Here is a 57,671-nt window from a genome sequence, read left to right on the forward strand (position 1 = left end):
AAGAGGATTTACTGCAGTTGATGAGCATAGTGCAAATTTAAAAACACTGTTTGAAAATTATGAAGGGGCTAGGCTTGACTATGATGGAACGATGTTTAAAGTAGATCATGGAGGAAATGGTGTATCAACACCAATTGGTGCACCAGATAAGTTTTATGGGGCTATTGAATATATAGAAAATGAGCCATCAAAGTTGACGATTCCAAGGTGGGAAGCTAATGCCGATAATTATCCATTTACTGCAAGGGGGTTCACAGGAAGTAAGAATATTGCATTACCAGAATTTTCATATGAAAGGGGTTATGCAAGAGCTTTCCAAGATGGAGATATATTGAATATTATAGATTCAGAAACTGGAAATGTAGCAACAAAATTTGAATTTAATAAAAAAATTGGATGGGTTATGGCTGACTAGGAAGGAAGTATAATAAAGTATGAGTGACTACGCTATTTATAAAAATAATTTGTATAGATTAGATGTATCGGATAATAACCTAGAGCTTATAAGTAATTCAAATGAATCCATAAAATATGGATTTAAAGAATTAAAATTTGAACAAGGATTCGTTTCAAAAGTAATATATATAAAAGAGGTTGATATTAATGAAGTAGAGATGGCTTATAAATTGAAATACAAAGTAATATATAAAGAAAAAGAATTTGTTCCATGGGCAATAGGTAAGTTTATACTAGAAATAAATAAAATTACGCTAGGTACAAGTGATGAAAAAGAAGCTAGAAATTATGGATTTGAAAAGATGGAACAATTTGTTTTTAAAAAAGAGGTTCCAATAGAGGAAGTAGATGCTTTAATAGAAATTAAGGAGCCCATTTTGAAATTTCAAAATATGGATGAAAAGGTCACTAGAATCGAACAAAAGGATATAAGAAGTTATTTAAAGAACCTTTTAGAATAGATTATATTTAATTATATTGTATTAAAAGGAGAAAAAATGAAAATGAGTAGTGTATCTATACAAGAAAAAATAAATGAATTAAATAGAATAGAAAAAAGCTCAGAGCATTATTTAAATAAATATAATGAAATTTTAAGATCTATAGTCAGTTTAAAAGAAATATACACTGTAGTTAGTAGAAATACAACAGATGAAGAAGTTAAAGATAATAAAGGGAAAATATTCTTTGGATTAAATAATAACATGCCTACAATGTGGCTTTTTTCAGAAGAAAAAATAGCAAAGGAATATGCAGAGTATTACCAATTTAAGAGAAATGACATATATTTAGTAAAAAAAGTTGAATTCCAAGAGTTACTAATAAGTTCTTATTATGCAATGTTCTCTGGTATATACCAAGTCATTATTGATGAAGGAAGAGATTTCATAATCTGCAACATATATGATTTGGTAAATGAATGTTTTGTAAAACAAGGTCAACCTCCAGTATTAGCTAAAAGTGAATATGCAATTATGAATGTATTAAATAGTGTAAGATTCTGCGATGATAAGTTGTGGATTGTTCCAAGTAAGGATACAATAGGTGAAGAAATAATACTAAATAAATTTGTCCCAGTGGTAGAAAAAGATTATATTAAAGTTTTTATTAGTGAAATAGATTGCAAAAAGTATTCTAAAGAGCAAGGAAATACAAATGAAATTGCAATAGATATGAATATGAGTAGCTTGCAAAATATAATAAAAGTAACTATTGATAATAATATAAAAAATGTGAGGTTTTTAATTAATGATAGTGAAGTTAAGATGAGTACTACTAAATTATACAATATATTACAACGAATGCACGGAGCAGAGTAGTAGATAAAATTAAAGGTAATTTTAAGTTAATGAAGTCAAAAAGTTTTAAAATATTCTGCCATTTAAATGATTTTTTCTCTAAATGAAAGATGTAATGAAAAGAAAAAATAATTATATATTATAGCTAAGAATAGAACCAATGTTTCTAATGGAAGAAGCATTGGTTCTATTTTTATGTGAAAGAAATTGGGAGGAGTAATAACAATGTGTCTGAATGTAGCAAGAAAAATAGATGCGATATATACCAACATAAAAAATAACTGCAGAAAATCTAGATCCCAAGCTGCGGCCAGTAGTAGCTTAGGATGTACCTGTAGAACATAACTAGTGGCTTGAGCAGAAAACGGCAGCGTTTTTTGATAGGTTGAATTTGAAGAGTGGTGCTAAATATACTCATAGTATGATAGAGAATCCTGGGCCTTTAGCTGAAATGAGGGGAAATCCAGTATCAAACTTTCTAGCAGGAAAATATAATGTGAAAATTTTGGATGAAGATACAACTTTATATCGTTCAGGCAAAAAAGGAGGATTAACAATTCTGGGAGAAGAACAAAATGCGCTTGGACAGTGGTTTACAAGAGAACCAGCAGAAACAGTTGCAAAAGTACAGATAGATTCTGCGGTTAAAGCTCAATGGATAGATCCTAAAACAGGTGTACTGACAGGTACTTCGCCAATAGAATCAACATACGCAATAAAAATTCCTAAAGGAACTACAATATATGAAGGGCTGGTTGAATATCAAGGGGGTCATTACCTTGGTGGAGAAAATTGTAATCAAATTTTTATTTCGGAACCATGGAAGATTAATGGAGTAGAGCCTTAAAGTAAAACACCAATAAAACAGGAGGTATGATAGTGAGTTCAAGTAAGTTAGTAATAGATAAATTAGAAAAACTTTTTAGTGAATTGGGTGTAATATTAGAGGGAAATAAGAAAGGTGATATAGATTATCAGATATCTGAAGTTAGATATGTAATTAATATTTTAAATGAATGCCAAAATAATAATTATATAGACTTTGATGATGTTATAAATGAAATAAAATTAATTTATAATAATCTATATCCACCAAGAGGAGGATTATCTGATTTCTTTATATGGAAGGCAGATTTTAATGAATGTGTTAAAGCTAATGAGCCTTTAGGGAGAATTGGGGATGAATTGTTGGGAATGTTAAAGTAATTAATTGTAAAGGAATAGAAAATAATTGGTTCTGTTGCAAACTTCGTTTTCGTTTATATAGCGTATGAACGGTTTCAATACCTTTCAAGGTACGTGAAGCATGACGAAGGCTTTGAATCCTGTGGATTTGGCAAAATGCCTTTTTACATGTCTATGGTCTTGTTCAATGGGATTGTTCAAATGTTTGACTGTACAATGAGTTGTACGTCTATAAAAACCTTGTTCTTTTAATCAATGTAATCTCTTCTTCCTGCAAGAATCATTTTTTTATCATTTTAGCCAAGAAGACTCCTTCCTCAAAGAACGCGAAGTGAGTAGGTGGGAGATGAATTGGCTTCGGACAAGGGATGGCAGGAAGCCATCTTAATTGTTCGACATACATAAATTGTTACTTCACTACCTACCGAATATATGTTTGTTGTATAATAGATGCATATCGAAATGGAGGTGAAATGAATGATAATCAATAAAGCATATAAATTTCGTATCTATCCAAATAAAGCACAAGCGACCCTAATCAATAAAACGATTGGTTGTTCTCGTTTTGTGTTCAATCACTTCCTATCTCTATGGGATCATGCATACAAAGAAACAGGAAAAGGTTTGACATATGGTACATGCTCTGCCAAACTTCCTGCCATGAAGAAAGAATTTGTTTGGCTAAAAGAAGTGGATAGTATTGCGATTCAGTCGTCTGTTCGCAACCTCGCGGATGCTTATACACGCTTTTTCAAAAAACAAAACAGTGCCCCACGTTTCAAATCTAAGAAAAACAACGTACAATCTTACACCACAAAGCAAACAAATGAAAACATTGCCGTCGTAGGAAACAAAATGAAATTGCCAAAACTAGGTCTTGTTCGATTTGCCAAAAGTCGTGAAGTAAAGGGACGTATTTTAAATGCTACAGTTAGACGGAACCCTTCTGGTAGATACTTTGTGTCATTGTTAGTTGAAACAGAAGTGCAAGAACTTCCGAAAACAAATTCTTACATTGGAATAGATGTGGGACTAAAAGATTTCGCCATTTTGTCAGATGGAACACCCTATGAAAACCCGAAGTTTTTTCGATCGTTAGAAGAGAAGTTGGCAAAAGCACAGCGTGTTCTTTCTAGAAGAATGAAAGGATCTTCTCGCTGGAATAAACAACGAGTAAAAGTAGCTAGAATTCATGAATACATAGCAAATGCTAGAAAAGATTACTTGGACAAAATCTCAACTGAAATCATCAAAAACCACGATGTTATTGTATAGAGGATTTGCAAGTATCGAATATGTTAAAGAATCATAAGTTAGCAAAAGCAATTAGTGAGGTATCATGGTCACAGTTTCGAACCATGTTAGAATATAAAGCGGAATGGTACGGTAAACAAATCATTGTCGTATCGAAAACATTTGCTTCAAGCCAATTATGTTCTTGTTGTGGATATCAAAATAAAGACGTTAAAAATCTCAACCTACGTAAATGGGACTGCCCTTCTTGCCTTACACACCATGATAGAGATATTAATGCAAGTATCAATCTAAAGAATGAAGCGATAAGGCTTCTAACCGCAAGGACTGCGGAGATAGCCTAATAAATTAGAGTTCAATAGAACTCTTTACTTAGGAATCCCCCACTTCTAAACGAAGTGAAAGTGGGGGTAGTTCAATAAACCGGTGGTCTTATGTTTATATATTATTCATTTGTATAAGTGTCATATTTTTCTAGTGTCTTTAAATGATTTTTGTAATAGAAGCTTCTTAACTTTCTTATTCAAATGTTCCCTTCACTATCGGAACTTTATTTTCTACCATAAACTTGCCTTTTGCAATGACGCTGTGAATGTCCAACGTTTCTTTTTCCAACAATACGATGTCAGCATCCTTCCCGGTTTGGATACAGCCCTTACTTGAAAGTTTCAGCAATTGTGCGGGATTCGTGGTAATGACTTCTAGTGCCGTTTCTAACGGAATACCTTCCACTAAAACAGATTCTCGTACTTCGTGAAATAGCGAAGATACTTTTCCGACTTGAAGGCCTGCATACTCCCCATTGTTGTCAAAGAAGGGGAGGCTGGCCTGTCCATCTGAGGAGAAGGTGATGTGTCCGACTGGGACCCCATCTTCAAGCATTATACGTAATGCCTCACTGCATTTCACTTCCCCGTCCTCCAAAAATTGAGGAGTAGTACTTGTGGTAAAGTCTACGTAACCGCCTCGCTTTGCGTAATCAATACCCGCCCTGAATAATTCTTCGTTTCGGTTTATGTGTGTTGGATGGAAGTGCCGAATCGGAATGTTGGTTTTATCTGCAATTTCATGTAACAATGAAAGTTTGCCTTCTCCGTCCCCTACATGAACTTCTATTATACCAGCTTTTCCTGACAGAATACCGCCATTGCGTGCGGCAGTGGCGACTTTAACTATTTCCTCAAATGTAGGTTCTGATGATCTATGGTCGGAGATAGCAATCTCTCCAACACCGATAATTTTGTCAATTAAAATAATATCATCTTCGATTTTTCCCGTCAGCGTTTTTACTGGCACTTGATAGGAGCCTGTGTGAATGAAACAAGAAACTCCCTCTTCTTCAAGTGCCCGCGCCTTGGCAAGCAGACTTTCCATTTTACGTGTTGTCCCGTCAGTACCGAGTAAACCGACTAGTGTTGTAATACCTGCAGTTGTAATATCAGTAAGCATCAGCTCAGGTGTGCGGGTTTTGAATCCGCCTTCTCCGCCTCCACCAATAATATGAACGTGTGAATCGATAAATCCTGGAACAACCAAAAGATTTGCCGCATCAATGACTAGAATAGGAGCAAAGTTGTTAGGAATTGCGATTCTATCATCTATGAATGCGATTTTATCATCTGCAATTAATATGTCTTTCCGTCCTAGGTAGTTGGGTGCGTATACTTCTCCATTTTTTATTAAGGTAATCAATTCTTTTCTCCTCCTGTCAATACTTTTCGTTTTATATCAGAATGGACCATATCCTATGAAGTGAGCTATGATAACAGCTACTAATCCGATGAGATAGTGAATGAATACAAGTGGCAGAATCCACTTTGCCCACTTTGTCCAAGAAATTCCTGCAATCGCCAAGCCTGCCATTAAGGTCGTAGCGGTCGGAAAAATCATATTTCCGATTCCGTCAGCAAAAGAAAATGATAACACTGCAGTTTGGCGTGTAATACCCAATAAGTCTGCAAGTGGCACCATAATCGGCATTGTCAGCATCGCATGACCCGTGCCAGATGCTAGAACAAAATGAATAAGAGCTTGGAAATTGTACATGCCAACAACGCTTAAATAGTCCGGAATATGCTTGATTGATACAGATAATTGATGCAGCATAGGGTCAACGATATGCCCTTCATTTAATACAACAAGAATGGCGCGCGATACACCGATAATCAAGGCACCACCGAGCAAGGATGCAGAGCCGTTGATAAAGGAGTTAACAATCTGATCTGCAGATAGTTTTCCGATGATCCCAATCATTATTGTCAATAAAAGGAATAAAGATGAAATTTCTGTAATGTACCATTCGAATTTGATTACACCAAACGCCAAAACGATATAATTAATTACAAAAGCTCCTAAGATGAACTTATGTCTTCCTGTTAACTTCTCACTTGATTGCAGTAATTTTTCCGCTTCTTCTTTTGTATATTTTCCATAGATGCCAATAGAAGGATCTTTCTTTACCTTCATTGCGTAACGATAGATATAAAGAACAGAAACAAGGTAGATGATAACAAATAAAATAAGGCGAAACACTATGCCTGAGAACATCGGTAATTCTGCGATTCCTTGTGCAAGCCCTACTGTGAAAGGATTCATGATGGCAGTTGTAAACCCTGACAATGCTCCTACTATGACGATAGCAGTTCCTGTAATTGCATCAAATCCCAGAGCCAACGCCAGTGGAATGATAAGAGGAAGATAAGCTAGTGTTTCTTCCGCCATCCCCATTAAAGAGCCACCTACAGCAAAGAACAGCGTCACGACAGGAATCAATAGTTTTTCACGTGTCGCCAACTTCCTAGCCATTGTAGCGATAAGCACATCAACCGTACCAGTTGCTCTTAAGACACCAAAAAATCCTCCGATAATCAATAAGAAAAATATAATATTGCCGGCCTCTACCATTCCTGTATGAACAGCTTTTATCATATCGAAAAATCCGACCGGAGCAGATTCTATTGATTTAAAAGAATTTGGGTCTACAGTAGTCCGGTTATTCACTTCAATCCGTGCATATTCTCCGGTCGGTAAAAAATAAGTTAATAGAGTCGCTGTTACGAGAATGCCGAATAGCAATACAAAAACATTAATTTTTTTCTCTTTTTTTCCAAGTGAAACAGCCTGTTCTTGTAGTTGGCTCATATGTGTTCCTCCTTTGTATTTAAAATAAATGGATTGAAATAGAACGCTTACAAAAATACCGCTAATAGACCATGTTCTTTTCTCGTATTCTGCTGTTTCCCTCCTTTTCATAACCTCGGACACTTCATTAATTTATATATGCAATATGTGTGCCAATATTGATAGTATGATTTTTAAGGAGATTTTTATGGCAAGAGTAGAGATTTTGGTTTTTATTGTCCTTTTTTGGCGATATAATAGAACCAATTTAAATATAGGCAGGTGTCTTAATGTTAAAATCCTCACTTACACTTATAGCTGGAAGCTCAAAAACAACGCAAGCCTTACAGGAGCAACTAGAACAATTGCTTGGAGACTATGTTTATATTAAAAGCCATGCTGCGGATGAGGGAATACCGCAGTCTCTTGAAGATACAATTATTTTGTATTCATCAGCTTCTGTTTATGATCAAACAAAAGGTATGTATAGCGTGAATGCTGAGAAAATAATTGTGGGAAAGAGAACAGTTCATCATGAATACATTGATAAACTTTTAAGAATACCTGAAGATTCATCAGTTCTAGTGGTGAATGATAATGATGATGCAACAATAAATCTTATTGAATCCTTATATCAACTTGGTATAAATCATATTCAATTTATCCCTTTTCGGAAGGGGGTGTTGTTTTATGATGATGTTCGAATTGCTGTTTCGCCAGGAGAAATACATCTGTGCCCTTCTTACATAAAAGAAGTAATTGATATAGGTGTACGTCTTTTTGATATGACAACAATTCTGGAAGTTGTAGAATGTTGTGGTTTGAGCAAGGATATATCCTCGAAGATTTCAGAAAGGTATATTAGCAATATCATTGAATTACAACGTAAGTTATTACATGCAGAGCGGGATGCTAAGCAGATGAGTGAGCACATCCAAAATGTGTTAGGAACTGTCGATGATGGAATATTAGTCGTTAACCAGGAAGGGCGGATTACGGTATTCAATGAACGTCTTACGGCATTGTTTCATATTGTGGCGCAAGATGTGGTTAATGAGTATGTAGAACATGTGATGAGTCGTCGGGATATTACCGATTTCATCATGAATGGAAAGGATGAAAGCAAGTTCTTCGACATAGATGGCGTGGATGTCGTAATTTTTCGTTTGCAAATGATGCAAGAAAATACAATTGTCGCAACTTTTAAGAGTGTACATCAAGCCTTTGAAATTGAAAAAACAGCGCAAAGAGAAATGCGTAATAAAGGATTTCATACAAAATACGGATTTGAGGATATTATCGGCGAACATATTGTAATGAAAGAGCGTAAGCGAATCGCCAAGAAACTTGCCTTATCGGAACATCCGATTTTAATTCAGGGTGAAACAGGAACAGGAAAAGAACTGTTTGCCCATGCTATTCATGAGCATTCATTGCGAAAAAACGGACCGTTTCTGGCTGTAAATTGTAGCGCATTAACAGAGAGCCTGCTTGAAAGTGAATTGTTTGGTTACGAAGAAGGGACATTTACAGGAGCACAAAAGGGGGGCAAGAAAGGTCTGTTTGAATTAGCGGATAACGGAACTATCTTTTTGGATGAAATCGGGGACATAAGTCTTACTGTTCAATCACATCTGCTGCGCGTTCTGCAGGAGGGAGAAATCCGCAGAATCGGTGGTGTAAGAATTATACCTGTCAATGTTCGAGTGATTACCGCAACAAATAAAGATCTTCAAGGAAAGATAAGGGCCGGTTCATTCAAAGTCGATTTATTTTACCGGTTGAATGTACTTAATCTCTGTATTCCACCACTCATTGAGAGAAGAGCGGATATTCCAATTTTGATTAAGCATTTCATCACAAAGAGCGGAAAATGGGTAAAGATAGAACAAGATGTGCTGGAGTATTTCATGCAATATGAATGGCCTGGAAATATACGAGAATTAAAAAGCACAATTGATTATATGCTGACAATTTGTGAGGGAAATATCGTGACGAAAGGAGATCTTCCGTCCATGCTGGGACAAGAGGGGGGCAGCGTGAAATCCGAATATCCCGTATGTGGAAGTATACTGGAAATGAAGGAGCATATTTTTATCTTGGAAGTAATCAAGCAATGTAACGAAAAAGGAAAGGCGGCAAGCAGAGATCTACTTTCAAGTAAAAGCAAAGAATCAGACTTTGCTTTATCCCCACAGCAAATCCGTCGCCGTCTGGATATTTTAGAAAGTGAAGGATTTGTCGTAAAAGGAAGAGGGCGAGCCGGTACAAAGATTACTGATGCCGGAATAGAGTATCTGTATTTTCTTAAATCAAAGTATGCTGTGTATTGTTAAAGAAATCATTCCTATATTTTGATTGTGAATGGAAATGATATAATTAGCCATTACAGATTCTGGTGCAAACTTTGCAAGTAATCCCCTAATGATCAAATTACATCTAATTTGATTTATAACAGATTGGCGTCATAGACGACCAAATAAAAACACAGGGTTTTATCTCTGTGTTTCTTCAAATTTTCGTTTTTGAATATATGCTTGAGCATGAATAATTTCTTCCTGAAGCTCTTTTAATTCTTTCATAGATTCTGATTCAATAGCCATGTAAGTAGTAACTAAACTGATCATCATATCCATCTTCTCCACTATATTTTGAATGACCTGTTCAGATTGCTCTTTTTTAGGGTGTTGTATGGCTATTAATATATTTTCTATATAATTGTTCTTTCTTTGCTGGATATCATAAATAAACTGTTTTGTGTTTGAGTTCATTTGTTGTTCCTCCGTTTTGGATATATTTCTATTCTATCATATTTGAATAGAAAATATTGGATTCCCCTAAAATCACACCTGTCTCGCACATCTTCTCAAATATACAAACTAATTCCTTAACGTACAGGGAATCGGTTAATTTGTGTTTAAATTGTGCGTTTAGACACATTTTTCAACCGCTTCCTGTACGTTAAGGGACTCGTTATTTTTTTACAGTTTTTTATTATGAAATTATAAATAGCTAATTATAATAGGTGAAAAAAAGATCAATAGTTGGGGTACGGAAAGGATTTTGATTTACATTATTTCTCAATACATATTATGGATAAACAAAGTAAAATATGGGTTGGGGTTATGTCTCATGTTGTGTTAATCCTAACAATAACTAAGGATACATAATATGCTTTCATACCTTTGAATAATTTTGTTATAGAAGGGATGGAGATTTAAATGGCTCAAATTGTTGGTATTGATAGATACCTTTGTACTGGGTCTTTAATCTATATGAGTGAGGGTCTTTCCCTAAGTCTTGTCAGGAAGTAAGGAACAGTAAGCAAACACTTATACAATATGAATAGAGGAGAGGAATGACTTATGAAAATACGTAGTCAAATTACATTTGCAAGTCTTGCCCTTTTAATAGCTGGAAGTTCCTTGTTATATACAACGCCAGCCTCAATTGTAAAAGCAGAGCCCACTCAAAATGTATCTAGTTTGTTACAAACAAGCACTCAACGAGATCGTAATTCCGTCAAGCAAGCAATGCGGGATACATTGCAACTTGGATACCCGGGGATACTTGCTAAAACTTCCGAGGGTGGAAAAAAGTGGGGTTATGCCGCTGGGGAAGCGAATCTGAGCACCAAGCAACCAATGAAAACAGATTATCGCTTTCGCATTGGAAGTGTGACGAAGACGTTCACCGCAACGGTTGTACTTCAATTAGCTGGAGAAAACCGCTTGAATCTAGACGACTACATCGAAAAATGGTTGCCTGGTGTCATTCAAGGAAACGGATATGATGGTAACCAGATTACTATCCGGCAGATATTGAACCATACAAGTGGCATCGCTGAATACTCAAGGTCAAAAGACGCTGATTTTATGGATACAAAAAAATCGTATACGGCTGAAGAGTTAGTGAAGATGGGGATTTCTCTGCCCCCAGACTTTGCCCCAGGAAAGGGTTGGTCTTATTCAAACACAGGATACGTATTACTGGGTATTCTTATTGAAAAAGTAACCGAAAACAGCTATGCGGAAGAGATTGAAAATCGGATTATTGAACCGCTTGAATTATCGAATACATTCCTACCTGGCAATTCAAGCGTTATTCCAGGCACCAAGCATGCCCGTGGATATGTCCAACCAGACGGAACAAGTGAGCTAAAAGACGTTACTTATTATAATCCAAGTGTAGCTAGCTCAGCTGGAGATATGATTTCTACTGCTGACGACTTAAATAAATTCTTCTCTTACTTGCTCGGTGGCAAATTACTGAAAGAACAGCAACTAAAACAAATGCTTACTACAGTTCCTACAGGAAAAGAAGGAATCGATGGATATGGTCTTGGAATCTATAAAACTAAGCTTCAAAGCGGTGTCTCGATATGGGGACACACAGGTGGCATTCTAGGGTTTACTACTCTTGTTGGAGGTAAACTTGGAGGCAAGCATACGTTGGTCGTCAATTGGAATAGTTTGGGTAGAACTGACAGTCCTAATCCTTTTAAACATATTTTACTTGCTGAATTTGGCAAGTAGGAAAAAAGGAAAAATTTATTGTAGTTTTCATAGTTGAAAATATACTTTTCTGGTTCAAAAGCCCCAACTTATTTTCAAGAAAAATTTGGGGCTTTTTTTGTTTTGGTGGCGTTTATTCTTCTTAAGTTGATGGGTATGTGGTAGGGCCCTGTATTTGACTCTTTTTCTACACCTAGATATTCTAGTGTTCGTTCTAACATAAGTGCAACCTGTTGATGTGTGAGTGTGCCATGTTGGTTAAACTTAGTAGCCGAAACACCTCGGATAATTCCTACATCGTATAGGGCTTGTACATCATAATGCCGGTTGCGAACGTATTTACACCGAGAAGATGAGTGGGGCAAAAGATGATTGCCCAGAACTGGTATGCTAGCTGTTCTTGCAGAGTTTGAGCGTGATATTATTCGTGGAAAGCCTCTTCGTAAAGATCATACGTAAATACAAACAAAACCAGCAAAACACCTCTTCTGTGTCGTACTGGTTTTGTTGAAGTCCATCTAGAATTGTAGCTAGTTCAACGTGATTGCAAATTCCGAGTTCGGCGCGCCAGCAAATACAACCGTTCCGTTCTTCGGCAGTTTACTTTGTTATTGCCGCTCACAACGGTAAAGTATGACACATACTCCCTTCTCATCATACACCGCGAACGAACTCTTCGATGGCGACGCCACGGTCATCGTTTTCCCCGCTGCCGCTTGTGGAATAGTGTGAGTAATTGAACATAAATCTATCAAAAAATCAATAAAGTTATTAAATGAGTCTTTCAGCATAATTATCTAAAACTACATATTTATGAATTTTTATAATATTTTTAGTATATATCTAGTCCTAAATCATACCATTTTATAACAAAATACTATAATTTGATTAGTAATAGTAGTGAAAAAAACATTAAACATAACTAGGTAATATAGCTAATGTTATTTTTTCACATAATTTGTTTAATAGTATGCATATCGTTATTATTCAATGTAACTAAAATAATTTAAAAGGAGATAGGAAGTTATGTTTAAAGTAAAAACAAATGGAAGAATCAAAAAGATTGTTATGATTTCTGCGGCTTGTACCATGATGTCAATGTATGGAGCACCAATTTCTAGTACAGAGGCAGCAATCCGATCGCATGCTCCATCAGTTTATGTAACACCACAAAATACTGCTGCTTCAGATATTATTAGCATAGACTGGTCACCAATCCAAACGGCACCTTATACATATTGGGCTGTACATAACTGGAATCAGGGAGGAGAGGGTGGCGGTTATGCTGGCTTCCAACAACAAAGCGGTTTTGATCAAACCGGTAAACGTACCCTTCACTTTGCACTTTGGGATCCAATAGCATCAAACCAAGCAATTAAAGCTGAATATTTATCGCCGACTTCAGAAGCCAGTAGATTTGGTGGAGAAGGAACGGGTTTGAAGGTACAAACAACTTATAATTGGAAAGATAGTGAATGGTATCGAATGACACTACGTTCTTGGCAAGAAGATGGTCATACAAAGTTTGGCCAGTGGATAAAAGATAATAATTTAAATCAATGGAAGTTAGTTGCTATTATGGATCATCCAGTTGCGAATGTTCCATTTAACTATGGTTTATCGATGTTTCAAGAGGACTGGGCTGGTAATGGACAAGATGTAAGAGAAGCACGCCTTAAAAATGGCTATAGCAGAAAAGTTTCAGATAAACAATGGAATTCTTGGAATAATCAGCGTATTTCTGGGCAACATGATACTTCTTATCAATACGATGGAGGAGCAACTTCAGAATATGTATGGGTTAAGGCTGGAGGAAATACGCAATCAACGATTGGTACTGGAAAGACTTTTAATATAAATCAGCCTAGTCAACCAGAAATGGGAAATTTGGATTTTGATATTCAAAATATTCGTTTTGAAAATGAAAAATTAAATGTGTCTTGGAAATTGAAAGAACAAAGTACTCCCCAGTTTAAAGGGAAAATTGAAATTTATGACAATGAAAAGTTAACGGGACAAGCTTTGAAAGTAATCGACAATATTAAATCCTATCAAACCGAGGTAAGTCAAACTATGCAATTGCCTCAAACAGCTTATGCTAAAATTACATTAACAGATATATTTGATCGAACTGTAGAGAAAAAAGTAGGAATTACAAATGGAAATTCTGATATTTTAGTAGGGAATCAATTTGCATGGTCCCTAAAAGGATATAGTGATCGAGAAATTGCAAAAGTGGATTATAATAAAGCGGCAGAAGAGCTGAAAATCAAATTAGAAACTGGTGTACCGCATTCTTATTTCAATAGCACATATGCAAGTATTAAAGTTCAGAACTCATCTGGTAGCGTTATGTACAATAAGGAAATCATGGGAAATAGACAACAAAATGCTGAAATCCAAACAGTACCTGTAAAAGTAGGAGATTATTTAGAATTCACTCATATAGAAGGAGACGCAGTAAAGGAAAAGACACGCGCAACATTAACGAATCTTGAAAATAACAAAAATGAGACTTTTGGAAAGTCAGCAAGGTATCAGGTTACAAAAGAGGGATTAAAGAAAGTAGAAAAAATGCCAGAGACAACAATTCTAGATGGAAAACAATTTGCATGGTCATTAAAAGGATATAGTGATCGAGAAATTGCAAAAGTAGATTATAATAAAACAGCAGAAGAGCTGAAAATCAAATTAGAAGCTGGTGTACCGCATTCTTATTTCAATAACACATATGCAAGTATTAAAGTCCAGAACTCATCTGGTAGCGTTATGTACAATAAGGAAATCATGGGAAATAGACAACAAAATGCTGAAACCCAAATAGTACCTGTAAAAGAGGGAGATTATATAGAATTTACTCATATAGAAGGGGAAGCAGCAAAGGAAAAAACACGAGCGACTTTAACTAACCTTGAGAATGAAAAACAGGAATATATAGGAAAGAAAAGAACATATCGGGTTACATCTACAGGATTAATAAGACAATAAATGATAAAAAGTTGGGGGAATCCTCAACTTTTTTTATCATTTTAGTCAAGAAGATTCCTTCTTCAAGGAATGCGAAGTGAGTAGGTGGAGATAAATTGGCTTCGAATAAGGGATGGCAGGAAGCTATCTTAATTGTTCAACATACATAAACTGTTACTCCACTACTTATCGAATGTATGTTTGTCGTATGACGAGAACATGCCGTAATGGAGGTGAAATGAATGGTGATTGATAAAGCCTATAAGTTTCGTATCTATCCAAATCAAGCACAAGTCCCCCTAATCAATGAAACGATTGGCTGTTCAATCATTTCCTATCCCTATAGGATAACGCATGCAAAGAGAAAGGAAAAGGTTTGACATATGGTACATGTTCTATCAAACATTTCTACAATGAAGAAAGAGTTTGTTTGGCTAAAAGAAGTGAAAGTGGGGGTAGTTCAAAGAGATAAAGAACGTCAGCAATTAATTACTTCACTAGAATCATAAAAAAAATAGAAGCTATCTTTAGTAAGATATGCATCCAATAGTGTAGACAGGAAAAGAAAGCACATAAAACTGTTTCGATATTGGAAATTAAACTACAAAAAACAAGTATAATTACTTATTTTTTGTAGTTACAGTAATTATTTAGAAGCCTTTGCTTGTGTATGGTCACATACATTTATTGGATAACCATAATCCTCTCTACACCATGATTGGGATACAAAAGCTAGAAAGATATCAATCCATTTATTCTTAAATTGAATTAATATTCCTCCGTCATGGTATGTTTCGTTATATTTTGAAAAATCATTTCACAAACAATATGTAATATTCTATGGGAACATTATTAAATTTGAACGATATTAACAGAACTTTGTTGATAATTAGCTAAAAAAGTATTGTACGATTAAATATATTATGTTACATTAATGTTACAAATTTGTTACAAGATATTATAATTGTTTCTATATTGTTTCCAATGTGTTACGAAAACTATAGATGTTTTATGTGTATAGGAGTGTGTGTAGTAAAGAGTGTGAGTTGAAAATACGTGCACACTTTAAATTTCCTTTCTGTCTGAATGAAGAAGACTACCAACTAATTAAGGGGTTTAAAGTAACAACTTTAAATAAAATGTGCTTCCTTTCCCACGCACAATTTAGTACATATTTAAAGTACAGCCTGGTTGCTACACAGACTCTTGTACATATAAACATTAAGGTGAAATAGAGATAAGGATTTATTACATAATAAGCATTACTTAGCTAAACGTAAAAATATTATCTGTGCATTTTTATGAAATGTTAAAATGACTAGATGATATTTTTTGAAGATTTCTTGGATATGTTTATGAATAACAATTTTTAATACTTAATGATTCTCTACTACTAAAACATCCAATAATTTATGTAATTGGATGTATAGGATGTATAGGAGGTATGTACATTCACCTATATAGGGAAAATGAGGTTTTTCATATGAAGTATAGTTATAAAGTTTTTATATTTATTTGGACAATTATTTTATTATTTTTTCTGCTTTATTATGGTCACAGTGAAATTTCCGACATCGAGAAAGTGCCAGTCATAACAATCAAACAATAAAAGTAAGAGATACTAGAAAAGCAAAATAAAATAAAAATAGATACCCGAAAATGTTTAAGAACAGGAACAATTACATGCATAAACAACCTTACGATTTCCATGCATACTCCGCGTCATTTGGGCAATAGGGGAAAAGTATTATTATTTGGCGTACGCAATCTGCCGTCACTAGTAGAAACGGAAAGTTCCGTATCCCTGCTGAAGGAGGAAGATGTCTATCTGCCAGGGGGCGGATCTATTCAGCATCTAGAAACATTGGAATTAAAAGTGTAGAAAACAAATAGTGAAAAGGGAACAAATCTTGTGTTTCCTTTTTTATCATTTTAGCCAAGAAGACTCCTTCCTCAAGGAACGCGAAGTGAGTAGGTGGGAGATGAATTGGCTTCGGATAAGAGATGGCAGGAAGCCATCTTAATTGTTCGACATACATAAACTGTTACTTCACTATTTATCGAATGTATGTTTGTTGTATAATAGACACATGCCGAAATGGAGATGAAATGAATGATGATTAATAAAGCATATAAATTTCGTATCTATCCAAATAAAACACAAGCAACCCTAATTAATAAAACGATTGGCTGTTCTCGTTTTGTATTCAATCATTTCCTATCTCTATGGGATAACGCATACAAAGAGACAGGGAAAGGTTTGACATATGGTACATGCTCTGCCAAACTTCCTGCCATGAAGAAAGAGTTTGTTTGGCTCAAAGAAGTGGATAGTATTGCGATTCAGTCGTCTGTTCGCAACCTTGCGGATGCTTATACACGCTTTTTCAAAAAATAAACTAGTGCCCCGCGTTTCAAATCTAAGAAAAACAACGTACAATCTTACACCACAAAACAAACAAATGAAAACATTGCCATTGTAGGAAAAAAGATAAAGTTGCCGAAACTAGGTCTTGTTCGATTTGCCAAGAGTCGCGAAGTAAAGGGACGTATTGTAAATGCTACAGTTAGACGGAACCCTTCTGGCAGATACTTTGTGTCATTGTTAGTTGAAACAGAAGTGCAAGAACTTCCAAAAACACAATCTTACATCGGAATGGATGTGGGACTAAAAGATTTCGCCATTTTGTCAGATGGAACAACCTATAAAAATCCGAAGTTTTTTCGGTCATTAGAAGAGAAGTTGGCGAAAGCGCAGCGTGTTCTTTCTAGAAGAATAAAAGGATCTTCTCGCTGGAATAAACAGCGAGTAAAAGTAGCTAGAATTCATGAATACATGACGAATGCTAGAAAAGATTACTTGGACAAAGTCTCAACTGAAATCATCAAAAACCACGATGTTATCGGTATAGAGGATTTGCAAGTATCGAATATGTTAAAGAATCATAAGTTAGCAAAAGCCATTAGTGAAGTATCATGGTCGCAATTTCGATCCATGTTAGAATACAAAGCAAAATGGTATGGCAAACAAGTCATTGTCGTATCGAAAACATTTGCTTCCAGCCAATTATGTTCTTGTTGTGGATATCAAAACAAAGACGTTAAAAATCTAAACCTACGTAAATGGGACTGCCCTTCTTGTCGTACACACCATGATAGGGATATTAACGCAAGTATTAATCTAAAGAATGAAGCGATAAGGCTTCTAACCACAAGGACTGTGGAGCTAGCCTAATCAATTAGAGTTCGTTAGAACTCTTTACTTAGGAATCCCTCACTTCTAAACGAAGTGAAAGTGGGGGTAGTTCAAGAAACGAGTTTTAGACCTATTGCAGCACCTAAAACCATACCTATAAAAATAAGTCTTTTCCAGTCTTTTGATTCCCCATAAAAAGCCATGCCTAAAATTGCACCACCAGACGCACCAATTCCAGTCCAAATTGCATAGGCTGTCCCCATAGGTAGTGTTTCCATTGCGTAAGCAAGAAATATAAAACTTAATCCAAATCCGAGAATTAACAAAAATAATGATTGCCAATTTCGATCTTTATGCAATTTATTTATCATAGCAACACCAAACATTTCACACAGTCCTGCTAAAATTAAGGAAATCCAAGCCATTAGGATTCATCTCCTTCCTGAACTTTGTCATCTGTAACTAATTTCAAGCCAATTACTCCAGCTAATAAAAATAAAATCAAGAGTACTTTACCCATTTTAAATGGTTCACCAAAGAACAAGATTTCAGAAAAGACAGTTCCAGCTGTACCTAATCCAACAAAAACAGCATAAACAGTTCCCACGGGAAGTATTCTTCCTGCCATAATCATTAAATAAAAGCTCAAAAATATAGCAATGATAGTCCCCGTCCAAGTCCAAAAGTCATCAGCATGTTTTAAACCAATTACCCAAAAAATTTCAAAGAAAGCAGCAACAAATACTTTAATCCAGTCTTTATTCATTTAAAAGACACCTCCAATTTTATTCTTACCAAAAAAAAACAAAAAAAGCCTAAGAGATAGCTGCTAAACAGTTTCTCCCATGTTTTTATCCTTCAGTGACACGGCAAATCTGTGAGTTTACTCTGGCCAAGACTCACACTACTTTATCGGGGTAGCATCACATGCCCAGCATGCTAGAAATAACAAATTACCTCATACCCATTACAAAAACTGATATGTCTCAAGTTACTATAAAAACATCGATAGAATTAAAAGACGAAAGGAAAAAGATGCCTATTTATAAAGATTACGTTACAAAAAAATCACATGTTCGAGATGTTGAAATTCTTTCTCCAAAGGAAGCATTTCAAAAACTGAAACAAGGAGACTTCGATCCTATAGGATCTTTCAAAGCAGGTGATACATTATTCATTACAAAATATAATATAGATTACTATACTGATACAAAAGGTTTCTCTCAGCCTATATATGTTTTTGAAGTACACTTAAATGGTAAAGATATTTGGTCTCAACCTATTTCCGCAAAGAAATAACGTAAATTTGGTTCTGTTGCAAAGTTTTTTAAGAAATAAACAGAGACATGAATGTATGAGGAAATATTATGAAGAGGCTACTAGTACTGGCTGTAATTCATGATGCATCGAAAAGGCGGAGTCTGTTTGAAGACTTCGCCTTTGTTTGTATAGTGAATGCCTAGGGGATAAGGGGCAGCATAAAATGCTCATTTCTTTTGGTGTTTCGATTTTTATTCAACAGGAATTTGCATATTCATAATTATCTGTCCTTCTGGATAAAACAGATTCAATTCATGTAAATCTGTTTCAATTACATTACATGATCTAAACTGTAAACCATTTCTCTCTATATAGTCTGTAATATTTGTAAATATTTGACGTCGTATTTCATCCATATGCTCTTCTGTACATACGTAATCAACGCAAAGATAATTACCTGCAGGTATACTAAGAATTTCAACATGCTCTATCTCTGTATCGTTCAAAACAGGATAATAAACTGAAAGTCCCAGATCATCATTGAATAAATTCTTAATAGAACACATTGTTATAAATTGTTCTTGAAAAAATTCACCTTGCTTAAAAATAGAACGGAATTTCTCAAAAAAGGATTTTACACTATTAAATTTTTCTCCTTTGATGTGATAATATTTTCTTTCCTCAAAATAGACACTCTGAATTTCATTGAAGTTTCTACTTCTATTTTGAAGGAGATCGAGGAGCCTAGTAATTTTCTTTTGCATTTCCATAAATCGATAAATTTCAGTTTCAATATCATTTTTTTTGTTCTGTAAGATATTTATATTGTTTATTACATTTCTCTTATTTATTACTAAATCAATTTCTTCAATTGAAAAGCCTATATCTTTACAAAAGAAGATTTGGCTAATTCTTTGTAGATCTTCATTTCCATAAAGTCTATAGTTATTTTTACCTACCTTTGGCTGAACTAATCCTTTTTCTTCATAGAATCGAAGTGTTTCTTTCGTTGTATTAAAAATCTTAATTACATCACTTTTAGTTAACTTATAGCTATCCATAGATTTATATTGCCTCCTATAAGGAATAATATTCATACTATAAACTATGTGGTTACTTCATAGTCAATAAATAAAAAGAAATTCTTTTTAACCAAAAATGGTCGTCGTTTTTGGAACAAAAAGTTTCTAGTACAAAATTATGTTTTGTTTTATGTAATCCCATTAACTACAAATACACAATTATAATAAATTTTCAATTTTAGGGTTATCCCTGCATTTTATCTTTACATAAAACATGTAACATATAAGCGTAACTAAAAGGTATTACAAAATATGTAGATGGTTAGATGTAAATATATTAAGCACAAACAAGTTGATCAATGGAGTTTTTTATAAAACATGTATCTATCTTAACTGTTGTTTATTGGTGTAATTGTATAGTAAAAAGAAATATTGGTAAATTACGGAATGGATAGGAAGGTAAATTTAAGAGTGTTATAATCATTGTTCGAGCAGCTTGTTAACTGGAGGTCAAATATTGAAAAGAGGAATTGTATTAAAATTGTTTATGATAACAACAGTGTTGTGTATGTTCATTTTGGCAACTATTATTGTTGGACAAACAATATTCTTTAAACAATTTTATACGAATAAAAAAGTAAATGATGTCAAAATAAACGTGAATTCTTTTGGAAAGGATTATTTGAAAAGTGAAGGCAATTCACAAGTTAATCAAAAACTAGAGCAAGATTTCTATCGAGAACATAATACATGGATTACCACATTAGATAGTAATGGGTATTTAAAGAATGTAAAGGATTTTTATATAGAATTAAAATTAAATCCGTCTAAAAATAAAGAAAATCAATTCGTGGACTCTACAATTTCTATACCACTGTATAATTTCAAGTTTGAGGGCGATTATACGAGAGATATGTTAAATGAAATATTCCCTTTAGGAAAAAAAGTTATTTTGCAGGGGATAGAAAATAATTCTACATTTATTCCATATCTTTTATTATTTAACACGAAAAATCCAAGTTTGATAAATCCGATATTAGAAAAAAGAATAACTGATATTTTAATACAGCAAAAAAATAAATATAATTCTAAAGAAGTCCCTAAAATAGATACTAAAGAGTATAAAAGAGCATTCGAAGAACAACTACCTATAACATACCTAGAAGGGAATATTACAAATGTTCAACTTTCGGGTGAGAATGAACAATCTAATTTTGCTTATACAAATAATTTATTTATGGAAAGGATACAGGAGTTTCAGGCAAATTTATTGCTTAATAAAAAGAATGCTAACTACAATTCGTTACAGGAAATAGATTATGAACAGAATGATATTAAATATAAGATAATAATAAAACCGATAAAGGACAAGAATGGTGAAGTAACATACATTTTTTCAATGGCGTCATTGCAGCCAGTTGATGAAGCTGTACAAATGATAAAAGAGTACTATGTCTATATTGTTTTGCTTGTGTTGGTTCTTATTTTTCTATCTTCTTTTTACTATTCAAAAAAGATAGCCAAACCCTTATTACAAATAAACAAGACAACTAAGCAAATTGCAAACCTAGATTTCTCAGAAAGGGTTCCAGTCGAATCGAGAGATGAAATTGGTGATTTATCCCAAAATATTAATTTGCTTTCAAATACATTACACTCACATATTGAACAGTTGCAGCGAGATATAGAGAAAGAAAAAAAATTAGAAAATACAAGAAAAGAATTTATTTCCGGGGTATCGCATGAGTTAAAGACACCTCTAAGTATTATGAAAAGTTGTATTTCTATTTTAAAAGATGGTGTTGCAGATCATAAGAGAGAGTATTACTTTAAGGCTATGGAAAAAGAAGTAGATAAGATGGATATGATGATTGTAGATATGCTTGAGTTAGCAAAATTTGAATCCGGTACGTATAAAATGCAGATGGATGTTTTTTATATTGACATTGCCATTCAGCATATATGTGAACAGTTATCTTTGGAGATAATAAAAAAACAATTGCATGTTCACACACATCTTTCTGCGATTGAAGTCATTGCAAATCATCGTCTTATGGAACAAGTAATCACAAACTTTATCACGAATGCTATTCGTTACACACCAGAAAAAGAAGACATTATTGTTTCTACAATAGATGAGCCAAGTCGAATAAAAATCTGTATCGAAAATAAAGGTGCCCATATCGACGAAGATCAATTAGATAAAATTTGGGATCGTTTTTACCGGCTTGATACAGCAAGACAACGGTCGCAAGGTGGAACAGGACTTGGACTTGCCATTTCAAAAAACATCTTAGAACTTCATGGAGCAGAGTATGGAGTATATAATACAGTTGATGGTGTGTTGTTTTATTTCTATTTACAAAAAAAGGTGTAGAACTTTTGTTCAACACCTTTTTTCATTTATTTTAATCAGATCTCAACATTTCCTTTAATGTACAGAAAAATAGAAGAAGAACTTGGTAAACGGTAAAGAAAATACAATGAATTTTAAGTAAAATCTATACGGAAATCCTTTACTTTATAGTACGGTATTACTATTTTTCTTACCAATTGTAGTGGCTATGGTTCACAGCAGTTTTGCATTTCTAACGTTTCATCAATTAGGACAAACAGTAAGCAAGGAAATGTCTGTTATTCAAAGCTCAATTGTTGTATTAGTAATCTTTATTTGTATGCAAATGATTTACTTCCTCATTATTAGACATCACTATTTAAAACGTATATGTACAAAAATGTATTCATAAAAAAGATAGGCAAAAAATTAAATGTGCATACTCAATCACTAATTATGGTTGGCTATGCACATTTAGAATGTTAAAAATATACCAAGGTTAATATGTATTTGTTCCGATTCATTTTGATCTTCTTGGCTTATCAGTTGTCAGTGGCTCAAAAAAAGGAATCATGGTATTACCCCTTTTAGATAGCCCTAATGGGTATAAAATTTATAAGGTTTTTAGTTAATATGTAAAATGGATATTGTATTTAATGAAGCGCCCTGTAAACAGGGTGCTTTTTCAATTATATCCTATTCATCCAATTGGAGAATCAACATACTATTTTAAGTAAAGAAAAAAAGATGGATACCATCTCTATTACGTTTATTAATTTAGAAACAATAAATATACACTTTAATGGATACTTATTGCATTTTAGGGGGGATATAAGATATCATCTTTTTTAAATAAATAAAATATAAAACACTAAACGAACTTTAAAAATTACACTTAAATTAAAGGAGATTACGAAATGAATACAATCATGATTGTAGAAGATGATATGAAAATCGCTGAATTACTGGGAACTCATATAAAAAAATATGGATACCAAAGTGTTATTATAGAGGATTTTGAAAATATCTTAGAAATATTTCAAGAGATAAAACCAGATTTAGTGATATTAGATGTAAATTTACCTAATTTTGACGGTTATTATTGGTGTCGCCAAATACGAGCTATTTCTACTTGTCCAATTGTATTTTTATCTGCAAGGAGTGGAGAAATGGATCAAGTTATGGCTTTAGAAAATGGTGGTGATGACTACATTACGAAACCTTTTTATTATGAAGTTGTAATGTCTAAAATCCGTAGTCAACTCAGGAGAGCATACGGTGAATATGCTCCTAAAGTAAAAGAACGAATAGTTGAGCAATCAGGATTATTCCTGTTCCCAGAAAGAATGGAACTTCAACTAGAAGATAAGACAATTATACTTACTAGAAAAGAAACAACTTTATTGGAAATATTGATAACAAAGTCTCCACTCCTTGTAAAACGTGAAGTGATTTTAGAACAACTATGGGATAGTTCATATATAGACGAGAATACATTGAGTGTAAATATAGGAAGAATTAGAAGGAAATTGCAAGATTTAGGTATTGAAAACGCACTGGAGACAGTTCGTGGTGCTGGATATCGTTTGCATGCTACTTGGGAGAGGGAAGGAAAGGAATAATGAAATTATTTTTAAAAGAACATATTCCACTCATTTGTTATACATTTGCCCAATTGCTTATCATCCTTTTTATATATTGGTTTGATGGTTATCCACATGTTTTGACAGCATTATATTCTGTATTTTTAGGTGTTTTTTTATTAATGGGTTATTTAATATATCGTTATTATAGTCATCGTTCATTCTACAAGCGTCTATCAACACCAATGGAAACGTTAAATGAATCAATAAAAGATAGTGATTCGACTCCGTTATCAATGGCCTTAGAAACATTACTACAAACTCAATATCAATATTATCAAAACCAATTAAAAAAATGGGAACGAAAACAACAAGAACAAATGACTTTTATGAATCAATGGGTTCATCAAATGAAAACACCTCTTTCTGTTATTGAGTTAATTACACAAGATGCAGATGACTCTCAATTTGACAGTATTAATGAAGAAACGGAAAGAATCAAAAAAGGATTAGAAATGGTCTTATATGTTGCTCGTTTAGAAACATTTGAACAGGATTTTCATGTAGAACAATTGCAATTATTGGGAATGCTTGATTCTGTTATTCATGAAAATAAACGTCTGTTTATACGTAGTTATGTGTATCCAGAAGTAAAAGTAGACCCGAGTCTTATTGTAGAAACAGACAAGAAATGGTTTCGATTTATACTCAATCAAGTACTGTCAAATGCAATTAAATATTCATCAAGTAAGAAAGGGAAAGTAATAGTATCGGCGTATTCAAAAGGACGAGCAATTATTTTGGAAGTAAGAGATTATGGAGTGGGTATTCCTACTGCTGATTTACTACGTGTTTTTAATCTATTTTATACTGGAGAAAATGGTAGGAAATTCAAAGAGTCTACAGGAATGGGATTATATCTTGTTAAAGAAGTATGTGAAAAATTAAATCATAAGATTGAGCTAGAATCTGAGGTAGGTAAGGGAACGAAAGTTAGAATCGTATTCCCGTATGCCTCTCGTTAACCGATGAAAGAAAGATTATTCATCGGTTTTTTCTTTTGAATCTTACAAACTTGTTAGATAAATGTTAGGGAAATCGATAGGGGACATACTAAATATAGGTTACACTTCATGTATCGAAAAGAGAAATGGAAGGTGAAATACTTGTGGAGATACTACATGTTTCAGATTTAGGGAAGGTTTATCCTGGGAAAATTTCTTATACAGCATTATCCCATATTGATTTAAAAATAAACAAAGGTGAATTTGTAGGAATTATGGGACCATCTGGGAGTGGTAAAACAACGCTATTAAATATGGTTTCTACTATAGATGCTCCAACATCAGGAGAAGTATTAATTCATGGAGAAAATCCATATCTGTTATCTCCAGATCAGTTGTCTTTATTTCGAAGACGTGAATTAGGGTTTGTTTTTCAATCATTTAATCTCCTTAATACACTGACAGTGAAAGAAAATATTGTTCTTCCACTTACGCTTGATGGTGTAAGCCCTACAGAAATGGAAGGGAAAGTGGAAGCTATTGCTGAAAAATTAGGGATAACTGAAATATTAGATAAACGTACGTATGAAATTTCTGGTGGGCAGGCACAAAGAACAGCAATCGCACGAGCTACTATTCATAATCCGAAATTATTACTTGCGGATGAGCCTACAGGAAATCTGGATTCAAAATCTGCTAGTGATGTGATGGAATTATTGACAAAGCTTAATAAAGAAAATAGCACAACGATGATGTTAGTGACACATGATGCAATGGCTGCAAGTTATTGTGATCGAATTGTGTTTATCAAAGATGGACAGTTATACAATGAGATTTATTGTGGAGATAATCGCAAAGTATTCTATCAAAAAATTCTAGAGGTTTTAGCATTATTAGGAGGAAATGCAAATGACTTTTCGACAGTTCGCATTTAATAACGTCATTCGAAGTAAACGAACATATTTGGCTCATTTTTTAAGTAGTACGTTTGCTATTATGATTTTCTTTACTTATGCATTACTTGCATTTCATCCTAATTTACAAGGTGATCTTGCTGCCAGTATAACAATCAATACATTTGCAAAGTCAGGATTACAGATATCGCAGGGGTTAATATTTTTCTTCTCATTCTTCTTTATCCTATATTCTGTAAGTGCATTTTTAAAAACAAGAAAAAAAGATTTTGGAATTCTAATGCTACATGGGATGTCGCGTTCACAGTTGAATAAATTAGTATTTATTGAAAATATAATAATTGGTATCGCTTCTATTTTAACAGGAATTACAATTGGAATGGCGTTCTCTAAGTTTATCTTAATTATGAGCAACAATCTGTTAATGATTGATAAAGGACTCCCATTTTACATGCCATTTAAAGCAATTGGGATAACATTTGGAGCGTTCTTATTACTATTTTTATTTATTTCACTTTTCACTTCTCGACTAGTAAATGTAGAGCAATTAGTAGAATTAATAAAAGCAGAAGAAAAGCCAAAGCCTGAACCAAAAGCATCTCTGTGGCTATCTTTGTTCGCACTAATTTGTATTGGATTAGGATATACAGCTGTTTTCCATAGTGTTAACGCAATTCATTACAAGGATGTGAAATATGTATTATTCATGATGGCGACAGGGGTGAGCTTTGTTGTACTTGGTACATACTTCTTATTTACACAGCTTAGTGTGTATGTGTTACGTGCATTAAAGAAGAGAGAAAATATTTTCTTTAAAAAAACAAACATATTAACCCTCTCAGATTTAGTGTATCAATTAAAAGATAATGCAAAAATGTTTTTTATGGTAACTATTATTTCTGCTGTTGCCTTCACTGCAGTGGGAACTTGTATGGGATTAGGTAACTCATCCATGGCTGAATCAAATAGTCCCTTTGCATTTTCTTATAAGTCTTATAATAATAATCCTTTAGAAAAAGTGCATCTAAAAAAAATAGAAAGCGAACTCAATAATGGTGGGTTTAAATTCAAACAAGTAGCTTATTCAATAAAACAAATTAGGGATACCATTTATAACAGTAATGTTTTATTAAGTGTTATAAAAATAAGTGATTATAATAAGTTAGCTGAGGCATTTGGTTTTGAAAAAGAAAGCTTAAAAGATGAAAATGATAGTTTTGTCATACCATCAAGAAAAGTTACTAATACAAAATCTAATCAAAATAACTTTCAATTGTTGCATGGAAATATAAAAAAAGCTATGCATGTAAATAAAATACTAACGCCAAAAGAACTACAAGATACAAACACAACGACAATTATTATTCCGGATACTGTATATAATCAAATGATTGTGGATCCAGAGAGTCACTACGGTCAATTCACTATCAATGGTTTTGTTGTGAAAGATTGGGAGAAAACAAAAAAAGTTGCTGAAAAAATCTTGGCTTCCTTACAGAAAGGGAATAAAGATATAAATGATCCTAGGGTATACAACGAATCATATCAATTTTCGACTTTAATTTTCACATGGATAGATATGAAGCAAAGTTTTGGACTTGTATCTATCATGAGTGTATTAATAGGTATTGTTTTCTTTACGTTTGCGGCAAGCTTTTTATATTTCCGATTATACACAGACTTAGAACGAAATCAGCAGCAATATAAAATGATAGCAAAAGTTGGTTTAAGTAAACCAGAATTAAAGAAAATTGTATCACGACAACTGGCATTGTTATTCTTTTTACCAATTATAGTTGCTATTACACATAGTGCGGTTGCTTTTATGGCCTTACAAAATTTAGCCGCTTTTTCAGTCTTGGGTAGTTCAACTATGGTATTGATTTGTTTCTTAGTTATGCAAATTATATACTTTTACTTTGTTCGTTCCCAATACTTGAAAAAAATGTATAAAATGATTTTTTAATTCAAATATAATTAAAAGAAGGAGAATATAGGTTGAAAAAAAGAATTGGATTATTAATAGTAGCTAGTATTTCGATTACCATGTTAGGAGCATGTTCATTATTGGGTGCAAAAAATTCCCCGGCAAATGGAATTTCAATAGAAGTAGGAGCGATAAACGAACAAACAAGAAGCTCTATAATTGACTCATACAAAGATATAACAAGCTCACAAGACCTATATCAATTAAAAGAAGGGACTATAGATAATAACAAGCTCGACATAAAGCTACCGACTAATTTTGTGGATTCTATGGATACTGCTACTAGTAATTTACTATTTATTAGTAGAACAACTGCTGAAAAAATGAATAAAAAGGGACTTATACGTGAAAGGGATAATAACGAGGGTCTCCTATCTTCAGACCCTCTTGACTCGTTACCAAAAATAGAAAAAGATGAAACTATCATATTTGCAAATAAAGAATATAAAGACTTGAAAGAACTAACATTCGATAAGAAAAAAATGAATGTTCAATACAAAGGGGATGTATGGCTATCTCCATATCGTGGTGGATCCAACGAAATCCTATTAATTGTAGATGATACATTATTTAAAGAAATAAATGGGAAAGAAAAAACTAGACAGATTCTATCTTTTAATAAATCTATTGGGAATCTTAATTTAGTCAATCAAGGGAAAGCACCAGAATTAAGTAAGGAAATAGATAAAGTGAATACGGCTTTAGGCACTGAGGACAGGGGAGCCGTTAATTTTGTAAATATTACAGAAAAGTAAAAAATCACGTCTATATGGGTAAAAACTGGTCACCATCAAGTTAAGCAAAATAAATACAACAAAACGAAAAATCTCACTTCTTATCTGAAAAAAGATGAAAAGTGAGATTTTTTGCTTAGCGAGGTAATGTTCCAAAACGCTGATGGTACTACATGCCGATCAAGCTAAGAATGGATTTTCTATGAAATTCCATTTTCGTTGCTGTACCCTTATTACCATTTCGGTTCCGTTACTATACAAACCCAAATTTGTTCCTCATCTTAAAGTGGAACAAATTTATTACTTAAATTGTCTATTAGATGTGATCTTAAAAACTTAGTGCCAAAGCTTGATACATTGAATCTGGTTTGACATCTATTTTAAGTACTGCAAAATACGAAAGGACTGATTATCTTGAAAAGTACAAGGATGTTAAAAATAGGTGTGTGTTGGAATACTAAGTTTAAGTCTTGCAAGTGTAAAACTTTTTACAGGTAAACCATTTTAGGTGGGAGTAAAAGAAAAAGTAAAAGTAAAAAAACAAAACATGCAAATCTAAGAACTCACCATTACAAGTATAAGATATAGTACAAAGAGATAAGGAACAGTTCACTATTCTCTTGCTTTTAGGGGCAGTATTATTATAAAGGATAGAGATGAAAATAGTTTGTTCAAAAATTAATCTAAGTTTTATAACCTATGAATTGGGAAATATTTACTACTTACGATTAGTAAACTGTTTAAATATAAGTATATTTCTGAAGGTGACTTCAATAAATTTAAGTAAATCAACAGGAGAATTGAAAGGTAGGAGAAAGTAGCATGTCAGAAAATTATCGTTCTCGAGAGGAGCGACGACAAGTTAAAAAGAAAAAACAGCCAGCTGCTAAAAAACAAAAACCAAAAGGTAAAACATCATTTTTTCGTAAGTTTTTAATTAGTTGTTTATTACTTGGTATTGTAGGGTTAGTCGCAGGTGTTGCTACTTTTTTCGTTATGATCAAGGATGCGCCAAAACTTGAGAAAACTAAACTTGTTAATCCGTTATCCTCAAAAATATATGATAAAGATGGGAAATTGATATATGAGTATGGGAAAGAAAAACGAACAAATATTAAGTATGATCAAATTCCTAAATTAGTAGAAAATGCATTTTTAGCGGCAGAAGATGCACGTTTTTATGAGCATAGAGGCGTAGACTTTAAAGGCACTGCACGTGCAGTTTTAGTCAGCCTAAAAGGGGATTACGGCTCTCAAGGTGGAAGTACGATTACGCAGCAAGTTATTAAAAATTACTTCTTATCGATGGAAAAAACGTCAAAGCGAAAGGCGCAAGAAATATATTTAGCGTATAAGCTAGAACAACAGTATTCAAAACATGAAATTTTAGAAATGTATTTAAATAAAGTTTACTTAGGCAACCGTTCATACGGAATCGCAACAGCAGTACAAAATTACTATGGTAAGGAATTAAAAGATTTAACACTACCAGAAGTTGCGATGCTTGCGGGTTTAATGAAAGCGCCTAATAACTATGATCCAACGAAAGAACAAAATATTCAAAAGGCAACAGAAAGAAGAAATGTTGTACTTGAATTAATGAATCGACATGGTTATATTACAAAAAAAGAAATGGAAGAAGCATCAAAAGTTCCAGTAACAGAAGGGCTTAAGACAGCAACTGAACAACAAGAAATGCCATATCCTGCGTTTATGGATGCGGTTGTGAAAGAAGTTGAAAAAGAGTTGCCAGATGCTAATATTGGATCTGACGGTTTAGAAATTTATACAACATTAGACCCAAAGGCACAGGATTTTGCGGACAAGCTTTTAAATAAAAATATTATTAATTATCCAAATGAGAAATTCCAAGGGGCTTTCACATTTATGGATACGAAAACAGGAGAAGTTCGTGCAATTGGTAGCGGACGTGGTGAAAACAAAGCTGTATTTAAAGGACATAATATAGCTATCGAATTAAATCGCTCAGCAGGTTCAACGATGAAACCAATTTTTGATTACGCTCCTGCAATTGAATATTTAAAATGGGCTACTTACCATCAAATTGATGACTCTCCATTTAAGTATTCAACAGGACAAGAAGTTAGAAATGCAGATAGAAAGCATTTAGGACCAATTACAATGCGAGATGCATTGAAAACCTCACGAAATATCCCGGCTATTAAAACTGCAAAAGAAGTAGGAATTAATAAATCAAAAGCTTTCTCTGAAAAGCTAGGTATTAAATTTAATGTAGCACCGACGGAATCAACAGCGATTGGTACAAATGAAGCGTCACCGACTGAAATTGCAGGTGCTTATGCGGCATTTGGTAATGATGGTAATTATACGAAGCCGCATTTTGTTAAGAAAGTCGTTTATCCAGATGGTAAATCAAAAAGCTTTGAGCAAAAGCCAAAACGAGTTATGAAGGATTCTACAGCATATATGATTACTGATATGCTTCGTACTTTTGTTTCATCTGGATTGGGTACAGCAGCTAATATAGGTTCTTTGGATGTAGCGGGTAAAACAGGGACTACAAACTATTCTTTAGAACAAATAGCACAATATAATCTACCAGAAAGTGCAACTCGTGATAGTTGGTTTGCTGGTTATACACCACAATATACGATGGCAGTATGGACTGGATATACAAAAGATAGTAAAGACGATTATATTAGTAGTAAAAATACGAAAATTGCTCAATTGATATTTAAAGAAATGATGAGCAATTTCGCTACAGATAAGTCACAATTTAAAATGCCGAACAGTGTAGTTCAAGAAGGTAGCGAATTACGTATTAAAGGTGAGAAGCGTGATTCTTCTCCAAATACGAAAATACCAAATACGACTGAACAGCATAGTAATAATAATCAAAATAAGCAAAAAGAAAAGCAAAAGAAACAAGAGGAATTAAAGAAACCAGAAGAGCAAAATGAGCCAAACAGTGGTAGTGAAGAAGGAAATACAAAGCTACCAAACAATGGTAGTGGTCAAGGAAATACAACACCGCCAAACAATGGTAGTGGTCAAGGAAATACAACACCGCCAAACAATGGTAGTGGTCAAGGAAATACAACACCGCCAAACAATGGTAGTGGTCAAGGAAATACAACGCCACCAAACAATGGTAGTGGTCAAGGAAATACAACACCACCAAACAATGGTAATGGCGAAGGAAATACAACGCCGCCAAACAATGGGGATGGCCATGGAACGCCAAAGCAACCAAGTAATGATGAGAATACAGGAGAGGGTTCAGCCGATAATGGATAATAAGTAATATGAAGAAATCGTTGGTTTTATTTTTAAAATAACGTTTGATCAAAAATACCTTACAAACCCATATTTTAAAATAAACAAAAAACCCCAATATTTGATTTTTAGAAATCAAATATTGGGGTTTTTTATATGAATTGAATACATAATGGCGTTGAAAAGAAGGAGTAAAAGGGAATTCTAATAAACAGAGAATCGTTCCATTGGCTGAGAGAGCGAATGCTAGAACTCTTTGAAGGTAGTCTTGGAGCTTTGCTTTTGATAGGGTAAGATAGTTGAGTAGAAAGCAACGGTTAGGTTCTCGTTATCGAACTATAGTTATATGACTTATTGAGTCTATTTACCTTGAGGAAATATAGAAGGCTCCTATCGCATCCATTTGATGGAGATCTTTCAGGTCGAAGTAACCTAAATCACGTATACATAAATGATTTGGTTTTACCGTTTGTAAACAAGTGGAACCATAGGTTCGATTATTTTGTTTACCGGTCCCTAAATGAATATGTAGGAATTGTCCACTTAGAAGATCGTATTCTAATTGAATCTTTACGCCAGCTGTATGGCTACCTCCTCCAGATCCTTGATAAGCTAAAGCGAATATATCTGGAAGTTGAAAGTTCGTGGAATCCAAGATTCATATACGTTGAAACTGATTAGTATAGCGATGAAGAAAGCGCTGAGAAGCAAATAGCTTTTGGATAAGCAAGGAAGAGAATATATGTTGAAGGAGCTTGACAGCTGAAGGATTAAATCGTTGATTGAGCCCCTCAGGGGTCATCAAAACCCCTGTCGAAGACTCTAAATTACTACATAATTGTGTTAATGAAGTACTCGCGACTTTTTGACTTAGCCATACACACAGAGTTATTAATTCTTGAGCACGATATTTACTGGTCCGTTTCACAAACCCAACCTCTTTCGCAACTTCTTGAAGAGCTAGAGGAGATAAACAGTGTTGTAGTTCTTTGGAAAAGAGGTTAAATTCATCTAAAAGTGAAAAATTCATAAAAAAGCACCATCCTTTCCTATTATAAAAAAATAAGGTAATTGATTCGACTGAGCTTATTTATTAATAGTATCTTATACTAAGTTCAGCTTACGTTCTTCAAAAATTCGTTTTGCCACAAAGATTGCATTAAGGACTCGTGGAAAGCCAGTGTAAGGGATGCAGTGCATAATTGCTTCGACTATCTCATCTGTTGAGAGACCAACATTAAGTGCCGCATTAATATGGACATTAAGTTGTGGTTCACAGCCACCCTGTGTAGTTAATGATGCGATTGTAACCAATTGACGTTGTTTGATATCTAGTCCTTCTCGAGGATAGATATCACCAAAGGCGAATTCAACAACATATTTACCGAGATCAGGAGCAATATCTTTTAGTGAATCTATAACAAGTTGCCCACCTTCTCCATCTACTTCCATTAGTTTTTGCCAGCCACGCTGATAACGTTCATTATTCATTGCATTTGCCTCCTAAGAATTTATAAATTTTAATTTTTTAATCATTTAGTATGTCTATGTTGCGTAGTATCAATTGATTAAAAAGTAACTCTTGATTAAACGTTACACCCTCGAGTGCACTCTAAAGCAACCCCTTTTCTTTGTGTTATAATGAATTTTATGGAAAATATATTTACTATTAAGCAAATTTCAAAAATAACAGGACTTACTGTGCACACTTTGCGTTACTACGAAAAAATTGGATTACTTAATGAGGTGAGCCGAGATATCAATGGTTATCGTCAATATTCGGAAGCCGATATTTCTTGGATCAATTTCTTAATCCGTTTAAGAGTAACAGGAATGTCAGTCACAGACATGAAACTTTTTTCTGATTTACGAAGTCAAGGTGAACCTACAATAAGTGCTAGACGAGAATTGTTAGAAATACATCAAAACAAAGTCCTTAAAGAAATTAAAGAGTTGAAGGATAATCTGATGAAAATTGAAGAAAAAATTGATTACTATAAGAGGATGGAGGAATATAGGAAATAACCATTTTACATTATCATTCGTGTCAAAAGTTTAGGAAAGTACCTACTGAAAAAACACCATTCTTTCGAAAGGATGGTGTTTTTTTGTTTTAGAGGTATTAATTTTTTTTAGCTTGATGGGCATGTGGCGTGCCTCTCTGTTAAAAGAAGTATAAGATGGCCGTTTTGGTCAACTTATGCTTCTTTTAGTTTACGGCCAACTTATGCTTCCAGGATTTAAAGAATATTTTTAATGTCGCCTTTAAATAAAGTCGCGACTTTTAGGGATAGCATCACATCATCATCAATCTAAGAATAGCAAATACCCCAAAACGAAAAAAATGTACATTTTTTTCGTTTTGGGGCGTTATAAAACCCTTAAGTTGATAGGCATATGGCGACTCATTTCTAGAATTGTTTTCATGTGTCAATGATAGAAATATATTTTTAATTATGGCTACTTTTCAACTAGTACGATATCATCAAGATAGGCATCACCGATTACATATCCATTAATTTGTAAGAAGAATGAATATGGATTATTAGTATTTAGAGTAGTAAATTCAACCGATTTTTGTTCATACTGTGTGGAAGTAAACTTCATATAAAGTGTGTCTTTTCCCCCAGGAGATTGTGCTCCTACAAATAAGGTTTTTTCAGGACCCGATACTTTTCCAGATGCGGACATGATGTATGTAGTATTAGGCTTCAAAGTTACGTCTCCCTTAAGATGACCGATTCCTGAACTAAAATGAAGTCCTTTAGAATTATTTACTCCTGCATGCTCTTCAATATTGTAATTTAAAGAGCCATATGATGGTTTAAAAGGTTCTAAACTTGAATTGTGGTCAAAATCAATATTAAAAATATAAGATTTCTCCTTTTCCTTTAATTGTACATTATCAAACTTAGCCCTCCCATTTGCTGTAGAAGCAAGTTTGACAGCAAAGTTTGACACATCTTCCCCTGTTTTAAACTTCATCTCATGATGTTCCGGTCTAAATCCTGTATACTGCTTCTTTGTTAATGGAACGATTTCTTGATTGGCATTCAGATTACCTACTGTTACTTCTGATGGAGAAACTATACTTCCCGCTATATCAAATGTTAATGTATATTCTGTATTCGGCTTTACAGTAACAAGCTGATAGGCTGTGTCTGCATGTATTAATTTGAGATAATGATTGCCTGGTTCAGAAGTGCCGATATTCTCGGTAGAATAATTAGGATTAGATAAAATCCAGTTATTTAGCCCATCCTCAAAGTCTCCATTCCTAACTTGTTCATTTGCAGATGAACTATCTGCTGATACAATACCTGAAAAACCTATACTGGCACTTAATACAATTGCTGTAGACAATACTCCGATACCGCTTTTTTTAAACAATTTCTTCATTTCCTTTGGTCATATTAATATTTGCTTTTTCACATTTCTATATATATTTGGATAAACCTGCCAAAGAACAACTTTATTAAAAAATATTTATGTATCCGAGATTTAGGTTATTTTAATTTGAAAGATCTTCAACATATACAAGGACACCTCGCTCAAATTGAACGGGTAAAGAAAGCATATCAAGAGAGCACAGTGACCTATTAACTAACGGAAGTGTCAGTTCCACTTGCTCGTTTATTAAGGTTATTCGTATCAATTTGACCAAACATTATTCCAAAGCTACATGAATAAAACACACGGCAAGCTTATGGGTTAATAATTAACTCACGGCCAATTTATGCTTCCAATTCCGTTGAATAATTAGATAATCACCTACAAAAATAAGTGTTTTCTGGCCAACTTATGCTTCCAACTGCGGCCAACTTATAGGTAAAGTGAGACTCTCTATGGAATATTAATTTTAATTTATACTTTGTATTCATTTTTTGTCAGCGATGGTAGTGAAGTAACATTTTATGTATGTCGAACAATTAAGATGGCTTCCTGCCATCCCTTGTCCGAGGCCAATTCATCTCCCACCTACTCACTTCGCGTTCCTTGAGGAAGGAGTCTTCTTGGCTAAAATGATAAAATTTTATATTTTTGCATCAAAACCGGAAAAACACCCATTTATCAATTTATTTCTATTTTTTAATCTTTACAAAAGAACCAGATTAACTCCATACCACCTACAGATTTCTACTTTATGCTAAATCTCTAGGAGGTTATAAACATGAATTTTATCAAACGATCATTTTTAAGTTTAAAATTAAGAAAAGGAAAGGCACTTATATTACTTGCTATTTTTCTAGTTGTAATTAATTTAGTGTTTGCTGGATTTACAATTAACAGTGCATCAAGTAAAGCCACCGATTCGGCCAGACAACAATTAGGAGCAAATGTTAATTTAATAATAGATATAAATAAATATATAAACAGTGATCAAAATACTGGTGGAGCAGGAATGGTACCTGCTATCTAAGTGAAAGAAGCTGATAAATTAAAGAACTCTAAGTATTTAGCTCACTATAATTATCTAAAAAGTGCTAATGCTGAGCTGAAAGAGCTCCATTATGTCGAATCACTTGGAGGAGCTCAATCATTTGGCCCAAATAATAATTTAAATTTCACTTTACAGGGTGTTAGAGATTTTTCTTTATTAGAAGCTGCTCAAGACAAAAAATTAAAACTAGTTGAAGGAAAGGGAATTACGCCAAAAACAGTAGGGAAAAACGTTGCTATGATTGAAAAAAGACTAGCTGAAAAAAACAATTTAAAAGTGGGTGATAAACTGCAAATAGGTGAAGTAATGGATCAGGAACTTACCACGAAAGAGCTAGAAATTATAGGTATATATGAGTCAAAAGAAGAGGCCTCATCTTTTGGAGGACAATCTTTTTCTTTATTAGAGCCTGCTAATCAAATATATGTACCGTATTCATTAAAGGACCCTAAGGATATTGATGCATTTAAGGAGGAAGCAAAAAAATTAGGATTACCAGATTACTATGAATTGGATGCACAAGATAGGGTATATAAACAAATGATTGGTCCAATCGAAAATATTGCATCTTTTTCGAAAATGATTGTAATTATTGCCTCCATTGCAGGTGCAACTATTTTAGGATTAATTATTATGTTATCTATTAAGGAACGTAGGAAAGAAATGGGAATTTTGCTATCTATAGGCGAGAAAAGGTGGAAGTTAATGGGCCAATTACTAGTTGAGATAGTATGTATTGTTATATTAGCATTTGGTTTATCTTTATCAACAGGAGAGAAAATATCTCAAAAAATCGGTGATAATCTGCTATCTAGTGAAATAGCAAAGAATGAAGATAGACCAGAAGACCCTATAGCACTACTTAGTGGTAATCCTACTGCAGAAGTAGATCGAGTAGATAATATTGATGTAAGTATTTCAACTGAAGATTTAGGAAAAATAGGGGGAATTGGATTAGGGATCGCTATCCTGGCAACGATTCTTCCAGCATTATCAATTCTTCGTTTAAATCCAAAACAAATCCTTTTAAAAGATGAATAAGGAGGCCCGGTATGGAGACAATTTTACAATTTAAAAACTTAAATTATTATTATGAAAGTAACGGAAAGAAAGTAACGATACTAGATAATGTTGATTTTTCTTTTCAAACAGGGCATTTCTACACCATTTTAGGACCATCTGGATCTGGTAAAACCACAACGCTTAGCTTAGGGTGTGGGCTGGATATACCTAAAAATGGGTATGTACTGTATAAAGGAAATGATATTCGAAAAATTGGTTTGGATCAATACCGTAATCAATATGTGTCTGTAATTTTCCAATCCTATAATTTAATTACCTATATGACGGCTCTTCAGAATGTACTAACGGCAATGGAAATTACAGGTGTGAAGGCACAGAATAAAAAAGCAAGGGCATTAGAATTATTAGAGAAAGTAGGACTCACAGAAATAGAAGCGAAACGAAATGTCTTGCAACTAAGTGGTGGACAACAACAACGTGTAGCAATTGCTCGAGCGCTATCTTGCAATGTGGATTTACTGATTGCTGATGAGCCTACAGGAAACCTTGATGAAGAAACAGCAAATGACATTATTGATTTGTTCCAGGAGCTCGCTCGTCAAGAAAATAAATGTGTAATTGTTGTGACGCATTCACAAGAAGTTGCAAAAAAATCGGATCGAGCAGTTTATTTGAGCAAGAAGAATTTAATAGTAAAAGATATTGACACTCCCACCCCTAAAGGTACAAGCTGACAAACGTCAGTGGGATTCTTGCTATCAAAGGTGAAGTCTATTTCTGATATCGCTGACGTGCAAGATTGCGGTGTGCCATCACCATTCTCACGACAGACCGTATAGGTTCGTGAGCTACGGTACTATAAACCATACCGTACAGATCGTTGCGTGTTCATATGTTTTAGCGTCTTGTTCTTGACGACACATATCATTTTAAAGACTTGTGCTTGTCTATCGTTCAAGTATAACCAAAACACAACTGTTTTTCTATGAAAAAACGATACTTTCATCCCATGCCTAAAGGCGGAATAAAGTCCGATATGGGCTTTCCCACATCGTGAAATCTGTAATAGATAAGTTTGGGCTAATGTAAAAGCTGCATTTAAGAAACGCATTAAAGATACAAGAGGAGTATGTATGAAAAAGCAAAAAGAAAAGAAAAAGCCCTATATACCTCTCCGATTAAACGTTTTATTTCTTTGTATATTTTTATTGTTTTCAGCTATTATTGTCCGGATAGGAATTTTACAAATTGTTGATGGAGAGACTTACAAAAGTGAAGTGAAAAAAAATAACAATGAAACAATAGGACTTTCAGTACCTCGTGGGAAGATTTTTGATCGAGAAGGGAAATCAGTCGTGGATAATCGCCCGCTTCGTTCTATTACGTATACAAGGTTAAAGGGGATAAAAATTGAGGATATGCTAAAAACAGCGAAAGATCTAGCAAATGTACTTGAAATTCCGGACGAAGACATAAATAAGTTAACTGAGATAGATAAAAAAGATTTTTGGATGCAATTAAATAAGGAGCAAGCCAAAGAAAAAGTTACTAAACAAGATGAAGAAAATCTGAGAAAGAAGAGCATAGAAGGGAAAGAGTTAGACAAGAAAATTGAAGAGTTAAGACGAAATCGTATTACAGAAGAAGAATTAGCAGAATTAACGCTGCAAGATTTAAAAGTGTTAGCGATTAAAAGTAAGATGAGTTCTGGTTATCAAATGACCCCTCAAATTATTAAAAGCGATGCGACAGAACAGGAGTATGCACGGATAAGCGAAAACCTAGCAGATTTTCCAGGTGTGGACGCAACAGTTGACTGGGAGCGTAATTATGTAAATGGTGATTTATTCCGTTCTGTATTAGGGAATATAACAAGCAGGGAAGAAGGATTGCCTAAAGAACACTTAGATTCGTATTTAGTGCGTGGATACAATCGTAATGATCGGGTTGGAAAAAGCTATATTGAACAAAGATATGAAGATGTATTACATGGTAAAAAAGAAGAAGTGACAAATATTACTGATAAATTTGGAGATATAATCAAAACAGAAACAGTGTTGAAAGGGAAAAGTGGTAATGATTTAATATTAACAATTGATATGGAATTGCAAAAGAAGGTGGAAGAAAGTATTGAGAAAAATTTAAGAGACTTTAAAGGTTCGGAACCATTATTGGATCGTGCTTTTGTTGTTATGATGAACCCTAAAACGGGACAAATTTTATCTATGGCTGGAAAAAAATTAGTTGAAAAAGATGGGGGGACAGAACTGGAAGACTTTGCCTTGGGTAACATCGTAACTTCTTATGAGTTAGGTTCAGCTGTAAAAGGTGCTACCTTATTAACTGGATACCAAACAGGAGCTATAAAGCCAGGAGATACATTTTATGATGCACCTATGAACTTTAAAGGTACACAAGCTAAAAAGTCATGGAATGTATCTGGTTTTGGGAATATTAATGATTTAAGAGCTTTACAAGTATCTTCTAATGTATATATGTTCCATACAGCTTTACAAATTGCTGGGGTTAATTATGTACCAAATGGTTCATTAGATATTAAACAAACAGCATTTGACACAATGCGTTATTATTTTAAACAATTTGGTTTAGGAGTTCCAACAGGAATTGATTTACCAAATGAAATAACGGGACAAACGAGACAGAAAGATACCAAGCCTGGATTTTTACTGGATTTTTCCATTGGGCAGTATGATACGTACACACCAATGCAATTGGCACAATATGTTTCAACGATTGCAAATGGTGGATATCGAATGAAGCCTCAAATTGTACAAGAGATTCGAGAACAAACAACAAAAGCCGAAGACATTGGTAAAGTTGTACAATCTTTAGAACCTGTTGTGTTAAATAGAGTTGATATGGAGAAAGAATATATCGAGCGAGTAAAAGAGGGGTTTAGATTGGTATTTCAAGAAGGTGATGGAACTGGTGTAAGGCATTTTAAGAATGCCCCATATAAGCCAGCAGGTAAGACAGGAACAGCCCAAACAGTATATGGTGGGGATAATGAAATTGGAAGAAATGCAGAAGGTGAGCGTATTGAGTGTTACAATATAACACTAGTCGGATATGCTCCATACGATAATCCAGAAGTAGCTTTTTCTGTAGTGGTCCCATGGGTTAATGATGATAAAAGTGGTATTAACTCATTAATTGGAAAAGATATTTTAGACGCATATTTTGATTTGAAAAAGCAACGTATAAATGGTGAAAGTAGCAATGCCGATATTCCTAATCAGAAACAGTAAAATTGTTGCATATTTCTAACTAGTAAAGATAGGGGCATGTATGGTGACCCCCATTAGGCTAAAACGTATAAAAAGACACTATCTAAAGTGTCTTTTTATACGTTGACATGCTATTTAAGAAAATGTAGTGAATAATCATAATTAATTAGAAGCTTCTCTATTAATCTCTATATATATAGATTGAAAATTTACGAAAAAACTTTAGATAAAATTTCTTTTAAGGCGTTTTTACAAACATTTACACCAACGTAGGAAGTAGTGAGGTTCTTCTTCTCCCGACATATACACCAGGAACTGCAATTAGCAGTGAACTTTCTTCAACTAAACCTAAATTATTCAACGAAAGTTTATTTTTGAGTTATTTTTTTGTTATTCTACTTTTTTCAGCACTCTGCTAGGGGTACCGCCACATCGCTATCAAGCTAAGGTTTTAATATATCCCCTAAATGAATATTTTCTTTTTCTACAGGTAGTTACTTTGAAAAGTCAGCTTATTTTTTCGTTTTGATGGCTTTTATTTTTCTTAAACCGATGGATATGGAGTCCCCCCTTAGGTTAAATAAATTTCGGCTTAGAAACAAGTGACTTTAACAATGTTCGGAGTGTTTCATGCATCACAATGTCATTTGTTTTGTATCGCAAGAAGAAAAATTACAATACAAAAGAGCCGGAATTCACCCTGTTCGGAGTAAATCGAAACTTTAATAATTAAAGGACGAAAAAAGAAGCATAGAAGTGAAAAACTTCTGTGTTTCTTTTTGATTAATATATTTATTGGAAAAGTATTTTCACAGATGCTTCTGCTATCTCTATTATAGAAGCTATTTTGAATGTAAGAGATTTGTAAGGAATGGATAAGAAAAAAGAAATTTTTATTGTGTAGGATAAAAATATAAAGAAGCGTGAAAGGGGAATTAGATAAGATATATTTATGTGAAAAACATACTAGTAATAAGAGTGTTCTAAGGAAAAGAAGTAATTTCTGGGGTAACATACTTGTAAACAAAGAGGGATTCACCGTTTGTTAGGGCAAAAATAATCATTATGAAGATAATTATGAATTCCATGTTGCCCTTTTGTCATTGGTGGAGATGATAGCTGTGTAGTTAATACGAAACAACAAGCAACCATACTCTATGAATAGAGGAGAGGAATGCCTTGTGAAAACACGTAGTCAAATTACATTTAGCACTCAACGAGATCGTAATTCCGTCAAACAAGCAATGGAGGTATCGCCAGCGTGACGAAGACGTTCACCGCAACGGTTGTACTTCAATTAGCTGCAGAGAACCGCCTTAATCTAGACGATTCCATCGAAAAAATGGTTGCCTGGTGTCATTCAAGGAAACGGATATGATGCTAAACAGATTACTATCCAGCAGATATTGAACCACTTGAATTGTCGAATACATTTCTACCTGGTAATTCAAGCGTTATTCCAGGCACCAACCATGCCCGTGGATATTTCCAACCAGACGGAGCAAGTGAGCTAAAAGACGTTACTGATTATAACCCAAGTATAGGTAGCTCGGCTGGAGATATGATTTCTACTGCTGACGACTTAAACAAATTCTTCTCTTACTTACTCAGTGGTAAATTACTGAAGGAACAGCAATTAAAACAAATGCTTACTACAGTTCCTACAGGAAGTGCTGAACTCGGCGGATATGGTCTTGGAATCTATGAAACTAAGCTTCCAAACGGTGTCTCGAAATGGGGACACTTAGGTGGCATTCTAGGGTTTAGTACTTTTGCTGGAGGTACACTTGGAGGTAATCATACGTTAGCAGTCAATTTGAACAGCTGATAATCCTGATCCTTTTAAAAATATTTTACTTGCTGAATTTAGCAAGTAGGCAAAAAGGAAAACAGGATAAATTTTGTCATAGTTTTTATATTTAAAAATATATCTTTCACATATTGGAGGGTAAAACATGAATAAAAAAAAGAAAATACAAAAATCAGCACTTTCCGTTACCCTACTCTTTTCTTTAGGCATTTCATCTTTCCCGCTTACAACAGCTATTCACGCAGATACACGTGAGGAACAATCTGCAGAAAAGAAACTAGTCTCTTTAACGGAGCGTACATCATTATTTTTTGAATATCTCCAGCAAGGTAAGTATGCAGAGGCACTCCAGTTGACGTCTGCTGCTTTTCAATCCAAGTTTACAGCAAACACATTACAAAATTGGTGGACACAAAGTGGGATAAAAATCATGGGAACACCTGTAATAAAAGAACGAAACTTGGTCCATCAGACGGTGGAAATTCCAGGAGCTACCCAAGGAACTACCATACCGCTACTCATTAAATTCACACCTGGCGGGAAAGTAGATGAAGTTGGGGAAAGGCCGCCTCAGGAATCTTACATTCCGCATCCTAGCTATGACCAACCTGCTTCCTATCAAGAACGTGAAATCGTCATTGGAAATTCTACTTATCCGTTACCAGCCACATTAACGGTTCCGAAACATAAGCCTGGTAAAAAGGTACCCGTCGTTGTTCTTGTTCATGGTGCTGGCATCCATGATCGCGATGCTACCTATTTGGGAACAAAAATCTTACGAGACCTTGCGGTGGGCCTTTCATCCAACGGAATTGCAGTGTTGCGCTATGAAAAACGTACCTTAGAACATGCATTAAAGATGAGTGCAGAACCTGTTACGTTAGACCGTGATACTACAGATGATGCCATATATGCAGCAAAGTCAGCAGCGCAGCAGGAAGGCATTGATTCAAATAATATTTTCATTCTCGGACATAGCCAAGGAGCTGGCACAATGCCGCGTATACTGAGCAAAGCGCCTTCCTCACTAGTTCGAGGAAGTATCTTACTCGCACCACCTGCACGCCCTTTGACTGACACTGCCATTGATGTGAGTCAATACCTTGGGGCGCCAAAGGAAGTAATCGATGAACTAAAAAGACAGTTCGCTTTTATCCTGGATCCTACTTTCAATCCTGACCATCCGCCAGCTGGCTACAATTTTCCGTTTCCGTCTCCTCATTTTATGTATGATGTTACTAGGTGGCGTCCAGTTGAGGAGGCAAAATCACGAAAAGAGCCTTTACTGATTCTGCAAGGGGCACGCGATTATCAAGTAACAGTAAAAGATGAATATACAAAATGGCAGAAAGGACTTTCAAACCGCGGGAATGTTCAGTTCAAAGAATACCCGAAATTGAATCATTTCTTCACGGAGGGTGACGGGGAATTGAGTCTTCCAAGTGAGTACGAAATCCCTGCAAATGTTCCCGAGTACGTCATCCAGGACATTATTACATGGGTCAATGAGACAAAAAAATAAGAAAACATCAAAAGCCTTCATGCAATCATCATTGCGTGAAGGCTTTTTTGAAACTAGTGATTTCATCCAAGTGATTCAGACATATCTATTATTTTCGTTATCATTTTATCTAATATTTGCCTTGTTACCCTTATAGGGGTAGCGTCACATCGCTATCAAGCTAACAAAACAAGAGTCACTTTTGTTATAAGATATTTTTGACTTATGTTTCATTTATTATATTTTTAAAATATAGTTTCATATCCTTAGCTTCGAATTCATTTATTTCAAGGGGGGAGCGCAATCATCACATTTAGTATTTATACTTTGCATTGAATGCTTTTATTTTGCATCGACAACATCCATAAATTTAAGAGTAATCCTGTTATAAAAAGCATCTGTACATAATATAGAACAATTCAATGGATCAATATCAGTCACGGTCATGTAGTTAGTAAGCAGATAGCCATCTTCGTAATATGTAATCAACACCTCTTCTTCAGATAGTAATGAGCATAATAACATGTTCTCGATAAGTTCTTTTTCTTCAGAAGTTAAGAGTGGACGTGCTACTTTATTTTTTTCCTTAATAATCTCACGTATACCGTCAAATTGTTCTGTCATTGCAGCAAACGGCGTCCATTTCACCATTCCTCTTCCCTTTGGCATATTAGCGTTGTTCATGATTTGTGTCCTCCTAACAATGTGTTTCTGTATCTTGCTGTAGCACTATTTGTATAAGAAATTCCTCTTAATATGCTGTTCTTACCAAACTTAGTGCGTATTTCATCCATTACCTTCGTTAATTTCATTTCTTTTTCTCGTTGTATTACATTGTCAAAAAGAGATATTTGTTCTTCACCTTCATTGATTAAGTTGGTTAAAGAAACATTGATAGATCTAATTGGTTCCCCGGTATAAAACTTATGTAAAAAATATGTACAAATATGATAGATATCCATTGTTAAATTAGTTGGTCGGTTCATAGTGTGAGTTTTTCTGAAACCACCAGCGTAATTTTTACTGTAACCAATGGAAAAATGGATTGTTTGAGCTAGTTTGTTTTGTCTTCTCATTCGATAACAAACTTCCTCGATATGTTCCAGTAGGATGATCGGGAATTCCTCTATCGTGTAATCACGCATGAGTATTTGACTTTTACCAATAGATGTTGTTGCGGGTATGTATTTTTCTGCAATGCGGCTAAAATCAATGCCGTTGCTATGTAAGTGTAATTCTTCACCAATAACCCCAAAGCTTTGTATTAAGTATTTGAGAGGATAAACAGCTAGGTCACCGATTGAATGTATTCCTTTTCGGTTTAACTTCGCTTCTGTTTTACCCGAAATCCCCCAAAACTTGCTAAGTGGTCGTATCGGCCATAATTTTATAGGGACATCTTCGTACTTCCAGTATGCTATACAATCTTTCGTTTTCTTCGCTTCCACATCTAATGCCACTTTGCTCATTAAAGGATTAGGTCCAATCCCAATCGTGCATTCAATTCTTGTTCTTTCATATATTTCACGTTTGAATTTTAATGCAAATTCATAGGGCTCATTCGCAAACAGATGAATGCTATTTGTAATATCCATAAAGAATTCATCGATGCTGTATTGATGGAAATCCTCAATCGGAACGTATTGTAGAGCTAATTTCGTTATGTAATTTGAGCATTTTATATAAGTTCCCATGATTGGGTTTACCACAAGAATGTCTTTACGCCGTGGTATTTCGTACAACCTTGCCATTTTTTTAACACCTAATGCCTTTAATGGTGGTGTTGCAGCCAAAACAATGGAGCCACTCCTGTTAACATCTCCTACTACAGCTAATTTAGTATGCAGTGGGTCTAAGCCCATCTTGATACAGGACACGCTTGCATAAAAGCTGCGAAGATCTACACATAAAACAATTCGATTTGGCAAAATTGAGTAGTCATACACCGTTATGCCTCCTTAAATAAGAACGTCTGTTCTTATTATATACGAATGTGTGTTCTGTTATAAAGGTTTTTTTATAAAAAAATAAAACTGATTCTAGTTAGCCAGTTTTTACATATCCCAAAAGTCGGTGGATTTAACGTTGGGTTGTATTTGTCTAATAACTTTTAAAAATTTTTTATTACGTATTTTAATTTGTGTTCCAGTTTTTCTTGCCCATATTAATGAATTACTACATATAAACTCCAGATAAGCCCTAATATCTTTAGATAATCTACTGAATATCTTCATATAAACTCCAGATAGCGTATATACAATAACAACTATCAAGGAGGTTAGGAAAAATGAATTTTATAAAACGCGCAATTCTCAGTATGAAAAAAAGAATAGGAACATCATTAATTTTGATGGCGGTCTTTCTGATTGTTACAAACTTAGTGCTGGCAGGATTCACAATCCAAAATGCATCAAAAAAAGCAGCTGATGCAGCAAGAAAAAAACTGGGTGCTGATGTTACTTTAGGTCTTGATTTTGATAAATTAGGAAAACAAGCAAGGGAAACTGGAGAAGCGCCTAATCCGCCGCAGCTCAATACAAAAGAAACAGATCAATTAGCGAAGTCCAAGCATGTAAAAGACTATAATTATATAACCCATAATTTCGGAATTGCAGATGGATTTAAATTAGTAGGAGTTTCAGAAGGAGAAGGAGAAGGAGAAGGAAAAGGAAATGCTAGAGTGGCAACGGCGGGAGGATCAGGTTCGGGTACAGAAATAGATATGAATTCTTCTCTTATGATAGAAGGAGTTCGCAAGACTTTATTACAAGAAAGCTTTAAAAATGGAAAAAATAAAATCGTTGATGGAAAACCGATTACAGAAAAGATGCAAGATCAGAATGTAGCTTTAATGGAAAAACGATTAGCGGAACAAAACAATTTGAAAGTAGGAGATAAAGTTAAAGTTCAATCAGGGGATAAAAAGGAAACTCTTGAAATTGAAATTATCGGTATTTACGAAACGAATGAGCAACCAATGGGTCAAAATCCCCCTCCTATGATGAATCCAGCTAATAAACTATATATGCCTTACTCTACTTTAAAAAAATTAGAAGTAGATGAAGGTATGAGTAGTATTCAAGTTGTGTACTTATTGAACGACCCACAATACATTGATGCATTTAAAAAAGAAGCAAAAAAATCTGATATTGATTTTAATTATTTTAAGTTAGATGCACATGATTCATTGTACAAACAAATGATTGGTCCTATCGAAAATATCGCTTCTACTTCTCAAATGATTATCTATATGGTATCTATTGCAGGTGCGATTATCTTAGGATTAATCATTATGTTATCGATTAAAGCGCGTCGTAAGGAAATGGGGATTCTATTGTCCATTGGAGAGAAAAAATGGAAACTGATGGCGCAGTTCGTAGTAGAAGTAGTATGTATTGCTATTTTAGCATTTGGATTATCCATAACAACAGGAGCAAAAATTTCTCAATTCATAGGGAATAATTTACTTTCGAGTGAAATTGCTACAGCAAGCGAAGAAACAGATACCCCACAAAATGGTACTGTAATGATGTCTGGACCTGGTGGTACGCTACAAGACCAAAAAGAAGATCCAATTGATAAAATTGATGTAAGTGTAACAGGAGAAGATGTAGCGAAAATGGGGGGGATTGGACTAGCTATTGCTTTATTAGCAACGCTTCTTCCAGCATTATCTATTCTACGCTTAAATCCAAAACAAATCCTTTTAAAAGATGAATAAGGAGGCTCGACATGGAGACGATTTTACAATTTAAAAACTTAGATTATTACTATGAAAGTAACGGAAAAAAAGTAACGATACTAGATAATGTTAATTTTTCTTTTCAAAAAGGGCATTTCTACACGATTTTAGGGCCATCTGGATCTGGTAAAACCACAACTCTTAGCTTAGGCTGTGGTCTAGATATACCTAAAAATGGTTATGTACTGTTTAATGGCAAGGATATTCGAAAAATTGGCTTGGATCGATACCGTAATCAAAATGTATCCGTAATTTTCCAATCCTATAATTTGATTACCTATATGACTGCTCTTCAAAATGTACTAACGGCAATGGAAATTACAGGTGTGAAGGTACAGAATAAAAAAGCAAGAGCATTAGAATTATTAGAGAAGGTAGGACTCACAGAAGTAGAAGCGAAACGAAACGTCTTGCAACTAAGTGGCGGGCAACAACAGCGTGTAGCAATTGCTAGGGCACTATCTTGCAATGTTGATTTACTTATTGCGGATGAACCAACAGGAAACCTTGATGGAGAAACAGCAAAAGAGATTATTGAGTTGTTTCAAGAGCTTGCTCATCGAGAGAATAAATGTGTAATTGTTGTTACGCATTCACAAGAAGTTGCAAAAAAATCGGATCGAGCAGTGTATTTAAGTAAAAAGAAGTTAGTAGTAAACGAAATTAATAATAGCTAAGAAAAAAGCTACTTTTGTTCCTAATTAACATAATTTTCAATATTAAAATCTATAGATGTTAATATTTGTTATATAATATATTTTTCAAAGCATTACCCCTGTAGTTTCTATGATGAATCTGTAAGATAGTTTGTTTGTCCCGTATATTCACCTGAAAACAAAAAGAACTTGTAGAGATTCCTACAAGTTCTTTTTGTTTTAACGAATTCCTCGAAAGAATTCTCCTTCCTCAAGCGTGTGAAGGGCGTAGCCCAGCGGTAGGTGGGAGATGAATTTCGGCTTGGCGTAGCCAAAAGGCTTTGCTTTTTATTTTGCCTCTGATATAATCAGTCTTATAAAGTACAAAGGTTGGTATATCAATGAAATTAGATAGCAATAATCATTCAGTGTTCTTGTTATATTATCATCTTGTGTTGGTCGTAAAATACAGAAGAAATGTGTTTGATGATGATATGTCAGATTATGCAAAAGACATGTTTATCAGGTTATCCGAGAATTACAACATAACACTGGTAGAGTGGAATCATGATGTAGACCATGTTCATATTTTGTTCAAGGCACATCCGAATACAGAAATGACAAAATTCATCAATGCTTATAAGAGTGCAAGTTCTCGACTAATCAAGAGAGACTTTCCACAAGTGAAAAAGAAACTTTGGAAAGAGATGTTTTGGTCAAGAAATTTTTGCTTACTAACTACTGGTGGTTCGCCAATAGATGTAGTAAATAAATATATTGAAAACCAAGGTGAAAAGTGAGGTGAAATGATATGACAAAGCATAATAAAGCATATAAATTCCGTTTGTATCCAACAGAAGAACAAGCATATCTTATGCGTAAAACCTTCGGTTGTGTACGTTTCGTGTATAACAGAATGTTAGCTGAACGGAAAGAAGCGTACGAAAAATACAAAGATGATAAGGAACAACTAAAGAAACAAAAGCTTCCAACTCCTGCGAAATATAAAGCAGAATTTGAGTGGTTAAAAGAAGTTGATTCATTAGCTTTGGCAAATGCTCAACTACACTTGCAAACTGCCTATAAGAATTTCTTTAGTGGTCAAAATGACTTCCCAACATTCAAAAGTAAAAAAGACAGAAAGTCTTATACAACGAATGTAGTAAACGGAAATATTATGTTGCTTAATGGTTATATCAAATTGCCAAAACTGAAAATGGTACGTATCAAACAGCATAGAGAGATACCACAAGATTATATGATCAAGTCATGTACGATTTCTATGACACCTACTGGTAAATACTATGTGTCCATCTTGACTGAATACGAAAAAGAGATTGTACAAAAAGAAGTAGAAACAGTTGTTGGATTAGACTTTGCGATGGATGGATTATACGTTAGTTCTGAGGATGAGAAAGCCAATTATCCTAAGTTCTATCGTGAAATGTTAGATCGATTAGCAAAGGCACAACGAGTATTATCTAGAAGAACCAAAGGTTCTATTCGTCGGAATAAACAATGTATCCGTGTAGCTAAGTTACATGAAAAAGTAGCGAACCAACGTAAGAACTTCCTTCATCATAAGTCTAAAGAGTTAGCTACTCATTTTGATGTTGTAGCTATTGAAGACCTAAACATGAAAGGAATGTCACGAGCACTTCATTTTGGAAAAAGTGTTGCTGATAATGGGTGGGGTATGTTCACATCTTTCTTAGCTTATAAACTAAACGAACAAGGAAAACAACTTATGAAAATAGACAAATGGTTTCCTTCCACAAAAACATGTAGTAGTTGTGGAAATGTGAAAAATATGCCATTGTCTGAACGAGTATATTCTTGCATATGCGGTGTAAATCTCGATAGAGATTATAACGCAGCTATCAATATTAAAAATGAAGCAATACGCCTATTAGCGTTAGCATAAATAACAATAAAATATCCTTTGGAACAAGGGAGTTAGCTCGGCTGTCTTAGGACGAATTCGTTAGCTATCAAAAGTAACGACTAACCGAGAAGCCCCCACTTCAAACAGTCCGTTAGGACGTTAAGTGGCGGGTAGTTCACATAATACCCAAGAAGGAGTGGGTTGCAGTTATAGTAATACTCTATTTTTTGTATTTCTATAATAGATAATTTTTTTAAAAAACAGAATTATCTTGACAGTTATTGAATGGATTGATAAAGTTATAAAAAAATATTTCTTATCCAGAGAGGTGGAGGGACTGGCCTTATGAAACCTCAGCAACAGGTCTGCTTAAGTAGACACTGTGCTAATTCCAGCGGGTGATAATCCTGATAGATGAGAGCTTCCGTTTTTATTTGTCAGTAGCGCCCTCTTTTTTAGAGTGCGTTTTTGTTTTTTCTGGATAGTAACTAAAGGAGAGTAGAAATGGAGAACAAAAATGGGCGAGAATTTCAAAGGAAAATACAAGCACGTCATATAGTCATGCTATCACTTGGTGGGGTGATTGGAACTGGCTTATTCTTAAGCTCGGGTTACACTATTCAACAAGCTGGCCCGTTTGGAACAATTCTATCCTATCTGATTGGTGCGCTAGTGGTTTATCTAGTTATGCTATGTTTAGGAGAGCTTTCCGTACATATGCCTGAAACGGGCGCATTTCATAGTTATGCAGTTAAATACATTGGACCGGGTACAGGGTATACAGTAGCCTGGTTGTATTGGTTAACTTGGACTGTTGCTTTAGGTTCTGAATTTACAGCCGCAGGATTACTTATGAAGCGATGGTTTCCATCGGTTAATGTTTGGGTATGGAGTGCTCTTTTTGCCATTTTGATCTTTGTATTAAATGTCCTGACTGTTAAATTTTTCGCCGAATCCGAATTTTGGTTTTCATCGATAAAGGTTATAGCTATTGTGTTTTTTATTGTTTTAGGAGTAGCGGCAATGCTAGGGTTTCTTCCGATGACTCATTCAAAAGCAGCACCATTCTTTTCTAATTTTACAAGTGGAGGTTTATTTCCTCATGGTGCTACGGCCATTATGATGACCATGCTTGCGGTTAATTTTGCTTTTTCGGGAACAGAATTAATAGGCATTGCAGCTGGAGAAACAGCGAACCCGGAAAAAATGATACCGAAGGCCATTCGAACTACTCTGTGGAGATTAATCATCTTTTTTGTAGGAACGATTGTTGTTTTATCTGCGTTATTGCCTATTTCCGATGCAGGGGTATTAGAGAGCCCTTTTGTTGCAGTTCTAGAACGAATTGGGGTGCCATATTCAGCTGACATAATGAATTTCGTTATCTTAACAGCCATTTTATCTGCGGCAAACTCAGGCCTTTATGCCTCTTCTAGAATGCTTTGGTCGCTTGCTAATAAGAATACGATATCCCCGATTTTTGGGAAAATGACGAAGCAAGGTGTTCCAATCAACGCCGTCATTTTCAGCATGGTGGGTGGAGCGTTGGCTTTGCTCTCAAGTATTGTGGCACCAGATACTGTCTATATCGTACTTGTTTCCATTTCCGGTCTAGCAGTAGTTATAGTTTGGATGAGTATTAGTGCTTCCCAGTTCCTATTTCGCAGACAATTTTTGAAAGAAGGAAATTCTGAAAAGGACTTGATTTATCGCACACCACTATATCCATTAGTACCAATTGCTTCTTTTATCCTTTGTCTGGCATCGTGTATTGGAATTGCATTCGATCCAACACAGAGAATTGCCTTATATTGCGGCATACCGTTTATTTTATTTTGCTATGGAAGTTATTATCTAACAAAAAATCTAAAAAAGAGGGGCGTAGATTATGTCGAACAAAATCAACCCAATTGATGCTATTTTATCCCAACATTCCATTATGCTTCTTGACGGAGCATTAGCTACTGAATTGGAGGCGCATGGATGTAATTTGGACGATCCCCTTTGGTCGGCACGTGTGTTACTAGAAAATCCGGAACTAATCTATCAGGTTCATTCGGACTATTTTCGTGCTGGAGCGGACTGTGCCATAACAGCAAGCTATCAAGCTACTATTAGTGGTTTTTCCGCGCGTGGAATACAAGAACAGGAAGCTTTGGAATTAATTAAGAAAACGGTGTTACTTGCAAGAAGGGCAAGAGATGATTTTTGGAAGGAAAATACGCAAACGAATAGGCCTAAACCATTGGTTGTTGCATCAGTTGGACCGTACGGGGCTTACCTTGCAGATGGTTCAGAGTATGTAGGCAACTATGGTGTGACAGATAAAACATTAGCAGACTTTCACCGTTCGAGAATGTCTGCGTTAATCGAAGCAGGTGCAGATCTATTGGCATTTGAAACGATCCCTTCCCTGCAAGAAGCAAAAGTATTAGATACATTATTGCGTGAATTTCCAGCAACATATGCGTGGCTTTCCTTTTCGCTAAAAAATGAGAAAGAGATTAGTGAAGGTATGAAACTCGTGGAGTGTGCACGAGTTTTTGAGAAAAGTGAACAAATTGTAGCGATAGGCATCAATTGTGCGCCAGTAACCGTTGTGACTGGTGCAATCCAAGAGTTGAGGGCGAACACCAAAAAACCGATTATTGTTTATCCAAACTCTGGTGAAACTTATAATCCAGAAACAAAAACATGGCATGGTCATGAACAATGTAACGCGTTGGATATTCAATCTGAAGAATGGTACCAAGCAGGTGCACGTTTAATAGGTGGATGCTGCAGAACGACACCTTATCACATTGAGGAGATATCGAACAAGTGGCGTTCTTCCGAGTTTTTCTATTCGAACGAAGCAAAACAGTAATGTAATGGATGATAATCTAACTTTGTGTGTATTTTCATGATTTTGCTTGTTCAGGAATCTACAGTTACGTCTAGTGGCACAAAATGTCTTTTCAGAGACACAAATGTGGATGGTAGCCTCGGGAATCCAGTGGACTTTTGGGTACCTTAGGTATGGAAAGGAGTCAGGGAAAATAAAAACCGCTAGTTTAATAGATATGGTAGACAACACGCTGAATCTTTTAATGAAGATGTAGTTGATCCAATTGAAGGTGAAGGGGACCATTTATTCGTAATTAAAGTTAACGAAGAGGTTAATTTAGTTATTCAAAAAATAGTTCAATAACTATATGAAAATTTGTTGTAGTAGTAAATGTGGTCATATTGTTGTAAAAAAGGATAGATGTAAACAGGTATACTCTCCTGTGCATCTATCCTTTCCTTTTTACCTTATAAAATGTGTGACATTATATTCAATCGCATAAATATAGGATTTCATTACTATTTCCTTGACTTTTAATAAAACGATAGGGTTTATTTGGTATGCGTATTATTAAGAGTATGCTTCTATTTTAGGAATGCTTTACCCCACAAAATGAAAGTACACTTTGTTTCCATTCTTAAGTTGATGGGTATCACCACATTAACTTAAAAACTTTATAACGCCCCTAAAACAAAAAATTGTACATTTTCATCTGGACATGTCAATTTTCTCGTTTGGGGGTATTTGCTTTTCTTATCTTGATAGCGATGGGATGATACGCCATATTCAACATATTTCTCCGCTGGGATGGGAGCATATTGCACTCACAGGCGATTATGTTTGGAATTTAAATCAAAAGGTTTTTTAAAAAATTTACGTCTATTACGGAAAACTAAAATAAAAAGAAAGTAATAAAACCCCGATTCTTTAAATACATGAGAATCGGGGTTTTTATGTGCAATCTTTCTTTAACGTACAATTTTCTTTTTTTGATATGGTGACCTCTTCCAGTAAACGTAGAGTTGGGGCAGAAAAAACACTTGAATAATATGGTGGAACAAGATCATCGTTTCATAAAAAAACGGGTACGAATCATGCTAGGATTTCAGTCTTTTCAGACAGAAACAAAAAAGCTGGCGGGCATTGAAGCGATGCATATGATCAAAAAAGGACAGACCCTCCAAGGAAAGAAGTCTGTCCAAAATCAGATACAACTGATTCATACCCTTTTCGGTTTCACCGCTTAAATCCGGATTCCAATAGGAATCTCTGCTCTTTAATTTACGTTTCATTATTTGCAACAGAACCAAAAAATCGCAATGAGTGTACAAGGGGGTTACAAGGATCTAGTGCAAAAAAGGATACAGTTCAAATAGAAAGTTCCTAGCTTCATTCTGCTTATAGCACAAGATTCCTATCCATCAGAATCTTTATACAATCTTTATTTTATCTTTCTTTTTATTTAATAAATAGTCTCTATAATGAGTAATCGGTGTATAAGGATGTCTGTTTTTACTAGAAAGAAGTAAGGAGGATGTATATGAAAATCAAGACAAAGTTTTTACCAGTTGTCCTAGCACTCAGTACAATGGTTACTGGAAGTACAGTATTTTTAAATTCAACAGTTCATGTAGTACAAAAAAATACCCCAAAGGTCTTAGATTTTAATCGTTCGGCCGATAAACCTCTTGCTACTGCATGGGGAAACAAATTCTATAATAAGTGGATTACAAACGTTAGTAGTGCAGAGGAAAAAGAATTCGTGTCATATACGGATCTAGGCTATTTTCATTTAAATGCTTATCTTCAGGATAATAAAGGTCAATTACCAGGAAAAGATATTAATATGGAACAAAAAATAAAGCATTTAGATCGAGCATTTAGTGTGTCCAGTGTACCTGATAACATTGTGGTATATCGTAGGAGTAATGAAAGTGCGTTTGGCTTAGAGAAAGGAACGCTCATAAAGGGTAATAAACTGAATAAACAAGAATTTTTAAAATTTAAAAATAAATTCTTAGGGAAATATCAAACAGATTATACGTATATGAGTACATCTATTCTTAAAGATGCTTCAGAAAGCGTTAGTGGGCGACCTATTTTGATTCGCCTAACGGTACCTAAGGGAAATCATGGAGCATATCTTGCTTCGTTAAGCCCATCTCCATGGGAAATGGAGATGTTATTGCCGAGAAATACGACCTATAAAGTTAATGGTATTTCATACGTTAAAAATGGTAATAGCAATTATGTACTAGTCGATGCTTCTATCATGAAAGCTTAATTTAATTGAATCCATAATTTAGTTCTGTTGTGTAGTTTTTGGAATTTAAATAAAATTTCAAAAAAGAATAAGGAGAATGATATATGGGATATTCCTAGATGCCATTATACCAGACTTATAGAAATGCCCTAATAGAGTAGGCCCTATTGGGATGGTTCACTCGTGAAAATAAAGAACACCATGGAATTTACGTAACTAAAAATCGGGTTTTCTAGAATATATTTCTTAAACGTACAATTTTCTTTTTTAGTCATGTCAGGCCTAAATAGGTCTATGAATTTGGGATAGTTTAGGGAATTACTAATGGTTGTTGTAATTCTTAGTACACCGAAAAAACTTTGTCTTCGCTTAGAAAACTTTGCAACAGAACCATATATATTATCTTAAGGTTAAATTGTTTTTTTTAGTTATGGAACAATATTGTTACTAAGATTGTCTATTAAGTGTAATGGTAAAAACTAGTGTTCAAACTGGATACTTTGTATCCAATTTAAAATTTATTCTATGTATTAAAAGTCGGAAAGGAATAATCATTTTGAAAAGTACAAGGATACTACAAATAGGAATGTGTGTTGGCGTAGAAAAGGATTGGAGTGAAAGTTATCCTAATGTTTTATATGTGAATAGGATTTGATAACTCTATCTCATTTTTAATATATTAGAATAATAATTATGTAAGTAGAAAGCTATTGGGGGTAACAGAAGTGAAAGGGATTTTTTGCAAGAGGTTCATTGCGATAGTAACAGTGCTTACACTCGCTTGTAGCATGTTTGTTACATATGGAAGTGTATCAGCAGAAACAGGATCTGCTTTAAATATTGAAGCAGGTGCAGCGATATTAGTAGAAGCAGATTCCGGGAAAATTTTGTATCAAAAAAATGCGGATGAACTATTAGCGATTGCTAGTATGACAAAAATGATGAGTGAGTACTTAGTTAGTGAAGCTATAGCTAAAGGGAAACTTAAGTGGGATCAGAAAATTAAAGTTTCTGAATACGCACACGAAATTTCACAAGATCGCTCATTATCAAATGTGCCCCTAGAAAACGGTGGTTATTATACGGTAAGAGAACTATACGAGGCAATGGCAATTTGCTCTGCCAATGGTGCGACAATTGCTTTAGCTGAAGCAATTGCTGGAAAAGAAGTCGATTTCGTAAAAATGATGAACGATAAGTCAAAAGAATTTGGATTGAAAAATTATAAATTTGTAAACTCTACAGGCTTAACAAACAATGATTTAAAAGGACAGCATCCTGAAGGGACAACTCCAGACGAGAAAAATAAAATGTCTGCAAGAGATTGTGCGATTTTAGCACAACGTCTCATTCAAGATTTCCCGCAAATATTAGATACAGCAAAAATCTCGAAAAAAACATTCCAAAAAGGCGGAAAGTATCCAATTGATATGGTGAACTCGAACTGGATGTTAAAAGGTTTAATTAAGCAATATGAAGGTGTAGATGGCTTGAAAACTGGAACAACTCCAGAAGCTGGGGATTGTTTCACTGGCACAGTAGAAAGAAATGGTATGCGTCTAATCTCTGTAGTGATTAAAGCAAACTCTCATACAGCACGTTTTGATGCAACAAAGAAATTATATGATTATGGATTTGCGAATTTTGAAGTGAAGAAGGCCTATGCAAAAGATTCGGCAGTAAAAGGACATGAAACAGTGCGGGTAGAAAATGCAAAAGGTAAAGATGTAGCAGTTCAAACGAAGCAAGGTGTTTCACTTCCAATGCCAAAGGGCAGCAAAGACGTTTATAAAAAAGAATTTAAAGTATCGAATAAGGAACAAGAAGCGCCTATTAAAAAAGGTGTAACAATTAGTCAAATGATTATATCGCCTAAAGATAGTAACGATCCTGGGTTCTTATCAGGTAAATCATTACAAGTAGACCTTGTAACAAAATCAGATGTAGAACAAGCAAATTGGTTTACACGTTTCTTTAGCAGCATGTGGAATAGTGTAGTTGATACAGTAAAAGGTTGATTTTAAGAGCTCCCCATTGTGGGAGCTCTTTCTTACGATATATACAATATAGTTCTGTTGCTAAGTTTGAAAAAAGCATAAACAGGTTGAGAAATGTTTAGGAAGTGGCTAGTAATTGTTGGAGTTCATTGTATGTCGAAAAGGCGGAGTCTATTTGAAGGCTTCGCCTTTGTTTATATAAGGAATGAATG

Annotated in this window: 37 protein-coding genes, 14 pseudogenes and 1 riboswitch (1 of these 52 running past the window's edge); of the genes and pseudogenes, 35 read left to right on the forward strand and 16 right to left on the reverse strand. The window is 34.4% G+C overall.

All coding sequences use genetic code 11. The annotated features are described in order from the left end of the window. The 5 genes from AC1DKZ_RS23140 to AC1DKZ_RS23160 form a co-directional block, all read left to right on the forward strand. Nucleotides 1-415: hypothetical protein (locus AC1DKZ_RS23140; RefSeq protein ID WP_476997125.1), on the forward strand; the 415-nt coding region annotated here is incomplete at its 5' end. Nucleotides 416-434: 19 nt separating this feature from the next. Beyond that, the gene (locus tag AC1DKZ_RS23145) at nt 435-917 is read left to right on the forward strand and encodes a hypothetical protein (protein ID WP_328059054.1); all 483 of its coding nucleotides are present in this window, start codon (nt 435-437) and stop codon (nt 915-917) included. A 42-nt stretch (nt 918-959) separates the two neighbouring features. Further along, nucleotides 960-1,775 carry a hypothetical protein gene (locus AC1DKZ_RS23150; protein ID WP_476997126.1) on the forward strand — a complete coding sequence of 272 codons (816 nt, stop codon included), beginning with the start codon at nt 960-962 and terminating at the stop codon, nt 1,773-1,775. Between the two features lie 370 nt (nt 1,776-2,145). Then, the gene (locus AC1DKZ_RS23155; protein ID WP_476997127.1) at nt 2,146-2,601 is read left to right on the forward strand and encodes a hypothetical protein; all 456 of its coding nucleotides are present in this window, start codon (nt 2,146-2,148) and stop codon (nt 2,599-2,601) included. Between the two features lie 32 nt (nt 2,602-2,633). Continuing rightward, nucleotides 2,634-2,960, forward strand: a complete 327-nt coding sequence (locus AC1DKZ_RS23160) for a hypothetical protein (protein ID WP_476997128.1) — start codon at nt 2,634-2,636, stop codon at nt 2,958-2,960. Here the strand turns inward: AC1DKZ_RS23160 and AC1DKZ_RS23165 are convergent. Next, a pseudogene (locus tag AC1DKZ_RS23165) lies at nt 2,908-3,191 on the reverse strand (DDE-type integrase/transposase/recombinase); the annotation flags it as partial. The gene AC1DKZ_RS23160 and the pseudogene AC1DKZ_RS23165 sit on opposite strands and share 53 nt — an antisense overlap. 225 nt (nt 3,192-3,416) lie before the next feature. Here AC1DKZ_RS23165 and tnpB (AC1DKZ_RS23170) point away from each other — a divergent pair. Further along, nucleotides 3,417-4,537, forward strand: a pseudogene (gene tnpB / locus AC1DKZ_RS23170) (IS200/IS605 family element RNA-guided endonuclease TnpB). 175 nt (nt 4,538-4,712) lie between these two features. On the opposite strand, the gene iadA reads toward tnpB (AC1DKZ_RS23170), so the two are convergent. Continuing rightward, the gene (iadA, locus tag AC1DKZ_RS23175; protein ID WP_071734960.1) at nt 4,713-5,885 is read right to left on the reverse strand and encodes a beta-aspartyl-peptidase; all 1,173 of its coding nucleotides are present in this window, start codon (nt 5,883-5,885) and stop codon (nt 4,713-4,715) included. A gap of 36 nt (nt 5,886-5,921) precedes the next feature. Further along, nucleotides 5,922-7,334: a YfcC family protein gene (locus tag AC1DKZ_RS23180; protein ID WP_476997182.1), complete on the reverse strand. Its 1,413-nt coding sequence runs from the start codon at nt 7,332-7,334 to the stop codon at nt 5,922-5,924. A gap of 269 nt (nt 7,335-7,603) precedes the next feature. Here AC1DKZ_RS23180 and AC1DKZ_RS23185 point away from each other — a divergent pair, with 269 nt between their 5' ends. Continuing rightward, complete coding sequence (locus AC1DKZ_RS23185; protein WP_476997129.1) at nt 7,604-9,649, forward strand: sigma 54-interacting transcriptional regulator; 2,046 nt, start codon at nt 7,604-7,606, stop codon at nt 9,647-9,649. A gap of 159 nt (nt 9,650-9,808) precedes the next feature. Here the strand turns inward: AC1DKZ_RS23185 and AC1DKZ_RS23190 are convergent, their stop codons facing one another. Beyond that, nucleotides 9,809-10,084 carry a hypothetical protein gene (locus tag AC1DKZ_RS23190; RefSeq protein WP_431182755.1) on the reverse strand — a complete coding sequence of 92 codons (276 nt, stop codon included), beginning with the start codon at nt 10,082-10,084 and terminating at the stop codon, nt 9,809-9,811. A 594-nt stretch (nt 10,085-10,678) separates the two neighbouring features. On the opposite strand from AC1DKZ_RS23190, the gene AC1DKZ_RS23195 reads away from it, so the two are divergent. Further along, on the forward strand, nt 10,679-11,848 hold the full coding sequence (locus AC1DKZ_RS23195; RefSeq protein WP_476997130.1) for a serine hydrolase domain-containing protein: 1,170 nt from the start codon (nt 10,679-10,681) through the stop codon (nt 11,846-11,848). 509 nt (nt 11,849-12,357) lie between these two features. Here the strand turns inward: AC1DKZ_RS23195 and AC1DKZ_RS23200 are convergent. Then, nucleotides 12,358-12,555 (reverse strand): annotated as a pseudogene (locus tag AC1DKZ_RS23200) (hypothetical protein); the annotation flags it as partial. 298 nt (nt 12,556-12,853) lie between these two features. Here AC1DKZ_RS23200 and AC1DKZ_RS23205 point away from each other — a divergent pair. Then, on the forward strand, nt 12,854-14,815 hold the full coding sequence (locus AC1DKZ_RS23205) for a DUF3472 domain-containing protein (protein ID WP_476997131.1): 1,962 nt from the start codon (nt 12,854-12,856) through the stop codon (nt 14,813-14,815). A 221-nt stretch (nt 14,816-15,036) separates the two neighbouring features. Next, nucleotides 15,037-15,258, forward strand: a pseudogene (locus AC1DKZ_RS23210) (helix-turn-helix domain-containing protein); the annotation flags it as partial. A 182-nt stretch (nt 15,259-15,440) separates the two neighbouring features. Here the strand turns inward: AC1DKZ_RS23210 and AC1DKZ_RS23215 are convergent. Beyond that, nucleotides 15,441-15,596: pseudogene (locus tag AC1DKZ_RS23215) on the reverse strand (DUF2278 family protein); the annotation flags it as partial. A gap of 1,311 nt (nt 15,597-16,907) precedes the next feature. Between AC1DKZ_RS23215 and tnpB (AC1DKZ_RS23220) the strand changes: the two are divergent. Further along, nucleotides 16,908-18,029: pseudogene (gene tnpB, locus AC1DKZ_RS23220) on the forward strand (IS200/IS605 family element RNA-guided endonuclease TnpB). 71 nt (nt 18,030-18,100) lie between these two features. Here the strand turns inward: tnpB (AC1DKZ_RS23220) and AC1DKZ_RS23225 are convergent. Together AC1DKZ_RS23225 and AC1DKZ_RS23230 are read right to left on the reverse strand one after the other, a co-directional pair. Continuing rightward, nucleotides 18,101-18,415: a DMT family transporter gene (locus AC1DKZ_RS23225; protein WP_002137468.1), complete on the reverse strand. Its 315-nt coding sequence runs from the start codon at nt 18,413-18,415 to the stop codon at nt 18,101-18,103. Next, on the reverse strand, nt 18,415-18,756 hold the full coding sequence (locus AC1DKZ_RS23230) for a DMT family transporter (protein WP_001030833.1): 342 nt from the start codon (nt 18,754-18,756) through the stop codon (nt 18,415-18,417). Before AC1DKZ_RS23230 ends, AC1DKZ_RS23225 begins: the two co-directional genes overlap by 1 nt. Nucleotides 18,757-18,947: 191 nt before the next feature. On the opposite strand from AC1DKZ_RS23230, the pseudogene AC1DKZ_RS23235 reads away from it, so the two are divergent. Then, nucleotides 18,948-19,289: pseudogene (locus AC1DKZ_RS23235) on the forward strand (VanZ family protein); the annotation flags it as partial. Nucleotides 19,290-19,355: 66 nt separating this feature from the next. On the opposite strand, the pseudogene AC1DKZ_RS23240 reads toward AC1DKZ_RS23235, so the two are convergent. Continuing rightward, nucleotides 19,356-19,448, reverse strand: a pseudogene (locus AC1DKZ_RS23240) (IS6 family transposase); the annotation flags it as partial. 53 nt (nt 19,449-19,501) lie between these two features. After that, complete coding sequence (locus AC1DKZ_RS23245) at nt 19,502-20,311, reverse strand: MerR family transcriptional regulator (protein WP_476997132.1); 810 nt, start codon at nt 20,309-20,311, stop codon at nt 19,502-19,504. A 478-nt stretch (nt 20,312-20,789) separates the two neighbouring features. Between AC1DKZ_RS23245 and AC1DKZ_RS23250 the strand changes: the two genes are divergently transcribed. The 8 genes and pseudogenes from AC1DKZ_RS23250 to AC1DKZ_RS23285 all read left to right on the forward strand — a co-directional run bounded on the left by AC1DKZ_RS23250 (nt 20,790) and on the right by AC1DKZ_RS23285 (nt 32,108). Continuing rightward, entirely contained in the window at nt 20,790-22,649 is a 1,860-nt protein-coding gene (locus AC1DKZ_RS23250) for a HAMP domain-containing sensor histidine kinase (protein WP_476997133.1), read from the forward strand. A gap of 154 nt (nt 22,650-22,803) precedes the next feature. Beyond that, a pseudogene (locus tag AC1DKZ_RS23255) lies at nt 22,804-23,019 on the forward strand (ABC transporter permease); the annotation flags it as partial. Nucleotides 23,020-23,524: 505 nt separating this feature from the next. Next, nucleotides 23,525-24,229, forward strand: coding sequence for a response regulator transcription factor (locus AC1DKZ_RS23260; protein ID WP_002137462.1), 705 nt, complete (start codon nt 23,525-23,527; stop codon nt 24,227-24,229). Continuing rightward, nucleotides 24,229-25,215, forward strand: coding sequence for a sensor histidine kinase (locus AC1DKZ_RS23265; RefSeq protein ID WP_476997134.1), 987 nt, complete (start codon nt 24,229-24,231; stop codon nt 25,213-25,215). Before AC1DKZ_RS23260 ends, AC1DKZ_RS23265 begins: the two co-directional genes overlap by 1 nt. A gap of 143 nt (nt 25,216-25,358) precedes the next feature. Continuing rightward, nucleotides 25,359-26,129, forward strand: a complete 771-nt coding sequence (locus tag AC1DKZ_RS23270) for an ABC transporter ATP-binding protein (RefSeq protein WP_002137457.1) — start codon at nt 25,359-25,361, stop codon at nt 26,127-26,129. Further along, entirely contained in the window at nt 26,104-28,074 is a 1,971-nt protein-coding gene (locus AC1DKZ_RS23275; protein WP_476997135.1) for an FtsX-like permease family protein, read from the forward strand. The genes AC1DKZ_RS23270 and AC1DKZ_RS23275 overlap by 26 nt, the downstream gene beginning before the upstream one ends. 32 nt (nt 28,075-28,106) lie before the next feature. After that, entirely contained in the window at nt 28,107-28,850 is a 744-nt protein-coding gene (locus AC1DKZ_RS23280) for a lipoprotein BA_5634 family protein (RefSeq protein WP_476997136.1), read from the forward strand. A gap of 801 nt (nt 28,851-29,651) precedes the next feature. Further along, nucleotides 29,652-32,108, forward strand: a complete 2,457-nt coding sequence (locus tag AC1DKZ_RS23285; protein WP_476997137.1) for a PBP1A family penicillin-binding protein — start codon at nt 29,652-29,654, stop codon at nt 32,106-32,108. A gap of 352 nt (nt 32,109-32,460) precedes the next feature. Here AC1DKZ_RS23285 and AC1DKZ_RS23290 read toward each other — a convergent pair. Both AC1DKZ_RS23290 and AC1DKZ_RS23295 read right to left on the reverse strand, forming a co-directional pair. Beyond that, a pseudogene (locus AC1DKZ_RS23290) lies at nt 32,461-33,117 on the reverse strand (IS4 family transposase); the annotation flags it as partial. 74 nt (nt 33,118-33,191) lie between these two features. Beyond that, entirely contained in the window at nt 33,192-33,578 is a 387-nt protein-coding gene (locus AC1DKZ_RS23295) for a carboxymuconolactone decarboxylase family protein (RefSeq protein ID WP_476997138.1), read from the reverse strand. A gap of 159 nt (nt 33,579-33,737) precedes the next feature. Between AC1DKZ_RS23295 and AC1DKZ_RS23300 the strand changes: the two genes are divergently transcribed. After that, nucleotides 33,738-34,112: a MerR family transcriptional regulator gene (locus AC1DKZ_RS23300; protein ID WP_377867547.1), complete on the forward strand. Its 375-nt coding sequence runs from the start codon at nt 33,738-33,740 to the stop codon at nt 34,110-34,112. 435 nt (nt 34,113-34,547) lie between these two features. Here the strand turns inward: AC1DKZ_RS23300 and AC1DKZ_RS23305 are convergent, their stop codons facing one another. Next, the gene (locus AC1DKZ_RS23305) at nt 34,548-35,477 is read right to left on the reverse strand and encodes a carbohydrate binding domain-containing protein (protein WP_476997139.1); all 930 of its coding nucleotides are present in this window, start codon (nt 35,475-35,477) and stop codon (nt 34,548-34,550) included. A gap of 781 nt (nt 35,478-36,258) precedes the next feature. Between AC1DKZ_RS23305 and AC1DKZ_RS23310 the strand changes: the two are divergent. From AC1DKZ_RS23310 to AC1DKZ_RS23330, 5 genes and pseudogenes are all read left to right on the forward strand, one after another. Then, a pseudogene (locus AC1DKZ_RS23310) lies at nt 36,259-37,569 on the forward strand (ABC transporter permease). Nucleotides 37,570-37,580: 11 nt separating this feature from the next. Next, a complete protein-coding gene (locus AC1DKZ_RS23315; protein WP_476997140.1) occupies nt 37,581-38,285 on the forward strand; it encodes an ABC transporter ATP-binding protein in 705 nt (234 codons plus the stop codon). Nucleotides 38,286-38,684: 399 nt separating this feature from the next. Continuing rightward, nucleotides 38,685-40,820, forward strand: coding sequence for a peptidoglycan D,D-transpeptidase FtsI family protein (locus tag AC1DKZ_RS23320; protein WP_476997141.1), 2,136 nt, complete (start codon nt 38,685-38,687; stop codon nt 40,818-40,820). A 1,231-nt stretch (nt 40,821-42,051) separates the two neighbouring features. Continuing rightward, nucleotides 42,052-42,676 (forward strand): annotated as a pseudogene (locus AC1DKZ_RS23325) (serine hydrolase domain-containing protein); the annotation flags it as partial. Nucleotides 42,677-42,754: 78 nt separating this feature from the next. After that, a complete protein-coding gene (locus AC1DKZ_RS23330) occupies nt 42,755-44,131 on the forward strand; it encodes an alpha/beta hydrolase family protein (RefSeq protein WP_476997142.1) in 1,377 nt (458 codons plus the stop codon). Nucleotides 44,132-44,452: 321 nt separating this feature from the next. On the opposite strand, the gene AC1DKZ_RS23335 is transcribed toward AC1DKZ_RS23330, so the two are convergent. Further along, a complete protein-coding gene (locus tag AC1DKZ_RS23335; RefSeq protein ID WP_476997143.1) occupies nt 44,453-44,794 on the reverse strand; it encodes a YolD-like family protein in 342 nt (113 codons plus the stop codon). Next, complete coding sequence (locus AC1DKZ_RS23340) at nt 44,791-46,056, reverse strand: Y-family DNA polymerase (RefSeq protein WP_476997144.1); 1,266 nt, start codon at nt 46,054-46,056, stop codon at nt 44,791-44,793. Before AC1DKZ_RS23340 ends, AC1DKZ_RS23335 begins: the two co-directional genes overlap by 4 nt. 341 nt (nt 46,057-46,397) lie before the next feature. Here AC1DKZ_RS23340 and AC1DKZ_RS23345 point away from each other — a divergent pair, with 341 nt between their 5' ends. The 9 genes and pseudogenes from AC1DKZ_RS23345 to AC1DKZ_RS23385 all read left to right on the forward strand — a co-directional run bounded on the left by AC1DKZ_RS23345 (nt 46,398) and on the right by AC1DKZ_RS23385 (nt 57,480). Further along, a complete protein-coding gene (locus AC1DKZ_RS23345; RefSeq protein ID WP_476997145.1) occupies nt 46,398-47,831 on the forward strand; it encodes an ABC transporter permease in 1,434 nt (477 codons plus the stop codon). 11 nt (nt 47,832-47,842) lie between these two features. Further along, the gene (locus tag AC1DKZ_RS23350; RefSeq protein ID WP_476997146.1) at nt 47,843-48,529 is read left to right on the forward strand and encodes an ABC transporter ATP-binding protein; all 687 of its coding nucleotides are present in this window, start codon (nt 47,843-47,845) and stop codon (nt 48,527-48,529) included. A 359-nt stretch (nt 48,530-48,888) separates the two neighbouring features. Further along, nucleotides 48,889-49,287, forward strand: coding sequence for an IS200/IS605 family transposase (gene tnpA / locus AC1DKZ_RS23355; RefSeq protein WP_476997147.1), 399 nt, complete (start codon nt 48,889-48,891; stop codon nt 49,285-49,287). Between the two features lie 11 nt (nt 49,288-49,298). Continuing rightward, nucleotides 49,299-50,411, forward strand: a complete 1,113-nt coding sequence (locus AC1DKZ_RS23360) for an RNA-guided endonuclease TnpB family protein (protein ID WP_476997148.1) — start codon at nt 49,299-49,301, stop codon at nt 50,409-50,411. 274 nt (nt 50,412-50,685) lie between these two features. Then, a riboswitch (SAM riboswitch) is annotated at nt 50,686-50,793 on the forward strand. Nucleotides 50,794-50,876: 83 nt separating this feature from the next. After that, entirely contained in the window at nt 50,877-52,286 is a 1,410-nt protein-coding gene (gene mmuP / locus AC1DKZ_RS23365; RefSeq protein ID WP_476997149.1) for an S-methylmethionine permease, read from the forward strand. Next, a complete protein-coding gene (mmuM, locus tag AC1DKZ_RS23370) occupies nt 52,261-53,238 on the forward strand; it encodes a homocysteine S-methyltransferase (protein WP_476997150.1) in 978 nt (325 codons plus the stop codon). The genes mmuP and mmuM overlap by 26 nt, the downstream gene beginning before the upstream one ends. A 989-nt stretch (nt 53,239-54,227) precedes the next feature. Then, nucleotides 54,228-54,446: pseudogene (locus AC1DKZ_RS23375) on the forward strand (DDE-type integrase/transposase/recombinase); the annotation flags it as partial. A gap of 293 nt (nt 54,447-54,739) precedes the next feature. Beyond that, on the forward strand, nt 54,740-55,483 hold the full coding sequence (locus tag AC1DKZ_RS23380) for an ADP-ribosyltransferase (protein ID WP_476997151.1): 744 nt from the start codon (nt 54,740-54,742) through the stop codon (nt 55,481-55,483). A 704-nt stretch (nt 55,484-56,187) separates the two neighbouring features. Then, nucleotides 56,188-57,480 carry a D-alanyl-D-alanine carboxypeptidase family protein gene (locus tag AC1DKZ_RS23385; protein ID WP_476997152.1) on the forward strand — a complete coding sequence of 431 codons (1,293 nt, stop codon included), beginning with the start codon at nt 56,188-56,190 and terminating at the stop codon, nt 57,478-57,480. Nucleotides 57,481-57,577: 97 nt separating this feature from the next. On the opposite strand, the pseudogene AC1DKZ_RS23390 reads toward AC1DKZ_RS23385, so the two are convergent. Then, a pseudogene (locus AC1DKZ_RS23390) lies at nt 57,578-57,671 on the reverse strand (IS6 family transposase); its annotated part runs 74 nt beyond the window's last position; the annotation flags it as partial.

The sequence above is a fragment of the Bacillus sp. 05T21 genome (assembly GCF_056396785.1).

What these genes read in the sequence shown, in the direction of transcription:
- AC1DKZ_RS23335 (WP_476997143.1), bottom strand. Translation starts at nt 44,794, where the DNA reads ATGAACAACGCTAATATGCCAAAGGGAAGAGGAATGGTGAAATGGACG.
- AC1DKZ_RS23185 (WP_476997129.1), top strand. Translation starts at nt 7,604, where the DNA reads ATGTTAAAATCCTCACTTACACTTATAGCTGGAAGCTCAAAAACAACG.
- AC1DKZ_RS23345 (WP_476997145.1), top strand. Translation starts at nt 46,398, where the DNA reads ATGAATTTTATAAAACGCGCAATTCTCAGTATGAAAAAAAGAATAGGA.
- mmuP (WP_476997149.1), top strand. Translation starts at nt 50,877, where the DNA reads ATGGAGAACAAAAATGGGCGAGAATTTCAAAGGAAAATACAAGCACGT.
- AC1DKZ_RS23180 (WP_476997182.1), bottom strand. Translation starts at nt 7,334, where the DNA reads ATGAGCCAACTACAAGAACAGGCTGTTTCACTTGGAAAAAAAGAGAAA.
- AC1DKZ_RS23380 (WP_476997151.1), top strand. Translation starts at nt 54,740, where the DNA reads ATGAAAATCAAGACAAAGTTTTTACCAGTTGTCCTAGCACTCAGTACA.
- AC1DKZ_RS23260 (WP_002137462.1), top strand. Translation starts at nt 23,525, where the DNA reads ATGAATACAATCATGATTGTAGAAGATGATATGAAAATCGCTGAATTA.
- AC1DKZ_RS23145 (WP_328059054.1), top strand. Translation starts at nt 435, where the DNA reads ATGAGTGACTACGCTATTTATAAAAATAATTTGTATAGATTAGATGTA.
- AC1DKZ_RS23230 (WP_001030833.1), bottom strand. Translation starts at nt 18,756, where the DNA reads ATGAATAAAGACTGGATTAAAGTATTTGTTGCTGCTTTCTTTGAAATT.
- AC1DKZ_RS23300 (WP_377867547.1), top strand. Translation starts at nt 33,738, where the DNA reads ATGGAAAATATATTTACTATTAAGCAAATTTCAAAAATAACAGGACTT.
- AC1DKZ_RS23295 (WP_476997138.1), bottom strand. Translation starts at nt 33,578, where the DNA reads ATGAATAATGAACGTTATCAGCGTGGCTGGCAAAAACTAATGGAAGTA.
- AC1DKZ_RS23315 (WP_476997140.1), top strand. Translation starts at nt 37,581, where the DNA reads ATGGAGACAATTTTACAATTTAAAAACTTAAATTATTATTATGAAAGT.
- AC1DKZ_RS23195 (WP_476997130.1), top strand. Translation starts at nt 10,679, where the DNA reads ATGAAAATACGTAGTCAAATTACATTTGCAAGTCTTGCCCTTTTAATA.
- AC1DKZ_RS23150 (WP_476997126.1), top strand. Translation starts at nt 960, where the DNA reads ATGAGTAGTGTATCTATACAAGAAAAAATAAATGAATTAAATAGAATA.
- AC1DKZ_RS23225 (WP_002137468.1), bottom strand. Translation starts at nt 18,415, where the DNA reads ATGGCTTGGATTTCCTTAATTTTAGCAGGACTGTGTGAAATGTTTGGT.
- tnpA (WP_476997147.1), top strand. Translation starts at nt 48,889, where the DNA reads ATGAAATTAGATAGCAATAATCATTCAGTGTTCTTGTTATATTATCAT.
- AC1DKZ_RS23205 (WP_476997131.1), top strand. Translation starts at nt 12,854, where the DNA reads ATGTTTAAAGTAAAAACAAATGGAAGAATCAAAAAGATTGTTATGATT.
- AC1DKZ_RS23265 (WP_476997134.1), top strand. Translation starts at nt 24,229, where the DNA reads ATGAAATTATTTTTAAAAGAACATATTCCACTCATTTGTTATACATTT.
- AC1DKZ_RS23275 (WP_476997135.1), top strand. Translation starts at nt 26,104, where the DNA reads ATGACTTTTCGACAGTTCGCATTTAATAACGTCATTCGAAGTAAACGA.
- AC1DKZ_RS23190 (WP_431182755.1), bottom strand. Translation starts at nt 10,084, where the DNA reads ATGAACTCAAACACAAAACAGTTTATTTATGATATCCAGCAAAGAAAG.
- AC1DKZ_RS23350 (WP_476997146.1), top strand. Translation starts at nt 47,843, where the DNA reads ATGGAGACGATTTTACAATTTAAAAACTTAGATTATTACTATGAAAGT.
- AC1DKZ_RS23360 (WP_476997148.1), top strand. Translation starts at nt 49,299, where the DNA reads ATGACAAAGCATAATAAAGCATATAAATTCCGTTTGTATCCAACAGAA.
- mmuM (WP_476997150.1), top strand. Translation starts at nt 52,261, where the DNA reads ATGTCGAACAAAATCAACCCAATTGATGCTATTTTATCCCAACATTCC.
- AC1DKZ_RS23285 (WP_476997137.1), top strand. Translation starts at nt 29,652, where the DNA reads ATGTCAGAAAATTATCGTTCTCGAGAGGAGCGACGACAAGTTAAAAAG.
- AC1DKZ_RS23330 (WP_476997142.1), top strand. Translation starts at nt 42,755, where the DNA reads ATGAATAAAAAAAAGAAAATACAAAAATCAGCACTTTCCGTTACCCTA.
- AC1DKZ_RS23245 (WP_476997132.1), bottom strand. Translation starts at nt 20,311, where the DNA reads ATGGATAGCTATAAGTTAACTAAAAGTGATGTAATTAAGATTTTTAAT.
- AC1DKZ_RS23320 (WP_476997141.1), top strand. Translation starts at nt 38,685, where the DNA reads ATGAAAAAGCAAAAAGAAAAGAAAAAGCCCTATATACCTCTCCGATTA.